Raw genomic sequence first — 54,061 nt, 5'->3', positions numbered from 1 at the left:
CTCGAACTGCAACGCCGCGGCGGCGGCATCGGCGCAGCCGCACTCTGCGGCGGCGGCGGACAAGGCGACGCACTCATCATCCGCGTCCCCAAGGCCTGAGTGTCTCAATACACCTGAACCAGTGCTCTCGCTCAGCGGCGCCCCGTGGTTTTCCTCACACAACTACGGGGCGTCGTAGTTGTTCGGGCACAATGGCCTCATGGCGAACATCTTTGACGTATCCACTCCCGCGAAACGCTTCCGTCTGGTGGCGTGGTGGGAAGCTGTGACCTGGGCGGCTTTGCTGGTTGCCATGTTCTTCAAGTGGGTCCTCGGACACGAAGAAGCGATTCGCATCCCCGGAATGGTCCACGGAACCGCCGGCTTCCTGGTGTTCATCGTTGTTGCCCTCCTGACCGCGTGGTCGCTCAAGTGGGACATCAAGACCACGATCCTTGCGCTGATCTCGAGCGTTCCGCCGTTCGGCACCGTCATATTCGAGCGCTGGGCAGTGCGAAACGGCAAGCTCGGCGAACTGTCCACGGAGTTCGAGGCATCCAAGGGAAACGCTGCGCTCGTCTGAGTGCTGCATCCCTCTACGTAGCTCCGCGCAACTCGTGACAAACTGGGAGTCGTGACTCGACCAGGTTCCAGGCCCCCCGCGCGTTCGTCCGCAGTTGCTGCCGCCATGAGCGGCGCAGTCGACTTGTCCGCCTTCAAAGAGCGGGCCACGGCCCCACCACCGCCGCGTAACACCAGCGGCGACGGGGCCGTTTCTGCTGTCTCCGGGGCAGTGATCGAGGTGACCGAGGAGAACTTCGAAAGCGAAGTCCTGCTCAAGTCGAGCCAGGTGCCGGTCATCGTCAACATCGGTGGCCGCGCATACGAGCCCTCGGTCGTGTTCACCGAAGTTCTCGAATCATTGGCCGCGCGTGCCGGCGGCAAGTGGATTCTTGCCAACGTCGACGTCGACGTGAGCCCTCGTATCGCGCAGGCGTTCGGCGTCCAGTCGGTGCCGACGGTTGTTGCCGTCGCGGCAGGTCAGCCATTGGCCGATTTCCAGGGCGCTCAGCCGGAGGCGCAGCTCAGTCAGTGGTTCGACGCAGTGCTCCAAGCTGTCGAGGGCAAGTTGAGTGGGCCTGTGCCCGACGGTGACGAGCCCGTGGAGGAGGCCGAGGATCCTCGCTTCGTCGCAGCTGAAACCGCGCTGGACGAGGGCGATCTCGACGCCGCCATCGCCGCGTACCAGGTGATTCTCGACGCCGAACCCAACAACGCGGAGGCCAAGAGCGCTGTCCGCCAGGTGAAGTTCATGGCTCGGGTTCAAGGCGTCGATCCCGAGTCGATTGCGGCCGCGGATGCTGATCCGTCCAATCTCGAATTGCAGTTCGCTGCGGCCGACCTGGAAATGTTCGCCCAGCAACCCGAGGCGTCGTTCGCCCGCTTGATCTCGGTGGTCTCGCGAACTGCCGGCGACGACAAGGCTGCTGCTCGGACGCGCTTGCTCGAACTGTTCGAACTGTTCGACCCGGCAGAACCGATCGTCATAGCGGCCCGACGTAAGTTGGCTTCCGCTCTCTACTGACGTGTGGACCGGCAGCCGCTACTCCGTGTAGCGGCTGTCGCACACTTCCCGGCCGCCGAGTACACCGGTCCGGAACGCGTCGACGCGCGCAAACCCACTCGGAACCGTCTCACCGTTGACGTCACTGGCGGCGAGGCCGTCGGTCAGCAGCCCCGATACGGCTTCGTCGAGGTCGCCGGGGGAGAGTGTGACCTGTGCTCCGGACGCCGCCGCGTTGGTGGGACTGAGCGCTGCGGTGATGACGCCGGACAGGCAGGCGGCGCGCAAGGCCGTCTGCGGGGTGTCGAGAGATTGGCCGTTCTCCTTCTGCATCGCGAGGGTGTACCTCGACGCGAGCAGGACGTAGGCGTTGTAGTCACCGGTGATGTTGGTCTGGATCAACTCACGTCGCCCGACGCGACCCGGCGTGCCGCGCTCGGCAAGGTCGTCGACGCTGATTCCGATGGTGTTCGTCGACGGGCAGTAGGACACGGGTTCGGTCGCAACGGCATCGCTGCACCCGGTGTCGGCGCCGGTGAACACGACCTTCGGCGGCTCGGGCAGATCGAAGATCGCTTGGAAGGTCTTCACGAACTCGTCGAGAGTTGCCTCGGTGACGGGCAGTTCTCCGGAATCGTTGCCTTCGGCGAACTGCTGCGGGAGGTCTGCGCGTCGTGACTCGATTTCGTCGGCGTCCATCTTCGCGCACGCACCGGCGCCGTCGGTGAAGCCGATCTGAGTGGCGGTGACGCGCTCGAAAGCCGAACCATGATGGCTCTCAGGATCATTAGGGTCTTCGTCGCGGATGGCGACGGCCGACGCCAACACCTTGTTGAGTCCGTCGGAGGTGTTCATCGTGAAGTGTGCGGCCTTGTCCTCCGCGACGTGCCGCAGGAAGGCACCACCGAAACAGTCGGCTTGCTGTTCTCGAACCAGGGCCGCATCTCGTTTACCGCCGACGATCCCGGCTTTGCGTTGAACCGCGTGGCCGTACTCGTGCGCAAAGATGAACGCGACGGCCACTTCGCCGAACTTCTCTCGAACCTCGGGCAGCAGCAGTTCGCGATCCCAACCGATGGTGTGATCGATGCTGCAGTACCCGGCGTTGATGAGTTCTTCGGTGGTCTCCTCGCAGAAGTCCGGTCCGTTCGATTCGGTGGGGTCCCACGAGATCAGCTCGTCGACCGGCTCGAAGGGCTTGTCGAACAGAGCCGGGTACTCGGCGGCCCAGTAGGTTTCGATGTCGGTGATCGCGTTGGCCGCCAGGGCGTCGATGTCCCCGCCGTCGGTACCGGTAATTGCTCGGTCGGCGTTGGGGGCTCCCGGACGCAACCCACTTGGTCCCGCTGTCGCGTCGAGTCCGGCAACACGGAACGGGTCGTGATAAATCGAGACGGCGTGACCGTTCGTTCCGCCGGCACAACCGGCGAGCAGTGCGGCCACCGCCAACAGTGACGACGTGACAATGACTACTCGCCGGCCGACCATCAACGCTCCAGACTTATCCAAATCGCTCCAGCAGCTGGCAGCGCCACCTGTGCGGAGGCTGGCCGACCGTGCCACGAACGCGACGTTGCCGTGACCGCTCCGAGGTTCCCGACTCCGGAGCCGCCGTACACCTCGGCATCGGTGTTGAGAATTTCCACCCATCGGCCGGGCTCTGGTAGCCCGACGCGGTAGCTCGAGTGCTCACTGCCCGAAAAGTTGAACAGGCAGGCGACAATCGAACCGTCAGTACCGTAACGCAGAAAACTGAGGACGTTGTTCTCGGTGTCGTTGGCGTCGATCCAGGAGTATCCACCGGGCGAGGTGTCGAGGGTCCACATCGCCGGATGGCGTCGGTACGCGGAGTTGAGATCGCCGACCAGTCGCTGGACGCCGCGATGGAGAGTGCCGGTGTACTGATCGTCGAGCTGCCACCAGTCGAGGCCGCGTTCTTCGGACCATTCCGCGCTCTGGCCGAACTCCTGTCCCATGAACAGCAGTTGCTTGCCCGGATGCGCCCACATGTACGCAAGCAGTGACCGAAGACCGGCCGCCTTGGCGAAGTCGTTGCCGGGCATCCGGGTCCACAGAGTCCCCTTGCCGTGCACCACCTCGTCGTGGCTGATCGGTAGCAGGTAGTTCTCGCTCCACGCGTACATCAGCGAGAAAGTGATCTCGTGATGGTGGTAGGTCCGGTGCACCGGGTCGTGACCGAGGAACCCGAGGGTGTCGTGCATCCACCCCATGTTCCACTTCATGTTGAACCCGAGGCCACCGACATTGGTTGCCCGAGTGACTCCGGGCCACGCCGTCGACTCCTCGGCGACGGTGACGACACCTCGATGGTTCTTGTGGACGGTTGCGTTCATCTCCTGCAGGAACGCAACGGCTTCGAGATTCTCGCGGCCACCGTGAATGTTGGGAGTCCACCCACCTTCCGGACGTGAGTAGTCCAGGTACAGCATCGATGCGACGGCGTCGACGCGCAGTCCGTCGATGTGAAACTCCTCGAGCCAGAAGAGCGCGTTGGCGACGAGGAAGTTCCGGACCTCGCGGCGGCCGAAGTCGAATACGTATGTGCCCCAGTCCAACTGCTCGCCGCGTCGCGGATCGGCATGCTCGTACAGGGGAGTTCCGTCGAAACGGGCCAGCGCCCACTCGTCCTTGGGGAAATGCGCGGGTACCCAGTCGACGATGACGCCGATTCCTGCGGCGTGCAGGTGGTCCACGAACCACCGGAAATCGTCGGGCGTGCCGAAGCGGGACGTCGGTGCGTAGTACGACGTGACCTGGTATCCCCACGATCCGCCGAACGGGTGCTCGGAGACCGGCAGCAGTTCGACATGGGTGAATCCGGTTGCGGTGACGTACTCCGCCAGCTGTTCGGCCATCTGCCGGTAGTCGAGACCGGGGCGCCACGATCCGAGATGCACCTCGTACACACTCATCGGCGACTGCGAAGGGTCGACACCTGCACGGGTTTCCAGCCAGGCAGCGTCGTTCCACACATGGGAACTGGTGGTCACCCGTGAGGCCGTCGCCGGTGGAACCTCGGTACCGAACGCCATCGGATCTGCCTTGTCGCGAACCGAGCCGTCGTGTCCGTGGACTCGGAACTTGTACAGCGAACCGACTGCGATGTCGGGCAGGAAGATCTCCCAGACTCCGGTGGAGCCGAGGACGCGCATGGGAGCGAATTGCCCTCCCCACCCGTCGAAATCGCCGACGACGGTCACACCGCGGGCGGCCGGAGCCCAGACGGCGAACGAGGTACCGTCGACGGGTCCGTCCGGCGTTTCGTAAGAACGCGGGTGTGCACCGAGGATGTCCCACAGGCGTTCGTGTCGACCCTCGCCGAACAGGTGTAGGTCGAGTTCGCCGAGGGTTGGCAGGAATCGGTACGGGTCAGCCGCGAGAACGGTGTGTCCACCCGGGTACGTCACCGAATAGCGATAGTCGATCAGGTCGGGATAGGGGACCAAGGCAGCGAAGATGCCGTTCGAAACATGTTCGAGGGGAAAGCTTTTGCCGCCGATGACTGCGCTGACGGACTCGGCGTGGGGACGCAGCGCTCGCAGAACGGTCCCGTCGGCGTGGGGATGTGCGCCGAGGACGCTGTGTGGATCGTGATGTTCACCGCGTGCCAGCAGATCCAGATCGTGACTGTCCGGGGCGATACCCGAAGGGGACTTGTCTGTTGGCATCACTTGCCTCCACTCGCGCGGTGCGCGTTGCGTGCTTGGTAGGCCAGAGAGATCCGGGCCGGATACGGAACGGGTGGGAGCGCGAGGATGTGCGCCACCGAACGCCAGGGCTCGAGCCGGACGAAATTGGCCTGGCCCCAATTGAACTGCTCACCGGTTACTTCGTCGAGCACGGTCATGTGGTCGTGCCACTCGCGTCCGAGTGCCGGCATGTCCAACCAGACAGTGCCCTCCTCCGCCGCGAACGGGTTGAGGTTGATCACCGTCAGGACGGCGTCGCCGGTCGAGGCGTCGAACTTCGAGAACGCGATCAGTGCGTCGTTGTCGATGTGGTGAAAGTGCAGGTTCCGCAGCTGCTGCAGGGCGGGGTGTGCACGCCGGATGCGGTTGAGCGCGGTGATCCACGGCTCGAGAGATTCGCCTCGCGCTGCTGCTTCGGCGAAACGGCGCGGACGGAGTTCGTACTTCTCGGAGTCGAGGTATTCCTCGCTGCCGGGGCGAACGGCTTGGTGTTCGTAAAGTTCGTAACCGGAGTAGACGCCCCAGGTCGGCGCCAGTGTAGCGGCGAGAGCTGCTCGTAGAGCGAACATTCCGGGCCCACCGTGTTGGAGGGATTCGTGCAGAATGTCCGGGGTGTTCACGAAGAGGTTCGGTCGGGCTTCGTCGGCCTTCGCCGCCAGCTCGTTACCGAATTCGGTGAGTTCCCATTTCGCCACTCGCCAGGTGAAGTACGTGTACGACTGGGTGAATCCGCGTCGCGCCAGACCGTACATGCGTGCCGGACGGGTGAATGCCTCGGCGAGGAACAGGACGTCGGGGTCGGTCTTCTTGACCTCCGAGATCAGCGTCTCCCAGAAGTTGGGCGGTTTGGTGTGCGGGTTGTCGACCCGAAAGATCTTGACACCGGCGCTGATCCAGTGACGGACGACTCGCAGGATCTCCTTGTCGAGGCCGCGAGGATCGGTGTCGAAGTTGATCGGGTAGATGTCCTGATACTTCTTGGGTGGGTTTTCGGCGTAGGCGATGGTGCCGTCGGGAAGGACGTTGAACCATTCCGGATGCTTCTTGGCCCACGGATGATCCGGGGCGCACTGCAGCGCGAGATCCAGTGCCACTTCGAGATCGAGCTTGCGAGCGGTGGCGACGAAGGCTTTGAAATCCTTGAGGGTGCCGAGCTGAGGGTGGACTGCGTCGTGCCCGCCGTCGACCGAGCCGATGGCCCAGGGCGAACCGACGTCACCGGGCTCGGGGGTGAGGGTGTTGTTGCGCCCCTTGCGATTGATCTCCCCGATGGGGTGGATCGGCGGTAGGTAGACGACGTCGAAACCCATTGCCGCGATGCGGGGCAGGTCCTCGGCCGAGGTGCGGAACGTGCCGTGTTGCGGGACCCCGTTCTCGTCCCAACCGCCCGTCGAGCGGGGGAAGAACTCGTACCAGGAGCCGAACAGTGCACGGTTGCGATCGACGACGACGGGGTGGGACTCGCCCTTGGTGACCAGTTCGCGGAGCGGAGTGGCGCGGAGCAATTCGGCCACGTCGGAGGCGAAGGCCGGAGCGACGCGAGCAGTCAGCGCCTGATCGCTGCGCAGCGACGCCGTGACGGCCTCGAGCCGGGACCTGTTGCCCCGCGGCACCTCGTGCGCGGCCTGTTCGAACAGGCGCGCACCGATTTCCAGGTCGTTGGCCAGCTCGACAGCGCCCTGCCCGACGGCCAGCTTTGCTTCCACCGCGTGCTTCCAGGTGGCGATGGGATCGCTCCACGCCTCGATCCGGAACGACCACATGCCTTCGGCGGACGGCGTGAACACCGCGTTGACGGTGTCCGGTTCGGTGCCGGGATCCATCGGAATACGCAGCGGCTTGGTTCCGCGCGGACCACGCACCACCAGAGTTGCGGAAATGGCGTCGTGGCCTTCTCGCCACACGGTGGCATGCACCGGAAAGACTTCACCGACCACGGCCTTTGCCGGATAGTTACCCGAGATCTCGGGTACCACGTCGTCGATACCGAGGCGTCCTGACACGGGAAGCTCCATTTCTGGTGATGGATCGCGGTAAAACTTTCTTTCGCCGGTTCAACCGTAGTGGGTGTCGCGCCGGAGCGCTGATAACGGCGAAGCCGGGTCTGTCGGTGGTCAGGTCGGCTCGGACGTGAGGTTCCACCAGACAGAGTGCAAGGAACTCGACTAGGGTTCGCGGGGTGAAAGCCTTGCGTCGGTTCACTGTCCGAGCCCACCTTCCGGAGCGCCTTGCCGCGCTCGGCCCCCTGTCCACCAACCTTCGTTGGTCGTGGCATCCCGAGACACAGGATTTGTTCTCGCGACTCGACCCCGAACTCTGGCAAGCAGTCCAGTTCGACCCGGTCCGGATGCTCGGGGAAGTCGACCCCGCCCGGCTCGACGAACTCTGCAGCGACGAGGCATTTCTCGGTGACCTCGACACTGCAGCAGCCGATCTCGACGCTTACCTGAGTACGCCGCGCTGGTATCAGTCCCAGCAGGCCAAGGGCACGTCGTTGGCCGGCGGAATCGCGTACTTCTCCATGGAGTTCGGGGTCAGTGAAGTTCTGCCCAACTACTCCGGTGGATTGGGCATCCTTGCCGGTGATCATCTCAAGGCCGCGTCCGATCTCGGGCTGCCGCTCATCGGCGTCGGACTGCTCTACCGATCCGGGTACTTCCGCCAGTCGCTGACCGCCGACGGTTGGCAGGCCGAGCACTACCCACCCCACGACCCTCAAGGGTTGCCTCTTCGTTTGCTGACGGACGCAGGCCCGGCCTCCGACGACGGATCTCCGGTCGTCATTCACGTGGCCATGCCCGGTGGCCGTGTGCTTCGTGCGCGAGTGTGGATCGCTCAGGTCGGCCGAGTGCCGTTGCTGCTGCTCGATTCCGACATCGCCGAGAACGACGCGGACCTTCGCGGCGTCACGGACCGCCTCTACGGCGGGGACCAGGATCACCGCATCAAGCAGGAGATCCTCGCGGGTATCGGCGGCGTGCGCGCGGTCCGCGCCTACACCGCGGCTTACGGATTGCCCGATCCCGAGGTGTTCCACATGAACGAGGGGCATGCCGGATTCCTCGGTATCGAACGGATTCGGGAACTTGTCACCACCAGTGGTCTGGACTTCGATTCCGCTCTGGCCGCGGTTCGAGCCGGAACCGTCTTCACGACGCACACCCCGGTACCTGCCGGAATCGACCGCTTCCCGGCAGATCTGGTCCGTCATTACTTCGGCGGCACGAACGGCGAGAACGAATCGACGTTGCTTCCTGGCCTGACCGTCGACCGCATCGTCGGGATGGGGCGCGAATCCGATCCGTCGATCTTCAACATGGCGCACATGGGCCTTCGTCTGGGGCAGCGCGCGAACGGCGTCTCGAAGTTGCACGGCATCGTCAGCCGCGACATGTTCAACGGACTCTGGCCGGGATTCGACGCCGACGAGGTGCCGATCGGTTCGGTCACCAACGGTGTGCACGCACCGACGTGGGCGGCGCCGGAGTGGATGGACGTGGCCAGGCGGATCGTCGGGCAGGAGCAACTCGAAGAAGCGCGCGGGTGGGAGCGCCTGCACGAGTTGTCGGCCACGGAACTGTGGGAAACACGTAATGCGTTGCGCGGCAAGTTGGTCGACGAAGTTCGTCGTCGCGTCCGGGCATCGTGGCTGGAACGCGGCGCGACCGAGGCTGAACTCGGCTGGACCACTGGAGTTTTCGATCCCAACGTTTTGACCGTCGGATTCGCCAGGCGCGTTCCGACGTACAAGCGGTTGACGCTCATGCTGCGTGATCCCGAGCGTCTGCGTGCGATGTTGCTCGACGAGCAGCGTCCGGTGCAGTTGGTGGTGGCCGGTAAGTCGCACCCCGCCGACGACGGTGGCAAGGCACTCATTCAGCAGGTCGTACGGTTCGCCGACGAAGCGGATGTCCGTCACCGCATCGTCTTCCTGCCCGACTACGACATGTCCATGGCCCGCTACCTCTACTGGGGCTGCGACGTGTGGCTCAACAACCCGCTTCGCCCACTCGAGGCATGCGGTACTTCCGGCATGAAATCCGCGCTCAACGGTGGACTCAACCTCTCCATTCGTGACGGATGGTGGGACGAGATGTACGACGGCGAGAACGGGTGGGCCATTCCGACGGCCGACGGTGTTCTCGACGACGTGCGGCGTGACGATCTGGAAGCCAGCGCGCTCTACGAACTTCTCGAGCACGCGGTGCTGCCGACGTTCTACGACCGTGATGCAGCCGATCTGCCGACGCGCTGGGTCGAGAGGGTTCGCCACACCCTCGAAAACCTGGGCCCGAAGGTGTTGGCATCACGCATGGTTCGTGACTACGCGGTCGACTACTACGCCCCTTCGGCGGAATCAGCTCGAGCGGTAGTGGCGGATGATTTTGCCGGTGCGCGTGAGGTGGCCGAGTTCCGTCGCCGCATCGAATCGCAGTGGCCGTCGGTCGCCGTCGAGCAGGTGGACGGTTCCGGCCTGCCGGACACTCCGGAGATCGGTGCGACCATCTCGTTGACGGCCAAGGTCCGCCTCGGCGGCTTGTCGGTCTCGGATGTCGAGGTTCAGGCAGTTCTCGGACGCGTCAGCCCGGGCGAGGAACTCACCGACGTGGTGACGTTCCCGATGACACACTTCGGCGCCGAGGACGGAACCGAGATCTTCGAAGCCGAGGTCGCCCTTCCGGTCTCCGGCTCCGTCGGCTACACCGTACGGGTTCTGCCACATCACCGGTTGTTGGTCAATGCGTCCGAACTCGGATTGGTGACCACACCGAACGTCTGACGTTGTGCGTTCTGCCCCGGGCCGTTCGGTCGGTACCGGGGCAGAATTGTGCCCGGGTGAAACGTCGGTCAGGGACGCGAGTCGCGGATGCGGGTGAGTGCCTTGCGGACGACTTCGGGGTTGGTCGTCTCCCAGAACGGAGGCAGTGATGCGCGAAGGTAACCCGCGTACCTCGCCGTGGCCAGACGCGGATCGAGCACGGCGACCACGCCCTTGTCGTCGGTGCTGCGAAGCAGACGGCCCACGCCCTGTGCCAGGAGCAGCGCCGCGTGATTGGCCGAGACGCTGAGAAAGCCGTTACCGCCATGGGATTCGATGGCTTGTTGGCGGGCCATCAGCAGTGGGTCGTCCGGGCGCGGGAACGGAATCCGGTCCAAGATGACGAGGCTCAGCGACGGCCCCGGAACATCGACGCCCTGCCACAGGGACAACGTGCCGAACAGTGACGTGGGTTCGTCCTTGGCGAAGGCCTTGACGAGGGTGCCGGTGGCGTCGTCCCCCTGACACAGGATCGGTGTGTCGAGGCGTTCGCGCATGGCCTCGGACGCGGCTTTGGCGGCGCGCATCGACGAGAACAAGCCGAGGGTGCGTCCGCCCGCAGCCTCGACAAGTTCGGCGATCTCGTCGAGATAGACCGGGGAGAGGCCGTCGCGGCCGGGCGTGGGCAGGTGGCGGGCAATGTAGATGATGCCGGCCTTGGCATGGTCGAACGGCGACCCGACGTCGAGCGAGTTCCAGCGGAAAGCCGAAGCGTCGGAAGGGGCTTCGGTTCCGATGGCGGTACCCGAGTCGGGGCGCGCGGACGATTCGGCGGGGAGACCCCAGTTGACGGCGAGCCCGTCGAACGATCCGCCGACGGTCAGTGTCGCGGAAGTGAGAACGACGGTGGATTCGGCGAACAGTCGCGAGCGCAGCAACCCGCCGACCGAGAGCGGAGCCATCCGGACGGAGCGCCGCACCGATCCGCGGAACTCGTCCGAGGACAGCCAGACGACGTCCTTGCGCTTGGCCGGGTCGGGTTCGTCGAAAGCAGTGAGAATGCGCACGGCGCTGTCGTGGACGTCGTCGACGGACGAGAGCGCGGCGTTGCGGGCGGCAGCGGCTTCGGGGTCTGCGGCCGCCATACCCGGTTTGGCCGGGCCGATAGCGGTGCGCAGCGACCAGGCCGCGTCGCGGATCGCGGCCAGTGCGGGCGCCGCCCCGTCCGGGAGGCCTTCCCATCGACCTGGCCGTAATTCTTCGAGGAGCCCCGCCCAACCCTCGCCGGCAGCTTCGAGTCGGTCGGCGTCCTGTTCTTCGGCGATCTTGCCGCAGCGCCTGGCCGCGGCACTGATCGAGGCGGCAGTGAGATCAGCCGTGGCAACGCCGGTGACGCGGTCGACCAACTCGTGGGCCTCGTCGATCACCACGACGTCGTGGTCGGGAAGGATCTGGATGCCGGTGATGGCGTCGATGGCGAGCAGTGCGTGGTTGGTGACCACGACGTCGGCTTTCGACGCCTCGACTCGGGCCCGCTCGGCGAAGCAGTCCTCACCGACCGGGCACTGGTTCTTGCCGATGCACTCGCGGGAGGTGACGCTGACCTGCCGCCACGCCTGATCGGACACGCCCGGCACCAATTCGTCACGATCACCGGTTTCGGTGTCGGAGGACCATTCGGTAAGGCGTACGACCTCCCGGCCGAGACGCGAGACCGTGAACGGATCGAACAACTCGTCCTCGGGTGGCTGCTCGGACGCGCCGGTGTGGATCTTGTTCATGCACAGGTAGTTGTTGCGGCCCTTGAGGATTGCGAACTCGGCGCGTCGGCCGAGTGGCTTCTTCAGTGCGTCGGCGAGCCGCGGCAGATCTCGATCGACGAGCTGACGCTGAAGCGCGATGGTGGCGGTGGACACGACCACGGTGCGTCCCGATTCGACCGCGTGGCGCAGGCTCGGAACGAGGTAGGCGAGCGACTTACCGGTACCGGTGCCGGCCTGGACGGCAAGATGCTCGCCGGTGTCGATCGAGTGCGCCACGGCGGACGCCATCGTCAGCTGACTGGTTCGTTCGGCACCGCCGAGCGACCGCACCGCTGTCTGGAGCAGTTCGGGAACGTTCGGGAGTTGATCGGCCACCCACGAAGGTTAATGGATCCCTACGTCAGAAACGTCCACGGATGATTCCCGGGGTAGTTCCCCGGCATTCGAGTCTTCTTCCGACGACGCCTCGTCTCGCCCGATCAGCTGCACTCCCGCCTCCTGCATCTGCACCAATGCCGACTCGATCGTGGCGGTCGACACACCAGCGGTGAAGGGGAGAAGAACTGTCGTGGCGAACCCCGCGCGCGCGGCGTCGACGGCCGTGGCCTTGACACAGTGATCCGTGGCGATGCCGATCACGTCGACGTCGGTGATCTCGTGGGCGCGGAGCCAGTCCTCGAGCGTCGTGCCGTCCTCGGTTACTCCCTCGAAACCGGAATAGGCCGCGCTGTAGGCGCCCTTGGAGAAGATCGCCGAACCGGCGACAGAGGCGTCGAACGCCGGATGGAACTCGGCGCCGGCCGTCCCGACGACGCAGTGAACCGGCCAACTGTCGACGAAGTCGGGAGTCTCGGAGAAATGCGCCCCAGGGTCGATGTGAAAATCGCGAGTCGCGACTACGGCGTCGTACTCGTGGGAGTTGACGAAATCGTTGACGGCCGCTGCAACGGCAGCACCGCCGTCGACCGCGAGAGCACCACCTTCGCAGAAATCATTTTGAACGTCGACGACGATCAGTGCTTTTGCACTCACCGGTGCTCACCTCCGGAGAATCGAACGGGCACTGCCGAGTCTCCGCGCGAGAGCTTGAGTCCTTCCCACGGCAGGCTCACGAGCCCAGCCTTCAGAACTGCGCGGCTCTCTTCGAGCGTCGGTGCGCTCTCGACGACTTTGCCTTCGCGAACCAACGGGATCAACAATTCGGTCGCGCCGTCCGCCTCGGAAACCGGAGCGGGCGAGCCGGCGGGGTAGATGACTTCCTCGACGATCGTTCCGGTCGGACGCACCACGCGCAGTGCCTTCTTGGCGCCGCCACGAGATGCCTTGTTGGTGCTTCTCTTCTCGACGGCGATCCCGCCCACCTCGACCAACTTGTAGACCATGCCCGCTGTGGGCGCGCCCGATCCGGTGACCAGTGAAGTGCCGACGCCGTACGAGTCGACGGGTTCGGCCCGCAGGGCCGCGATGGCGTACTCGTCCAGGTCGCCGGAGACGACGATGCGCGTCTTGGTGGCACCGAGGTCGTCGAGTTGTTGCCGTACCTGGCGAGCCAGGACGCCGAGATCACCGGAATCGATGCGAACTCCGCCCAGTTCGGGACCGGCAACGGCGACAGCCGTTTTCACACCCTCGGTGATGTCGTAGGTATCGACGAGCAACGTGGTGGATACGCCGAGTGCCGCGACCTGACCGCGGAATGCCGCTGCCTCGTCCGGACCGTCTTCGGTGGTGTGCAGGAGAGTGAAGGCGTGTGCACTGGTACCCGCGCTGGGTACGTCGTGACGCCGCGCGGCTTCGAGGTTGGAGGTGGCGTCGAACCCGGCGAGATAGGCGGCACGTGAAGCGGCGACGGCTGCCTGTTCGTGTGTGCGACGCGAGCCCATCTCGATCATCCGTCGGCCACCCGCTGCGCTCACCATGCGGGCTGCGGCCGAAGCGATCGCGCTGTCGTGGTTGAGGATCGAGAGAATCAAGGTTTCGAGGATGACGCACTCGGCGAAAGTTCCGCGGACCGAGAGAATCGGTGATCCGGGGAAGTAGAAGTCGCCCTCGCGGTAGCCGTCGATGTCACCGGAGAATCGATAGTTGCGCAGCCACTCGACCGTCGTGTCGTCAAGGAATTTCGCAACGATCGCCAGTTCCGGTTCACCGAACCGGAACTGCTCGAGTGCGTCGAGCAGGCGTTCGGTACCGGCGACGACGCCGTAGCGACGACCGTCTGGCAGCCGCCGTGCGAATACCTCGAAACTGCAGTTACGGAAGGCAGATCCGTCGGCGAGAGCCGCCGAGAGCATGGTCAGTTCGTACTGATCGGTGAGCAGTGCGGTGCTGGCACCGGCGTCGCGGATGTCGGAAATTTGCGTAGGCACGCACACAACTCTATGCGCGAGACGACGTGGGTGGGTGTTGTCGCCTCTCGTCGCGCCGTACCCTGGATACATGGTTTTCGGCGGCGCGACCGTGTCCGGCACTTACTCGGCGAACGTAACGATGAGAGGCGCTACGGCTTCCTCTCCTCAAGCCACGCCCGAGCAGTCGGAGGCTGTGGCGACCATCGAGGCCGCCGATCGGCCCTGGGTGACCATCGTCTGGGACGACCCGGTCAATCTCATGCACTACGTGACCTACGTGTTCCAGAAGTTGTTCGGTTACAGCAAAGCCAAGGCCACCGACCTGATGATGCAGGTCCATTCGGAGGGCAAGGCCGTGGTCTCGAGCGGATCGCGCGACAAGATGGAGGCCGATGTCCGTCGCCTCCACGCTGCCGGTCTCTGGGCCACGATGCAACGCGACGACACCTGAGAAAAGCCTTTTTCGACCGATTTGTTCGCCTAACTCGTAGACGGGAGTCCGACGCGTGCGGACGTGGAGTAGGAAGAGTTCACTTGGCGGAGTCAAGTTCAAGTCCGAGATGGACGGCCACGAGGCGGCAGTTCTGCGCTCGCTCGTGGAGTCGGTGACCGGGCTTCTCGACGAGCGTGCGTCTTCGGCGCCGCAGGACGAGCTCGCCGCGCTGACGGGCCTTCGCACCGGAAATTCGGAGACCCCGGACAATCCGGTGTTGGCACGTTTGCTTCCCGACTTCCAGCGCACCGATCCGGACAAGGTCGCTCCGGACAGTGACGATCTCGACGACGCGGGTGCCAATGTCAACGGTGCGCTGCGAAGTTTGCACGAGCCCGAGATCATCGACGCCAAACGTGAGTCCGCTCGAATGCTTTTGGCTTCGCTTCCCGAGGCAGGCGGCAAGGTCGTTCTCACGCAGGAACAGGCCGACGCCTGGCTGTCCTCGCTCAACGACGTCCGTCTCGCGCTCGGCACCAATCTCGGCATCGACGCCGACACCCCGGAGAGCCTCGAACCCGACGACCCGCGAGCCCCGCATCTCGACGTCTATCACTGGTTGACGTGGATGCAGGACTCCCTCGTCCAGGCGCTCATGCCATGACCACGACGCGGACCGGGCCCACTGATTCACTGACAGATGTCGCCGGCCTCGCCGTCGGTCATCACCACAAGCTCGACGAGGGAGCCACTCTCGGAAGCGGCGCAGCCACCGGCTGCACGGTCGTGCTCGCGTCGGCCGGTGTGGTTGCCGGAGTCGACGTCCGGGGCGGCGGTCCGGGTACCCGCGAGACCGATCTGCTCGACCCGAGCCATTCGGTCCAGCAGGTCAATGCCGTGCTGTTGACCGGCGGTAGTGCCTACGGACTTGCCGCGGCCGACGGAGTGATGCGCTGGCTCGAGGAACACGATCACGGGATCGCGATGGGCGCTCCTGGTCAGGTGGTACCGATCGTGCCCGGCGCCGTGATCTTCGATCTGCCGGTTGGGGACTGGAACGTTCGTCCGACCGGAGACTTCGGATTCCTCGCTGCCGACACCGCTTCGCGCGAATTCGCCACGGGCACGGTCGGCGCCGGGGTAGGTGCCAGAGCCGGAGCGCTCAAAGGTGGGGTGGGAACGGCCAGCGTCGTGATCGCCGACGGCCCCGCCGAGGGGACGACGGTCTCCGCCTTGATCGTGGCGAATCCCGTGGGTTCGGTCTTCGATCCGCGAACAGGTTTGCCGTGGGGCATCGGCTCGGACGGCGCGGAATCTTTCGGACTCAGGCCTCCCGACGCGTCCGAACTCGCGGCAGCCAACGCCGTCGCGGCCAAGGGAACCGTCCTCAACACCACGATCGGTGTGGTCGCCACCGACGCCGCCCTGACCAAAGCCGGGTGCCGACGCGTCGCTGTCGCAGGTCACGACGGTCTGGCTCGTGCGATTCGGCCCGCACATTCGCCGCTCGACGGCGACACGATCTTCGCCCTCGCTACCGGTGATCACAAGCCGAATTCGGAGATCGCGGTTCCGGCCGCCTTCCCGAACGATCTGCCCGTACTCGACGCGGTGTGCGCAGCTTCGGCGCAGGTGGTCGAACGTGCGATCGTCACAGCGATTCTGGACGCCACGTCGGTGGCCGGAATCCCGAGCTACCGCGAACTCTTCCCGTCCGCATTTCTCTAGGCAGCACTCCTGGTGTCGGCGGTAATCTCGAATTGAGCCTGGTCGCCAGTGAGCGAATCAGAAAAACCGGATCGACGGTGGAGGACGCACACGATGACGATGGATTTCAACAATCCGGACTTCGGCACCCGGACGCCGGCACCGAAATCCGGTCCGCCCTCGGTGTGGAAGCAGTCGGCCGTATTGGTGGGCGGCTTCGCGATCCTGCTCTACGTGATCGAGATCGTGGATGTCATCTCCGGTCAGAATGTTCAGAATGCCGGCGTCACCCCGCGCACGCTCGACGGTCTGTGGGGAATCCTGTTCGCCCCGGTACTTCACGACGACTGGGGCCATCTGATCGCCAACACCATTCCGGTGCTGATTCTCGGATACCTCGTGCTGGTGACGGGAATCGCGCGCGGACTCGCGGCGACCGGCATCATCTGGGTGATCGGCGGTGTCGGGACCTGGTTGTTCGCCGGCTCGAACTCGAATCACGTGGGTGCGTCCGTGCTGATCTTCGGCTGGGTCACCTACCTGCTGGTGCGCGGGTTCTTCACGCGCAGCTTCACCCAGATCCTGATCGGCGTTGCCGTCTTCGTCGTGTACGGCGGAGTGCTGTGGGGCGTACTGCCGAGCGATCCACGGGTTTCCTGGCAAGGACATCTGTTCGGAGCGATCGGCGGCGTGGTGGCCGCCTGGGCGCTGACGTCGGGGGAGAGGGCCAAGCGCGCAGGGTCGACGCCGGCCGTTCGACCACCGAGTTTCTGAACGGACGTGGGTCACACCCTCACTGCTGTGTGACTTCGACGCGCCAAAACCACCAAGAGCTTTTTCCCAGACGGGTAGACGTGGCAGCATGACCGGTATGCGCATGACCGTCCTGGGGTGTTCCGGCAGCGTCACGGGTCCGGATTCACCGGCTTCGGGATACCTGCTCACGGCACCGGGAACTCCGCCGCTCGTGATCGACTTCGGCCCGGGAGTTCTTGGGGCGTTGCAGCGATACGCCGATCCGGGCGAGGTAACCATCCTGCTTTCGCACCTTCATGCGGACCACTGTCTGGACATGCCCGGCCTGCTGGTCTGGCGTCGCTATCACCCCAACCCGCCGGTCGGACGGGCTCTGGTTTACGGCCCCACCGACACCGCGTGCCGCATCGGAGTGTCCTCCGCCGAGTGCGCCGGCGAGATGGACGACATCTCCGACACCATCGACGTCCGGCTCTGGGCCGAGAACGAGCCGGTGACATTCGGAGAACTGAGCGTCGTCGCCCGTCGGATGAATCATCCACCCGAGGCTTACGGATTCCGGTTCACCGGCGCCGACGGCCGCGTGCTCGTCTATACAGGCGACACCGGTATGTGCGACAACGTCGTCGAACTCGCGCGTGGTGCAGACGTGTTGCTCTCCGAAGCGTCGTGGACCGACAGCCCCGATCGACCTGAGGGAGTCCATCTCTCCGGCAAGGAAGCCGGCCGTGTGGCTGCGCTCGCCGGCGTCAAGGAACTTCTCCTCACCCACATCCCGCCGTGGACATCGCGTGAAGACGTGATCGCCGAAGCGAAATCCGAATTCTCCGGACCGGTTCATGCCGTCTCCGCCGGAAGTGTCTACGACATCTGATTCCCCTCACATTCGATGCAGCGCCGACCGGGCGACCGCTAGGCTCACGAAGGTGACTACACGAGAAGACGGTAGGGCGGACGACGAGCTCCGCACGGTCAAGATCACCCGCGGGTTCACCAGTCATCCGGCCGGATCCGTTCTGGTCGAGTTCGGGAACACACGCGTCATGTGCACGGCCAGTGTCGAAGAAGGTGTACCCCGCTGGCGCAAGGGCTCCGGCTTGGGTTGGCTGACAGCCGAATACGCGATGCTTCCGGCCGCCACGCACACACGCAGTGGCCGCGAATCGGTCAAGGGCAAGGTCGGCGGACGCACGCAGGAGATCAGTCGACTCATCGGCCGGTCACTTCGGGCGTGCATCGATCTCGCGGCAATCGGTGAGAACACCATCGCCCTCGACTGTGATGTCCTCCAAGCCGACGGTGGCACTCGCACCGCGGCAGTGACGGGGGCATACGTAGCCCTGGTCGACGCCGTGACGTACCTGCGCGCAGCCGACCTGCTTTCCGACCCACAGCCCATCTCGTGTGGCATAGCGGCCGTCAGCGTCGGCGTCGTGGACGGGCGAGTTCGTCTCGACCTTCCGTACGAAGAGGATTCGCGTGCCGAGGTCGACATGAATGTCGTGGCCACCGATACCGGCACGCTGGTGGAAATTCAAGGAACCGGTGAGGGCGCCACCTTCCCGCGCTCGACGCTGGACAAGCTGCTCGACTCCGCTCTGGCGGGTTGTGAGCAACTTTTCGAGATACAGCGTCAGGCGTTGGCCGAGCCGTATCCCGGGGTGCTCCCCGAACCGAAGAATCCGGAACCCAAGAAGAAGTTCGGTGCCTGAGCTGTGAGCGTACGAGTATTGGTTGCCAGCCGAAATGCCAAGAAACTGAAGGAACTTCATCGAGTTCTCGACGCCGCCGGAGTGAACGGAATCGAACTGGTCGGGCTCGACGAGGTTCCGCCGTTCCCCGAAGCCCCCGAGACCGGAGCGACGTTCGAGGAGAATGCGCTCGCCAAAGCCCGTGACGGGGCCGCTGCAACCGGAATGGCTTGCATCGCAGATGATTCCGGTGTCGAGATCGATGCACTCAACGGGATGCCGGGTGTGCTGTCCGCGCGGTGGTCGGGCACTCACGGGAACGACGGCGCGAACACCGCTCTGGTACTGGCTCAGCTGGGGGACGTGCCCGACGAGCGGCGGGGCGCGGCATTCGTCTCCGCCTGTGCACTGGTGATCCCTGGCGGCGACGAGACTGTCGTGCGCGGCGAATGGCGCGGGGTGATCGGCCGAGAACCGGCCGGCGACGGCGGATTCGGATACGACCCCATCTTCCGTCCGGACGGCGACACCCGCTCGGCCGCAGAACTCACCCCGGCCGAAAAGGACGCGGCGTCACATCGAGGGCGCGCGCTCGTGCAGCTCGTTCCGGCATTGGCCGCACTGGCCGGCTGAACCGAATCCGAAAAGTAGAGCCCTGAACGCGTCTGCGTTCAGGGCTCTACTTTTCGAAACTCTCAGAGCTGATAAGCCTGCTTCACCTGGGCGGTTCGCTTGTGCTCGAACACGAACGACAGGAAGGGGATCGTGCCGGCGAGCGCGGTGGCAACCGTCGTCCCGGGCTTCCACCGGGCCTTGATCGCCAAGTCGATCGTGAACACGAGGTAGAGCATGTAGAACAGGCCGTGGATCTGACCGATGTAGAACAACCACGACGGTGCGTCCGCGGAATTGTCGAGAATCAGGTACTTGTAGACCATCTCACCGGTCAGGAACAGCAGCCAGAGGCCGGTGATCCAGGCGAGAACGCGGTATCGGACCAGCGCCGACGCAACCTTCTTCTGTTTTTCTGCGTTGACTGCGGGGGTAGCGATGCTCGCTTCCGAACCGGTACTCACGTCGTGCTCCTATCGGACTCGCGAGCGGCGAGCTGCGCAAGGTAGTCGTTGTATTCCAGCATTTGGCGGGCTTCAGGATCGTCGACGTCGAGGTTCACATCGTCGAACTCGGCCTGCGGGCGTTGCGGCAAGAGGTCGGCGGGAATCTCACGCGGCTCCGCGGCGGCTTCCTCGGCCTCGGCCTCTTCGGGGTCCACGTCTTCGAGCTGAACGAACTTGCGATACGCGTACACGACAAACGCCGCGAACAGCGGCCACTGGAACGCGTACCCGAGATTCTGTCCGGACCCTCCGACGGCTTCGAAGCGCTCCCACTGCCACCAGCCGAGCGCGAGGCAGCCGGCGGCTGACACGATGACCAGCAGAATCAGCGCAGGTCGGCGTTTAGTAGCGTTCTTGGACACACTAAGACGGTACCTGAGAGCTATAGTGCCTCGCCCTGCGATCTCCGACACGGTGTCGTAGAGGCCGTGCCACGGCGTGTCGTAGAGGCCGTGCCGCAGCGCCTGTGCGCTATGCCCATCCTCACCCGCAACGCCAGGCACTGAACACATTTTCCCAGCTGTGCTGCATCGATAACCTCGGGCGTATCCGACAACAGGGGAGCGTTCATGCACATCAGAGTGATTCGTCCGGTCATCGACACCACACTCACGCCTGCTGTGACAGCCGAGGTGGAGCACTGGGCAGCGCCCGGTACGAGGGTCGACGTCGTTTCGCTGCGTTCCGGAACGGAGAGCATCGAGAGTGAGTACGACGAGGCGCTGGCCGGCCCCGGGATCGTGCAGAGGGTAGAAGAGGCGGCCGCTGACGGCGTCGACGGTGTATTCATCACGTGTTTCGCCGATCCCGGAGTGCATGCCGCCCGAGAGATCATCGACGCACCGGTGGTCGGCGGCTTCGAGCCGTCCTTCCTGACGGCGATGAGTCTGGGCGATCGGGTCGGCGTCGTGACCATCCTGCCCAATGTCGTGCCGATGCTTCGATCGCTCACTCGGCGATACGGGCTGGACAATCGGCTGGGCAGTATTCGTGTCGTGGACATGCCGGTGCTCGGACTCACCTATCGGGAGGTTCTGATCGATCGACTGGCCGATCAGGCGTCTGCGGCCGCGGAGAACGGGGAGGCGGACTCCATTGTTCTCGGTTGTACCGGCATGCTCGGTGTGACCGGCGCAGTCCGAGACAGGCTGCATGACACAGGGATTCATGTTCCAGTTGTGGATCCGACGGCAGCGGCGATCACGTGGTTGGAGAGCTCGGTCCGTCTGGGGCTGACGCCGAGTCGGACGACGTACATGACTCCACCGGTCAAGGATCGAAAGCGCTGAACGTGATCAAGAACTGAAAAGCCCCGCCGGATCAGATCCGGCGGGGCTCTTCGTTGTGCGCGAGGGGGGACTTGAACCCCCACGTCCTGAGACACTGGAACCTAAATCCAGCGCGTCTGCCAATTCCGCCACTCGCGCGCGGAATTCAAAGGATACGCGAGTGGAATCGCTCGCGGGAACACCACCCTGGTCGGGATGTGCCCGCCTGCTCTCAGGCCGATTCGGCGAGCGGATCCGCTGCCGGCGAGGTGGTCGTTTTCTTCGATCGGCGCGGTTGTTCAGCGGTGCGTTGATACCGCCACACAGCGTGGGTGAGTGTCCGAACATCGACGTCGAGGTGTTCCGACACCGCAACAAGCAATTCGGTTGCGTCGGTGCTCGACAACAATTCCTCGCTGCTGCTCGCCTCGGTGGCGAACCGTGCGAGCAGATCTATCGAGGTTGCCGACAACTTCCCGGACAAGAACACCAGCGTTTCGAAGGTCCTGGGGCCGAGGCCCGGAACGGAGACGACTGCCGAGCGGAGGCTTTCGGTGTCCTCGACGTCGGAACTGGACCGGCAACCGGCGTCGACGAGCGCCTTGGCTGCGCGAGCTACACCTTCGGCCTTGGTGGAGTAGTTGCCCGGCACGCGCTGGCGATTGCCGAGAACCGTTGCGAGTTCGTCGCCACGGTCGGTGAAGGCGGCGAGAGCGGACAGGCTGTCGAGATGTTCGCCGGCGGCTACCGAGCGGTGTGTGCGCCAACGGTCGACGACGGCGCGGACTCCGGTCTTCGGCGTTCCGTAGGCGGCGCGCGACGAGAAGATCGCGTCGAGAAGGGCGGCTTCGGACTCGCGCGGCCATCCCTGATTCCAATGCGGCCACGCCTCGCGCGGAAGTTCGGCGGCGATGAATTCGACCGCCCTGGCTACGTCTGTGTCTTTCATGATTTCTCCCCCGAGAAGTTGTCCTGTGTGGACGCGCTGAACGTAGCGAGAGGGTCCGACAGATTGTGGCCGCGAACGCACGGGATCGACTGTCCGTCAAGGAGGTCACGAATTGGTAACAATAAATATGAGGGGTTCCTCAGGTTTCTGAAAATCCCGGTAACAGTCCCAGGCAGGGCGTTCGCGACCTACTCACGAGTCACTTTCTCGAAGTCCCGTGAGGAAGATCACGGCCCTGAAAGTCCAGATTTCCAGGGCGCCGACAAACGTGAGGAAATCCTCATGATTCTGTGTAAACCTTGTCTTGCACGAACGCCCTGACTCCGTCGATTCTCTCGACGAATTCGCGAGCACTTCAGCCGGGCAGCACACCGCAAATCCCACCTCGCCGCAGAGGTGACCAGGAGAGGACGTACGCGTGACGATCGATGACACGACACCTACAGGAAACGGACGCGACTCGAAGGGTGGGCGCCGTTTCGGCGTCGATGGGGGACAGTCCCGCACGACCAGTAAAGGTGCCCTCGTCGATTCGCTGAACAACGGCGTTTCCTACGCAATCGCTTTCGGTGGTCAGGGCGCTCCCTGGCTCACCTCGCTCGAGGAGCTCAGCCGCGACAACGGCCTGGAGCCCGTTCTGACCGATCTGGTCAACGACGCAGCCGCACGCCTCGCGCCCGTTGCACAGGATCTTCTCGTGGTTCGCCCGGTCGGATTCGATCCGATCGCGTGGATGCTCGAAGCCGAGATCGTCGACGAAGAAGAAGGCGAGAAGTCGGCGGGTCCGTCCGCTGCAGCGCTCACCGCAGCTCCGGTGTCACTCCCCGGCGTCTTCCTCACGCAGCTTGCGGCGTTGCGTGCACTCTCCGCTCAGGGTCTGGATGTAGCCGGTAACCCGCCGGCCGCCGTCATCGGCCACTCGCAGGGCCTTCTGGCCACGGCTGCCGTAGCCGCGCAGGGCAACGACGACGGTGAGCTCCTCGCCGTCGCGCAGCTCGTCGGCGCCGCTGCCAGCCTCGTCGGCCGTCGCCGTGGCGTCATCGCCGGCGCCTCCGCGAAGCCGATGGTTGCAGTTTCGGGCGTCGATCCCGAGCGTCTCGCTGCCATCGTCGCCGAGCTTGCCGAGGGTGTGGCGCCCGAGCGCGCGGCTGTCCTCGCTATTCGCAACGGCCGTCGCCGCGTCGTCCTTGCCGGGCCGCCCGCTCAGCTGGCACGCGTGCAAGAACGCTGCGAGCAGATCGAAGCCGAAGAAGCCCGTGAGCGTGAGGGCAAGAAGCGTGGCGGTTCCGTCTTCGCTCCGTCCTTCGATCCGCTCGACACCGAAATCGGCTTCCACCACCCCGCATTGGCCGAGGCCGTCGAACTTGTCGGCAGCTGGGCAACCCGTTGCGGTCTCGACGCGGACCGTGCGCGTGAACTTGCGCAGGGTGTCCTCGTCGATCCGGTCGACTGGGTCGAGGCTGTCGACGGCGCAATCTCCGCCGGCGCCAAGTGGATTCTCGATCTCGGACCCAGCGATCAGCTGACCCGTATGACGTCCTCTTCGCTGCGTGGACAGGGCATCGGCATCATTGCCGCCGCCACCCGTGGTGGACACCGCAATCTGCTCACTCCCGGCGCTGCGCCCGAGGTCTCACGTTCGTGGTCCGAGTTCGCGCCGAAGCCCGTTGCGCTTCCCGGCGGCCGCATCGGCGTCGAGACCGCGTTCACGAAGCTGACCGGTCGTTCGCCCATCCTGCTCGCAGGCATGACGCCGACGACGGTCGACGCCAAGATCGTCGCCGCGGCAGCCAATGCCGGTCACTGGGCCGAGCTTGCCGGTGGTGGACAGGTCACCGAGGAGATCTTCGAAGACCGTGTCGCAGAGCTGAAGATGCTGCTCGAGCCGGGCCGCGCGGTCCAGTTCAACTCCTTGTTCCTCGACCCGTACCTGTGGAAGCTGCAGCTCGGTGGCAAGCGTCTGGTGCAGCGTGCCCGTACTGCCGGTGCTCCCATCGACGGCGTCATCGTCACCGCCGGTATCCCGGAACTCGAAGAGGCAGTTGCCCTCATCGACGAGCTGTCCGAGATCGGGATCACCAACATCGCGTTCAAGCCCGGCACCGTGGCGCAGATCCGTTCCGTGATCCGTATCGCCAACGAGGTTCCGAACTTCCCGGTCATCGTCCACATCGAAGGTGGCCGCGCCGGTGGACACCACTCGTGGGAAGACCTCGACGACCTGCTCCTCGACACGTACGCCGAGCTGCGTACACGTCCGAACCTGGTCATCTGCGTCGGCGGTGGTATCGGAACACCGGAGCGCGCAGCCGATTACCTGACCGGCCGCTGGTCTGCCGCAGCCGGTTTCCCGGCCATGCCCGTCGACGGCATCCTGGTCGGCACCGCAGCCATGGCGACTCTCGAGGCCACCACCTCTCCCGAGGTCAAGCAGCTTCTCGTCGACACACCCGGTACGCCGGACTGGGTCGGTGCCGGTACCGCTGAAGGTGGAATGGCCTCGGGCCGTAGCCAGCTCGGTGCCGACATCCACGAAATCGACAACGCGGCTTCGCGTACCGGACGCCTCCTCGACGAGGTTGCCGGTGATTCCGAGGCAGTGGCCGAGCGCCGCGAGGAGATCATCGCCGCCCTCGACGTCACCGCCAAGCCGTACTTCGGCGACGTCGAGACCATGACGTACGCGCAGTGGCTGCGTCGCTACCTCGAGCTGACCGTCGGCATCGACGCCGCGAAGGAATTCGACTGCGGCGCAGATCTTCAGGACGCCATCGTCGAGGCGACCTCGAGCCCGTGGCTCGACATCACCTGGCGTGCTCGCTTCGGCGAGATGCTCCAGCGCACCGAGGCGCGTCTGCACCCGGTCGACCGCGGCCCGATTCCCACGCTGTTCGGCGACGCCGAGACTCTCGAGCGTCCCGAGGCTGCGATCTGCGCACTGCAGGCGTCGTACCCGGACTACTCGACGACCGTTCTGCATCCCGCAGACGTCTCGTTCTTCATCTCGCTGTGCAAGACGCCGGGCAAGCCGGTCAACTTCGTTCCCGTCGTCGACGGTGACGTGCGTCGTTGGTGGCGCAGCGACTCCCTGTGGCAGGCTCACGATCCCCGCTACACCGCCGATCAGGTTTGCGTCATCCCCGGCACCGTTGCCGTCGCAGGCATCACCCGTGTCGACGAGCCGGTCGGTGACCTGCTCGATCGCTTCGAGAAGGCCACCTACGACGAATTGGTCGCTGCCGGAACCACTCCGGTTGCACTCGCGAGCCGTCGCCACCAGGATTCCGCACCCGGACTTCTCGACGCCGTCCTCTCGGCTCCCGACCTCCAGTGGGCCGGCCGCCTGACCCAGAACCCCGTCCGTCGTCTCGGCGACCTCGACGAGTGGAGTGCAGAGTCTGCCGACAAGGCAGTTCACGGCACCACCGGTTCCAGTCTGACCGTCGTCGATTCCTCGCACGTGCTGCTTTCGGTTCCGTTGGTGGCAGACAAGTCCGTCGACATCACGATCACGATCCCTGAGTCCGTCGTCGACGGCGGCGCTCCGGTCGTCACCGAGGCAGACGCCGAAGGCGCGATGTCCGCGCTGCTGGCAGTTGCTGCCGGACAGGAACTTCCGGCAGTCAAGAACGGCAAGGCCCGCCTCAACGTCGCGTGGGTTCCCGATCGAATCGCCGATCACGCCGGTGTCACAGGTTCCGGCCTGCCCGCCACGCTCAGTGTCAGCGGCAAGGCTGTTCCGGACGTCGTCGTCGGAGCATGCTGGCCCGCCGTCTTCGCGGTCCTCGGCGCAGCCAAGCTCGACAGTCTTTCCGTCATCGAAGGCATGCTCGACCTGGTCCACCTCGACCACACCGTCGACTTCGTCGGTGAGCTGCCTTCCGAGACAAGCATTCTCGTCGTCAACGCCGAGGTCGCTTCGGTTCTCGACACCGACCTCGGTCGCGTCGTCGAGGTCAAGGTCGAGGTCGGTGCCATGCTCGGCGAGGGCCTCGACGCCCCCGCAGTCGTCACCATGACCGAGCGTTTCGCGATCCGCGGACGTACCGGCGCAGGCGAACTCGCCGACCCGGCTCGCGCCGGTGGATCGATCAGCGACGCGGCTGTCGACACCTCGCGTCGTCGTCGCCGTGACGCGAAGATCCTCGCGCCGGTCAGCATGGGCGCCTTCGCTCAGGTTTCCGGTGACCACAACCCGATTCACACCTCCGACAACGCCGCTCTGCTGGCCGGCCTCGGAACCCCGATCGTGCACGGCATGTGGCTCTCCGCCGCAGCGCAGCAGGTTGTCACCGCAGTCGACCCGGCCGAGACCCGCGTCCCGCCGCGCCGCCTGACCGCCTGGACCGCCCGCTTCCTCGGGATGGTTCGCCCCGGCGCCGAGATCGACGTCCGCGTCGATCGTGTCGGTATCGACCACGGTGCCGAAATCGTCGAGGTCGGCTGCCGCATCGACGGTGAACTGGTCATGGTTGCCACCGGCCGCACCGCTGCGCCGAAGACCGTCTACGCCTTCCCCGGCCAGGGCATCCAGCGCCCGGGCATGGGCCTCGACGCTCGTGCTCGCTCCAAGGCCGCCCGCGACGTCTGGGAGCGCGCGGACAAGCACACCCGCAAGGCACTCGGATTCTCGATTCTCGCTGTCGTGCGCGACAACCCGGTGACCGTCAAGGCCCGTGGTGTCGAGCACAGGCATCCCGATGGTGTCCTGCACCTGACGCAGTTCACCCAGGTGGCCATGGCCGTTCTCGGTGTTGCGCAGGTTGCCGAGCTGCGCGAGTCCGGAACCTTCATCGAGGATTCGCTTCTGGCCGGTCACTCGGTCGGTGAGTACAACGCACTCGCCGCTGTCGCCGAGGTCTTCCCGCTCGAAGCGCTTCTCGAGGTCGTCTTCCAGCGTGGCTCTGCGATGCACCAGCTCGTTCCCCGCGACGAAGCCGGACGCTCCGACTACCGCATGGCCGCTATTCGCCCGTCGCAGATCGGTGTTTCCGACGACGACGTGCAGGACTTCGTCGCCGGTGTGGCCGAGGCTTCCGGAGAGTTCCTCGAAATCGTCAACCTGAACCTGCGCGGCAGCCAGTACGCCATTGCCGGTTCGGTAGCCGGTCTCGACGCTCTCGAGGTCGAAATTGACCGTCGCCGAGCAGAATTCGGTGGCAAGCGGGCATACATCCAGGTCCCCGGCATCGACGTGCCGTTCCACTCCACGGTCCTTCGCGGCGGTGTGGCGGACTTCCGCGTGTGCCTGCAGGACTTGCTCCCGCACGACATCGACCCGGACATCCTGATCGGCCGCTACATCCCGAACCTGGTTCCGAAGCCGTTCTCACTGCGTCGTGACTTCGTTCAGGAAATCGCCGACCTGGTGCCGTCCGAGCCGCTGCAGGAAGTCCTCGCAGACTTCGACAGCTATGCAACGCGCACTCACGAGTTGTCCCGCATCATCCTGATCGAGCTGCTGGCTTGGCAGTTCGCCAGCCCGGTCCGTTGGATCGAGACGCAGGACTTGCTCTTCAGCGACGAGTCCGAAGGTGGACTCGGAGTCGAGCGCTTCGTCGAGATCGGCCTCGGCGCTGCCCCGACCGTGGCGAACCTCGCGTCGCAGACCCTCAAGCTGCCGGGTCGCTTCGGCTACCCGGTCGAGGTTCTCAACGTCGAACGCGAAGCCGCGATCGTCTACGGCACCGACGTCGACCCCGCTGTCGATGACGACGACGAGATCGAAGCCCCTGCCGCGCAGGCCACGCCGACCGCCGCAGCCGCTGCTCCGGTTGCCGCTGCCGCTCCCGCTGCACCCTCGGGCGGACCGCGTCCGGATGACCTCACCTTCAAGGCACCGGATGCCACGAAGGTCCTGATCAGCCTGTGGACCAAGCTCCGTCCCGATCAGGTCGGCCCCGCCGACACGATCGAGGCACTGTGCGACGGCGTCTCCTCGCGTCGTAACCAGCTTCTGGTCGACCTCGGCTCCGAGCTGTCCCTCGGCGCCATCGACGGTGCCGCGGATGCCGACATGGGCTCCTTGGGAGCAACCGTCGACAAGCTCGCCCGTACGTACAAGCCGTTCGGACCGGTGCTCTCCGATTCGATCAACGATCACCTGCGCAAGGTCTTCGGCCCCTCGGGCAAGCGTCCCGGCTACATCGCCGACCGCGTCAAGAAGGTCTGGGAACTGGGCGACGGCTGGGCACACCACGTCACCGCAGCAGTGGCTCTCGGCACCCGCGACGGCGCCAGCATCCGCGGCGGCGACCTCGGTGGCCTGAGCTCCGGCGCACTGGCCGACGCTGCAGCAGTGGACGCAGTCATCGACAGCGCAGTTGCCTCGGTCGGCTCTGCTCGCGGAGTCAGCGTCTCGCTGCCGGCCACCGGTGGCGGAAGCGGCGGAACCGTCGATGCAGCCGCTCTGGGCGAGTTCACCGAGAACATCACGGGCCGCAACGGCGTTCTGGCCTCGGCCGCCCGCCTGGTGCTCGAGCAGCTCGGACTGAACGAAGAAGCAGCAGTCGCGACGGTCGAGGACACCGAACTGGTCGACTTGGTCTCGGCTGAACTCGGCTCCGACTGGCCGCGTCTGGTTGCTCCGGCATTCGACGCGCAGAAGGCGGTCCTGCTCGACGACCGTTGGGCAAGTGCGCGTGAGGATCTCGCTCGCATCTGGATCCGGTCGAGCGAAGCGAGGGGTGGTGTCTCAGGTGACACCGCGTTGTCGGTCGAGAACTTCATCGGTGCCGGTTCCACTGTCGCCGCACAGGCGAAGTGGTGGGCCACCCGCGCAACCGACGAAGGCCGCACGGCGCTCGCCGAGGTCTACACCCGCATCGCTGATGCGGCCGTGACGACAGAATCCGACGCACCCGAGTGGGCAGGCGAGGTCGCAGTAGTGACCGGCGCCAGCAAGGGCTCCATCGCGGCAGCGGTCACGGGCAAGCTCCTTGCCGGTGGTGCAACGGTATTCGTGACCACCTCGCGACTCGACGGTCAGCGCCTCGGCTTCTACCGCGAACTGTACCGCGAGAACGCTCGCGCCGGTGCAGCCCTCTGGGTGGTTCCCGCGAACATGGCGTCGTACACCGACGTCGACGCACTGATCGACTGGATCGGCAACGAGGCCACCGAGAACGCAGGTGGCGCAAAGAAGCTCATCAAGCCGGCCATGACGCCGACGATGCTCTTCCCGTTCGCAGCTCCCCGTGTCGGCGGTGAACTCTCCGACGCCGGCGCTCGCGCCGAAATGGAAATGCGCGTGCTGCTCTGGTCGGTGGAGCGTCTCATCGGCGGTCTGTCCAAGATCGGTTACGACAGCGACGTCGACACGCACCTGCACGTAGTGCTGCCCGGTTCGCCGAACCGCGGAACGTTCGGCGGCGACGGTGCTTACGGTGAGGCAAAGGCTTCGCTGATCGCCGTGGTCAACCGTTGGAAGGCCGAGCGCAACTGGGCCGAGCGGGTCACGCTGGCACACGCGGTCATCGGTTGGGTTCGCGGAACCGGTCTCATGGGTCACAACGATCCGATCGTCGACGCAGTCGAAGCTGCGGGCGTCCGCACCTGGTCCACCCAGGAGATGGCCACCCAACTGCTGAAGACGGCAACCCGCGAATCGCGACGCGCCGCTGCAGAGGCTCCGCTCGAGGTCGACCTGACCGGCGGACTGTCCGAGGCCAACCTGGATCTGGGTGCTTTGGCCAAGGAAGCTGCCGAGGTGGCCGAGATCGCCGAAGCCGTTGACGAAGCCGTCGACGAGTCCAGCATCCTGGCGTTGCCGGCGCCGGCTCGTCTCGACGACTCGGTCAAGGCTCCGAGCTGGCCCGAACTGGACGTCACTCCCGCGGACCTCGTGGTCATCGTGGGTGCCGGAGAGCTCGGACCCTACGGTTCCTCACGTACCCGCTTCGAGATGGAGGTCGACGAGCAGCTCTCTGCCGCAGGCGTTCTCGAATTGGCGTGGAACACCGGACTCATCGTCTGGGAGAACGACCCCAAGCCGGGCTGGTACGACGTCGAATCCGGCGACCTGGTACCCGAGGCGGAAATCGCGGACAAGTACCACGACGCAGTCGTCGAGCGTTGCGGCATCCGTCGTTACGTCGACGAGGGCGCGATGATCGACAACACCGCTCCGCTGCTCACCTCGGTGTTCCTGGACAAGGATCTGAGCTTCGTGGTCGGCAGTGAGGCAGAGGCGCAGGCCTTCGTCGAATCCGATCCGGAGAACACGACGGCCACGGTTTCCGCCGAGTCCGGCGACTGGACGGTCACTCGCCGCGCAGGCACCGAGATCCGCGTCCCGCGCAAGATGAAGCTGACTCGTAGTGTCGGCGGCCAGATCCCGACCAACTTCGACGTCACCAAGTGGGGCATCCCCGCCGACATGGCGGATTCGGTCGACCGCGTCGGACTCTGGAACATCGTCGCAACGGTGGACGCCTTCCTTACCGGCGGCTTCACTCCGAGCGAACTGCTCCGTTGGGTACACCCGAGCCTGGTCGCCAACACGCAGGGCACCGGCATGGGTGGTATGACCTCCATGAGGAGCCTGTACATCGACACGCTGCTCGGCGAGAACCGTCCGAACGACATCCTGCAGGAAGCGCTGCCGAACGTCATTGCAGCGCACGTCGTTCAGTCGTACGTCGGCGGTTACGGCGCGATGGTTCACCCCGTCGCAGCCTGCGCCACGGCAGCAGTATCCGTCGAAGAAGGCGTCGACAAGATCCGACTCGGCAAGGCACAGTTGGTTGTTGCCGGCGGGTTCGACGATCTGAGCACGGAAGGCATCATCGGCTTCGGTGACATGTCGGCCACTGCCAAGACCGAGGACATGCACGCCAAGGGCATCGAGGATCGCCGCTTCTCGCGGGCCAACGATCGTCGCCGCGGCGGCTTCGTCGAGTCGGCCGGTGGCGGAACGATTCTCCTCGCTCGTGGTGACCTGGCGCTCGAGATGGGTCTGCCCGTCCTCGGTGTGGTCGCCTGGGCCGGATCGTTCGCCGACGGTGTCCACACCTCGATCCCGGCACCGGGACTCGGAGCACTGGGCGCCGGACGCGGGGGAGCGGATTCGCAGCTCGCACTCTCGCTCAACGCTCTCGGTGTGAGCGCGGACGACATCGCCGTGATCTCCAAGCACGACACCTCCACGGCCGCCAACGATCCCAACGAGGCAGAGCTGCACGAGCGCCTCGCCGGGGCGCTGGGACGCAGTGAAGGTGCGCCGATGTTCGTGGTCTCGCAGAAGAGCCTGACCGGTCATGCCAAGGGCGGTGCCGCAGCCTTCCAGTTGATCGGGCTCTGCCAGGTATTGAGCCAGGGCATCGTCCCGCCGAACCGCAGCCTCGACTGCGTCGACGACAAGATGGCCGAGTTCGAGCACCTCGTGTGGGCACGTCAGCCGCTCAAGTTCGGTGATCAGCTTCCGCTGCGCGCCGGTCTGCTGACCAGCCTCGGCTTCGGTCACGTCTCCGGACTGATCGCCGTCGTGCACCCGCAGGCATTCGTCGAGTCGGTTCCGGCTGACAAGCGTGCGGACTACGTTGCTGCGGCGCAGCAACGGACGATCGACGGTCAGCGTCGCCTCGCCAAGGCGATGTGCGGTGGCGACAGCCTCTACGAGCGGCCTGCGGATCGTCGTCTCGGTGCCGACGGAACGCCGGCCAAGGCGTCGCGTCAGCTCGAAGCGGACATGCTGCTGAGCGAGGACGCACGACTCGGCGCAGACCAGGTGTACCGCTCGAATCTGCCCGGCTGCAAGTAATAATCACGGTATGGGAGTTCTGGGTATCGGCTTCGACCTCGTGACGGTGTCGGAGTTCGCCGAGCAATTGAACAGGCCGGGAACGGCAATGCTCGACAACTTCACACCGGGCGAGCGTCGAGACGCCGCTACCCGGAGCTCCGAACCGGCACGACACTTCGCCGCACGGTGGGCGGCGAAGGAAGCAGTGATCAAGGCATGGTCGACTGCTCTCTTCGCCAGCCCGCCGGTGCTGGGGGAGATGATCCACAATCAGATCGAAGTCGTCTCGGACGCCTGGGGGCGCCCCGGCATTCGGCTTCGTGGTGACGTGGCCAAACACCTCACCGGCGTGAAGATTCATATCTCGCTCACCCACGACGGGGACATGGCCGGCGCGTTCGCGGTCATCGAATCCGATCCGGAGTAACACCGCCGGACACGAAAGAGCCGGTCTCCCAAGGGGAGACCGGCTCTTTCGTCGTTCGACTAGTCCTTCGTGCGGGACTCCTTCTCGGCGACGAGAAGATACGCGATCATCAACCTCTTCAGTTCGGCGACGGCGTCTGCATGCGACTGGCCGTCCTGAACCGAGAAATTGAGCATCGAATACACCACGTGGACAAGAACTTCCGCCATCATCAGGCGGCGATCTCGCCGCGTACGAGGCGTCAGCGGACCCAGCATTTTCGCGACGGTCTCGGCGAACTGCTTCTCGTGAATGACTCCGGTGGCCCGCGTGGACGGCGTCGACTGCATCGCCAGCCAGACTTCGCGACGCGACGGATCAGACGTCCACAGCCCGGCCATGTGATCGACGAAACTGTTCAGGAACCGCAACCAGTCGAGTGAGGGCACCTCGCCGCCGAACTGCGCAAGCTCGTGCTGGACCCCGACGAGGTCCTGGCGGTTCAATTCGCACACGATGACGTACTTGTTGGCGAAGAACTGGTAGAGCGTCCCGATCGGGACGTCAGCTCGTGCCGCGACCTCTTCGCAGGTGAACGATTCGAATCCGACATCGGTGAGGAGTTCGCGTGACGCCGCCAGGAGTGCGTCGAATTTACGCTGGCTGCGCTCTTGCGTCGGACGCTTGCGCGGCAGCAGTTCCTGCGGTTCTTCGAGGCTCTGGGGATTCTCCAGTGCCGGGTCGACTCGTCGCCGCGCGCGGTTACGAGTCGTGGGCTGCACGTCTTCCAGGCTATCGGTGTTTTCTGTCGAATTTGGGACTTGTGCATTATCCGGTGTCATCGGCCACCTACTTCGGCGGTCGTGATCGGTCGACACGCACCGCGCAGGTGCGCGCACGCGAGTACCGATGCTGTTGCCACACCTCGATACTAGGTGACCACCTGTCCAGTAGCCGAAGAGGTTGCTGCGCGGTGTGGCGAAAGCGGCGATCCTCCCGACTCCCTACGTCCGATTCGGGCACACTGAGATTCTTCGGGCACACCGAGATTCGATGCCGAGGAAAGGGAGACGATGACGGAAGAACTGCGAACCGCGGTACGTGGACTCATGCCGCGTGCCCGTGAAGATCTCAGCGCACTTGTGGCGATGAAGTCCGTCGCCGATGCACGGCAGTACCCGCCGGAAGAATGCGCGGCCGCAGCACATTGGGTCCTGGAGGCATTCCGCGATCAAGGTTTCGCCGACATCGAGGCGATCGAGACCTCCGACGGCTCGGCCGCCGTCGTCGGCCGGCGACCAGGTCCGGCCGGTGCCCGGACGGTTCTGCTGTACTGCCACTACGACGTTCAGCCGCCGGGAAACGAAGAGCTCTGGGGCTCGCCGCCTTTCGCACTCACCGAGCGCGACGGACGGTGGTACGGACGTGGCGCTTCCGACTGCAAGGGCAACGTCGTCATGCATCTGACGGCGCTGCGTGCGCTTGTCGCCGCCGGTGTCGATCCGAGCGCACATCTGACGATCGTCGCCGAAGGTTCGGAGGAGATGGGGACCGGTGGTCTCGAGGATCTGGTGCGAGAGCGGCCCGAACTTTTCGCGGCCGACATGATTCTGATCGCCGATACCGGCAACACCGAGGTGGGGGAGCCGACGATCACGACGTCTTTGCGCGGGATCGCCAACGTGGTGGTCCACGTGTCGACACTCGAGGGTGAGATTCACTCCGGCGTCTTCGGTGGGCCGGCGCCCGATGCGATCACCGCGCTGGTGCACATTCTCTCGACCCTGCACGACGGCGCCGGAAATACCACAGTCGAAGGCTTGACCAACGACCAGGAATGGGCCGGGGTCAGCTACGACGACGATCAGTTCCGTTCTGATGCGGGAGTGCTCGACGGCGTCCAACTGACCGGTTCCGGTTCGGTGGCAGAACAGGTGTGGGCTCGTCCGGCGCTGACCATTCTGGGAATCGACTGCCCGCCGGTGGTCGGTTCGGCGGCGGCGATCACGCCACGCGCGTCCGCACGTCTGAATCTTCGCGTCCCGCCCGGCACGGATCCGGCGCAGGCACAGAAGTTGTTGACCGACCACCTCCGCGCAGCGGCGCCGTGGGGCGTCCACATCGAGGTCGTACCGGAATCGACGGGCTCACCGTTCTCGTCGTCGACCGAAGGAACGGGGTTCGCGCAACTGAAGTCTGCGCTGACCGATGCCTACGGCCGGGAAGTGGGATTTGCCGGCCAAGGCGGATCGATCCCGCTGTGCAGCGCGCTGGCCGAGCAGTTCCCCGACGCGGAGATCGCATTGATCGGCGTCGAGGAACCGCAGTGCCGCATTCATGCGCCCGACGAAAGCGTCGACCCGTCGGAGATCGAGAATCTCGCTTTCGCCGAGGCGCTGTTCTTGAGCAGATACTGAAGTCAGACCGACAAATCGCGTCGTAGCTTGGCGACGTGACCGGTGGCCCGGACGTTGTACTGGGCCACCTCGATCTTGCCTTCCTCGTCGACGAGGAACGTCGAGCGGATGACGCCCTGCACCGTCTTGCCGTACATCTTCTTCTCACCGAATGCGCCCCAGGCTTCGAGCGTCGCCTTCTCGGGGTCGGAGAGAAGCGGGAAGGTCAGTTCCTCGGTATCGCGGAATTTGGCGAGCTTGGCGGGCTTGTCCGGCGAGATTCCGATGACCTCGAGGCCGGCGCCGTTCAGTTCGGCGAGGCTGTCACGGAAGTCGCAGGCCTGCTTGGTGCACCCCGGCGTGCTGGCCGCTGGGTAGAAGTACACGATGACCTTGCGGCCGCGGTAATCGTGGAGTGAAACCTCGTTGCCGTCGGCGTCGGGGAGCGTGAAATCCGGCGCGACGTCGCCGGCGGACAATCTACTGTTCTCGGTCACGGGAATCGAGGTTAGTCGAGAAATTGCGCGGCAGGTGGGCGCGAGGGCATTCTGCTCCTCTACGGTAGAGCGAAGTGTCGGCGCGCTGCGTCCGCACAGCAGACCCGCACACAGAGCAGCAGAACACAGACAAGTTGGAGGACACGTGCCCAGGGACACCGAGAGCATCGAGCGCGAGATCGAGAAGGCGCGTAATCAGCTCGCGAGCACACTCGACGAACTGACGGTCCGCACCAACCCGAAGCGGCTGGTCGAGAACACCAAGAAGACGGTGCTCGCCAAGCTCAACGAGCCGGCAGTGAAGTACGCGCTGATCGCAGTCGGTTCAGTGGTGGGACTACTCGTGGTCCGGAAGATCATTCGCTGACCCGAGTTTTCGAAGACAGAACATGAAGAAGGCCCCCACCTGGTGAGGTGGGGGCCTTCTTGCAAGTGCGCCCACAGGGACTCGAACCCCGGACCCAGTGATTAAGAGTCACTTGCTCTACCAACTGAGCTATAGGCGCTCGCTCTTGCGAGACAGAACATTAGCCGACAGGCTCAGGAGTTTGCAAAACGCGTGTTCATCGTGGTGACGATGGTTACATCGCTTCCGTAATTCAGGAGTGTGGCGGGCGCGAATCCGGCCAGCGGACGGTGCTTTCCAACTGCTGTGCTAGGGCGAGAATCGTCGGTTCACCACCGCTGCGCGCGACCAGTTGGACGCTCAGGGGGAGCCCGCGTTCGGAGAACCCGGCGGGTACCGCGGCCGCCGGGTTGCCGCAGACATTCCAGATCGAACAGTAGGCGGCGATCGGCAGTGCCTTGCGGACTGCGGAGAGAAGGCCGGTTCCTTCGAGTTGTCCGATCGGGCGAGGCAAGGCAGGCGTGGTCGGCATCAGGACCAGGTCGAAGGTGTCGAAGACCTGGTTGACCGTCGCTGCAATTCGCTCGCCTTTGCGGTAAGCGAATTTCCCGACGCGCGCGGGAGCGGCTATCCGGCCGATCGACGCGAGTGCTCGTGTGCGCTTCTCCAGGAGTGCTGGCTGGTCGACGCGCAGTGCTTCGTCGCGGACGCCGCCGAGCACCTGCGGGAGAAAAGCGGCAGTGGCATCCGGGTACTCGGGATCGTGTTCTTCGACGTGATGTCCCAACGCGCTCAACATCTCTGCGATCGAGAGCACCGCGGCAACGATCTCCGCTGACGGGCGGACGCCTCGGACCGGACTCCGGGTGGACACCGCGATGCGAAGCGGCCCGGGCGCCGACACGGCCGCGTCGGCAAAGCTGGTGCGGATCGTTTCGGCTGTGTAGTCGTCGGTCGCGGTGGTGCCGGTGATTGCGTCGTATACGAGTGCGCTGTCCTCGACCGAACGAGTGAGAGGCCCGAGCGTGCCGAGTCCGCGCCAGAGGTTTCGGTTCGGCGCGGTGCTCACCCGACCGCGTTGCGGCTTGAGGCCGAACAACCCGCAGAATGCCGAAGGCAATCGAATGGAACCGCCGCCGTCGCCGCCTATTGCCGCCGCGACCATTCCCGACGCGACGGCCGACGCAGATCCTCCGCTCGATCCGCCGGTGGATATGCCGGTGTCCCAAGGGTTTCTCGTGTAGCCGTTTGCGGCAGTCTCGGTGAAGGGCCAGATGCCGAACTCGGGCATCGTCGTCTTGCCGACGATCACCGCACCCGCCTCGCGCAACCGGCGGACAACCTCTGAATCGGCCGGTGCGATGCGCGTTGCTGCCGCACCGCCGTATGTCGTGGGCGTTCCGGCGACGTCGTTCTCGTCCTTGATTGCAATCGGGACTCCGTGCAGTGGGCCCAGGGTTTGGCCGTCGGCCTGACGTTGATCGAGCCGCGTCGCCTCGTCGAGTGCTTCGTCTGCGAGAACTCGCACAAATGCATTGAGCGTCGAATCGAGGCGTTCGATCCGGCGAAGTGTGTTCTCGGTGAGTTCGCGGGCCGACAATTCTCCGGACCGGATCAGAGCTGCCTGACCTGCCACCCCGGCAAATGCCAGCTCGCTGTCAGGTGTGGTTCCGCGCTCAGTCATCAGTCCTCCAGGCCGTGGTTCCGGTAACTGTGAAGTCTATTCACCACAACCTGGTCACCACGACACAAAGAAAAATCCCCACCTTCCGAAGAAGGTGGGGACCTTTGCAAGTGCGCCCACAGGGACTCGAACCCCGGACCCAGTGATTAAGAGTCACTTGCTCTACCAACTGAGCTATAGGCGCTCGCTCTTGCGAGACAGAACATTAGCCGAATCGCCGGTTCGGGAGCAAATCGCCAGGTGGAGGCGTCGCCGCCGTAGTCCGATCGGAGGATATCCGCTGAAATCGGTAACAAAACGGACGGTTCGGAGCGATTGATACTTGAACGTTACTGACGGCGTGGCCCTTCATGACCGTTGGTAACGAGCGCGCCTGGCATCATTGGTGCAGCGCAGTCATACCGCAAGTCCCACTTGCCTTCCGGTAAGTGGGATTCGCATGTCGCGCGGAAGTTAGTCGGAGAAATTGTGAAGCGGAGTCGAACGATGAGTCGTCAAAGGTGGGGTCTGTCCGTGCGCGGGGGGAACGGTCGAGCGTCGAAGGGCGCGGCGATGATCGCGGTGTCTCTCGGGGCTCTCGTTCTGATGACCGCGTGCACGTCGGGCGGCAAGGACGTCAGCACCGAAGGGTCGGCGCCGATCGATTCCAATCCGCTCACCGAACTCATCAAGCCGAAGCTCACCTCGACCGCTGCCGACGGCGCTGTCGGATTCTCGCCGGGCGACCCGGTCAAGATCAACGTCGCCGACGGCGCCCTGTCCGACGTGACGATGGTCAATCAGGACGGCAAGGCAGTTGCCGGCGCGATTGCTGCCGACGGTGCGTCGTGGACGACCACCGAACCTCTCGGCTACAACCGCAAGTACAAGATCGAGGCCCGCGCATTCGGGTTGGGCGGCGCCAGTACGACGGTCACGTCCTTCACCACCAGCGCACCCGGCAACGTCACCAAGCCGTACGTCTTGCCGAACGAGGGCGACGTGGTCGGCATCGGTCAGCCCATCGCGGTGCAGTTCGACGAGAACATCCCCGATCGCAAGGCTGCCGAAGCTGCGATCACCGTCACCACGACTCCGACCGTCGAAGGTGCGTTCTACTGGGTCAACAATCGTGAGGTCCGTTGGCGTCCGGAGAACTACTGGGCACCGGGCACCAAGGTCGACGTGAGCGTCAACGTGTACGGGCGCAATCTCGGCAAGGGAGTCTTCGGGCAGGAAGACGCGAAGAGTTCCTTCACCATCGGTGATGCCGTCATCGCCACGGCAGACGACAACACCAAGCAGGTGACTTTCCAGGTCAACGGTGAGACCGTCATGACCATGCCCACCTCCATGGGCAAGGACAGCACTCCCACCGACAACGGCGTCTACATCATCGGTGACCGCTTCGCGAACATGATCATGGACTCGTCCACGTACGGCGTCCCGGTCACCTCCGCTCAGGGCTACAAGACTCCTGTCGACTGGGCGACCCGAATGTCCTACAGCGGCATCTTCTTCCACTCGGCGCCGTGGTCGGTCGGGCAGCAGGGCTACTCCAACACGAGCCATGGCTGCCTCAACCTGAGCCCGTCCAACGCCAAGTGGGTCTACGACAACACCAAGCGCGGGGACATCGTCGTCGTCAAGAACACCGTCGGCGGCACGCTCTCCGGCACCGACGGCCTCGGTGACTGGAACATCCCCTGGAGCGTCTGGAAGACCGGCAACGCGGACGTCTGATCGCGTCCCTGAAGCACTGAACGTCAGAATGCCCCCGACCGTCCGGTTGGGGGCATTCTGCATCTGTATTCCCTTTGCGAGCGAAAGTGCCTCTCGGTCTATCTGAGGCGACGGGAGGTACGTTCGCTCGGTGTCAGCGCCGACCGAAGGCGTCCACTCCGGTCATTTCAGCGGACAGTGCCCATAGTCTGCGTGCGTCGTCGCGATCGGTAGCCCAAGGCTTCACGCCGCCGACGCTCATGTCATCCGTCTGCGCAACGTCCGCGATGTTGCAGTCTTGGAGGTACGCGCCGGCGTGATCGGCGAGTATCGGCGCCGTCGCCGCCCACACCGCTGTAGCGGCGCCCTGGGCGGGAGTCTTGAATCCCGGCACGGCGTCGCCATTCGACGTAGTCCATCCGAGTTCGTGTTTCTCCGATGCGGAGAAGTGACGTTGAAGGGGAGTAAGGATGCTCCCGGGATGGACGGAGAACGCAGTGATTCCGCGTGAAGCACCGGCGCTCGCCAGCTGTACAGCGAAGAGAGCATTTGCAGTCTTGGCCTGACCGTACGCAAGCCATCGGTCGTAGCCGTTGCGGAAATGTATGTCGTCCCAACGCACCCCCGACAGAAAATGTCCCGCCGACGAGACAGCGACCACGCGAGAACCGTTTGCGGGCATGGCAGGCACAAGCAGGTTCACCAGTACAAAGTGCCCGAGGTGATTGATCGCGAACTGTGATTCCCAGTCAGACCCGACTCGGATCTCCGGGCAGGCCATGATTCCCGCATTGCAGACGATGATGTCCGGACTGATCCGGGAATCGAGAATTTCTCGCGCACACGATCTGACACTGCTCGGGTCCGACAGGTCGCACGCTTGCACTTCGATACCTGGAAAGTCGGCCACGGCACCCCGTGCCTGCTCTGGTCGGCGGGCAAGCACCAGCACTCGCGCGCCGGCCGACGAAAGCGACCGCGAAATCTCGAATCCGAGTCCGGAGTACCCGCCAGTGACCAATGCGGTGGTGCCGGTCAGGTCTCGCCCGGCAAGTACGTCGTCGGCGGTGGAGGTTCGGGCGAATCCGGTGTTGATCTTGCGCTGAATCGAAATCATGGCAGCACCGTAAAATCTGGAGTGCACTCCAGGTCAAGGAAAGGTCGTCAGGCAATGCGTGAACTGTCAATCGGTGAGGTCGCTGTCGAGACCGGAATCAGCATCGATTCCCTTCGATACTTCGAACACGAGGAACTGTTCGTTCACGAGGTTGCACGCTCGGCAGGTGGGCGTCGGGTCTACTCCGAAAGCGATGTCACTTGGTTGAAGCTGTGCAATCGCTTCCGAGATTCGGGTATGCCGATCGCCACGATCCGTGAATTCGCCGCACTCGTCAGGTCCGGTCCGGGAAACGAGAAGGAACGGCTTTCACTTCTACAACAGCATGAGGTGTTGATTCGATCCAGGATTTCTGCGATGCAGGACAACCTTGCCGTCATCCACGGCAAGGTTTCGGCATACGAGCGACACGTGAGGGACGGGACCGTAGTGGGCGTCTGGGAGCCCGGCCCGCGGCCCGAGTGATCGACGGCTGGGCCATCTGTCGTGATCTCCAGCTACCCCGATGTGAGCGAAAGTGGCTTTCGGTCTATCTGAGGCGACGAGAGGTACGTTCGCTCGGATCGGGGTGGGGCGGGCGGGCGGGCGGCTAGGGGATCGGGGCGGGGCGGGGAGGTAGCCGACCAGACGTGCAGGGGCATTCAGGCTGGCGCACAAACCAAAAGAACCCCCGAGAATGTCTTTCGACATTCTCGGGGGTTCCGCTTGGGTGAGCGACGGGACTCGAACCCGCGACAGCCAGGATCACAACCTGGTGCTCTACCAACTGAACTACGCCCACCATTGCCTCGGCCACCGGTTTGACCCGGCTGCTTTGACGAAAGAGATACTAGCGCGAAAGTCGGTCAGGAAGCCAATCGGCAGGTCAGGCGGGACCCAAGCCCTCTACGACGGCTGCGATCTCCGCGCTCGACGGTCCGGGCGCCGCGACGAATGCGGTGCCGCGGTAGTACTTGAGTTCGCGGATGGATTCCTTGATGTCGGCGAGCGCTCGGTGGGCGAGACCTTTTTCGGGCTGGCCGAAGTAGATCCGCGGGTACCAGCGGCGCGAAAGTTCCTTGATGGAGCTCACGTCGATCATCCGGTAGTGCAGGTAGGTGTCCAGTGCCGTCATGTCGCGTGAGATGAATCCGCGGTCGGTGGCGATGGAGTTGCCTGCCAAGGGCGCCGTACCGGCGACGGGAACGTGCTTGCGGATGTACGCGAGCACTTCTTTCTCCGCCTCGGCGAGGGTGACCGTCGACTTCCTGACCTCTTCGGTCAGTCCCGACTTCGCGTGCATCTTCTTCACGACGTCGGGCATTGCCGCCAGAGCGTCGTCGTCGGCGTGGATGACGATGTCCACACCTTCGCCCAAGATGTTCAAGTCGCTGTCGGTCACCAGAGCCGCAATCTCGATGAGTTTGTCCGACTCGAGTCGCAGCCCGGTCATTTCACAATCGATCCATACCAATTTGTCCTGCACCAGGAACACAGTAGTGCGCGCGGCCGCGGGATAAGGTCTGCGGTGGAAACTCGGGTGCGTGCAGGACGGCGCTCGGGTGATGACAAGATCTTCGCCGCACTGCAACGAGGAGGGCTTTTCGATGACCGTGGATCCGAAGGACGGAGCCGCGCCGCTGACGCCGGCGGAGAAGGCGAAAGCTGCAAAGGCCGCCGCTGCCGAAGCCGCCCGGATTGCAGCTGAAGCCGCCGCAGCAGCCGAGGAAGCGGAGAAGGAAGCGGCTGCCGCTGAAGCCGAAGCATCTGCAGGTGCTACCCCCGCCGCCCCGGCGCCGTCCGGTGCTGCAGCTGAAATCGCGGCGGGCTACTCATCCGAAGGTCGAGCACTCGAGCTGGGCTCGGTGGTGATCGACGGGGTGGCAGATCCCACCGCGCGGGTGCGGATTCCGTTGGCGACGATCAACCGTCACGGCCTGATCGCCGGTGCGACGGGTACCGGCAAGACCAAGACGTTGCAGGGCATCGCCGAGCAGCTGTCTGCCGCGGGTGTGCCAGTGGTGATGGCCGACGTCAAGGGCGATCTCTCGGGTCTGTCGAAGGCAGGGGAGCCGAGCGAGAAGATGAAGGCTCGCGCAGTCGAGACGGGTGACGATTCGTGGACTCCCGCAGGGATGCCCGTGGAGTTCTTGTCGTTGGGTACTGACGGAATCGGTATCCCGGTGCGCGCGACGATCACCAGTTTCGGGCCGATCCTGCTCAGCAAAGTGTTGGGCCTCAACGAGACACAGGAATCGACTCTAGGGCTGATCTTCCACTGGGCCGACACTCAGGGCCTCGCTCTGCTGGACCTCAAGGATCTGCGTTCGGTCATCGCCCACCTGACGAGCGCTGAGGGCAAGGCGGATCTGAAAGGTATCGGTGGAGTTTCCTCGGCAACCGCCGGAGTGATTCTGCGCGCCTTGGTCAACCTCGAAGCCGACGGCGGTGACACCTTCTTCGGCGAACCGGAACTCGAGACCGAGGACCTGTTGCGTGTCGTCGGCGGCGCCGGCGTGATTACGCTGTTCGAACTCGGCGCTCAGGCGGCACGCCCGGCGATGTTCTCCACCTTCCTGATGTGGGTGCTCGCGGACCTGTTCCAGACGCTGCCGGAGGAGGGAGATCTGGACAAGCCGAAGCTCGTGTTCATCTTCGACGAGGCGCACCTTCTGTTCGCGGACGCGTCGAAGGCCTTCCTTCAGCAGGTGGAACAGACGGTCAAGCTGATTCGTTCCAAGGGCGTCGGCGTTTTCTTCTGCACGCAGCTTCCGACCGACATTCCCAATTCGGTTCTGTCGCAGCTGGGCGCGCGGGTTCAGCACGCCTTGCGTGCCTTCACGCCCGACGATCAGAAGGCACTCAACAAGACCGTTCGCACGTATCCGAAGACCGAACACTACGACCTGGAAAAGGCACTGACTTCACTCGGTATCGGTGAAGCGATCGTGACCGTGCTGTCGGAAAAGGGCGCGCCGACGCCGGTGGCCTGGACCAAGATTCGGCCTCCCAGGTCGCTGATGGACACCATCGGCAACGACGCGATCAAGGCGGCCGCATCGTCGAGCCCGCTGAATCAGAAATACGGCCAGACCATCGACCGCGAGTCGGCATACGAGAAGTTGACGGCGAAGGTTGCCGGTGCTCCGACGGCGGATCAGTCCCTCGATCTTCCGTCGCTTCCGGATCTGCCGCCACCGCCGCCGGCCGAACCGGAGGGCCCCAACATCGCCGAGCAGATCTTGGGTAACTCCGCCGTCAAGAGTTTCCTGCGATCCGCGGCTTCGGCTGCGGGACGGGAGATTTCGCGAAACATCTTCGGCACCGGTAGTCGCCGTAAGCGCTGACGCTTGGGCGCCCGCGAGGTCAGATGCCGACCTCGCGGGCCAGGAGGTCGTTGATCGATTCGCGCCTGATCAATGGCCGCGCAATCCCGCCGAGCACAGCGACGACAGGTGGCCGGCCGACGCTGTTGTAGGTGGAGGCCATGCTGTGGTGATAGGCACCCGTGCACGGCACTGCCAACAGGTCCCCTTCGTGCAAGTCGGCGGGAAGGCTTGCACCGACGGCGATTTCGTCGCCCGATTCGCAATGGCGGCCGGCGACCGTGACTTCCTGGAGCGGCGCAGTCGAATGTCGATTCACCAGTTCGACGTCGTAGTGGCTGTCGTACAACGACACCCGAGGGTTGTCGCTCATCCCACCGTCGACGGACACGAAGGTTCGCCCGCCGCTGATCGTCTTGATGTTCTGTACGCGATAGAGCGTGACTCCGGCCCGCGCAGCGATCGCTCGGCCGGGTTCGAGAACGATTTCTGGTCGAGGGAAGCGGTTTCGGGTGCACGCGTCGTCGAGAGTTTCGTCGATGACGTGGGCAAGGCGGGTCAGATCCAGTTGGGCGTCTCCCGGTACGTACGCGATCCCGTGGCCACCGCCGAGATCGAGTTCGGTGAGGATGATTCGATGCGTGCGTCGTATGTCGTCCATCTGCGCGATCATCGTCTCGATCGCGGGGCGGAAGAGTTCGGGATCGGTGATCTGGGAGCCGAGATGACAATGCAGGCCGATGAGTTGCAGGTGCGTCGCGTTGGCGACGACGGATACCGTACGTTCCAGTTCTTCGGAAAATGCCGGTAGTCCGAACTTTTGGTCGAGTACTCCGGTCGACACTGCCTTGTGCCCGTGAATATCGATGCCGGGTGTGACTCTGATCAACACCTTCTGCCGGTGGGTACACACCGACGCGAGCCGTACCGCTTCGCTGGGGGAGTCGAGGACGATCCGGCCGACGCCCGCGTTGACCGCCGCCCTCAGTTCGGAAACCGATTTGGCATTGCCGTGCAGAATGATTCGTTTCGGGTCCACGCCGGCGGCAAGCGCGATGGCGAGTTCACCGGCGGAACAGACATCCACCCCGAGTCCCTCGTCGGAAACCCAGGTAGCCATCGCTCGAATCATCAGTGCCTTGCCGGCATACACGATCTCCGAGTCGGGAAAGATCTCTCGATACGTGCGGCAGCGGTGCCGCACGTCCGCCTCGTCGACGACGTACGTCGGTGTGCCGTACTGGTCCGCGATCTCTTCGAGGGAGACGTCTCCGATGCAGACACGCCCGCGGTGGTCGTGGCGAGTACTGATGGGCCACAACGCAGGATCCATACGCGGTGTCATTGCGCCGCGTAGGGAGGGGAAGATTTCGAGTAGCGTCACGTCGATCTCCTGAAGGTGACCCGCCGTGTTGCGGGCTACCTTCAGATCTACTCCCGAAGATCACCCGTGGGGCGGTTCTTGACGCTTACTTGACGCGCCGCCGAACGAGGTTGACGCGGCCCTGACGTCCTCGACTTCCTGTGCCTGTCGACTCACTGTGCTCGCCGCCGCTTCCCTCCGAACCAACCGAGCACCGCGAGCAATGCCACCGCGGCGACTCCGCCGATGACCGCCGATCTGTCGGCGGACACACCAACGGACGGAGTTCCGCCGACTCTCGGGGCGTAACCGTCGCCGTACACGGACTCGACCGCCGCTTGGACGTCGAAGTCGGTCCCGGTGTAAGGCTCGCAGCCGTACCCCTCGTGCTCGGCGTCGACGTCGTACGGCGCAGAAACGAACATCAGCCGCTCGGTACCGAGCACGTAGCTTGTGCCACAACCGTTCCCGTTCGCGAGTGTCCCCACCGACGTCACCGATGCCAGATCGCCTTTGTAGACCCGGCTGACGTCGAACAGGTAGGTGTCCTCGAACCCGTCCGAAGTTTTCTCCGTCGGGGTTCCGAGGAAAACAGTGCTGGATACGCTCACGGCTTCTTCCGGGGACGCAAAAGAAGCGCACGAGCACGCATTCGCTGCGGTAGGCAGCAGTAAGGGCAACCCTCCGGCCAAAAGAAGGATTGCCCCGACTGCCAGTGTTCGTCGCATCGCCATTAACCGACTTTACGGTCTGCTATGGCCTGCTCTGAGAAGTTTGCGTGAATCAGCCGCCGAGCTTCTTGTAGAACGTGCCCACGATGGGCGCAACGACGGAGCGCGGGCTGTAACCACCCGCGACTGACATCGCCTTGCTCAAGATGCCCGGTACGACGCGCATCTTGTTCTCGGCCAGGCCGTCGAGCGAGACCTTGGCGGTGTACTCGCTCGAGATCCAGAAGAAGTCCGGGACCAGCTTGTCGACGATCGACGCTTCGGCCGGGTCCGGAGTTTCGGTGCGTACAGGGCCTGGGGCGAGCAGGGTGACGTTCACTCCGGTGCCCTTGAGCTCACCGCGCAACGATTCCGCGAAGGTGTTCACGAACGCTTTCGTGGCGGCGTACGTCGCGTTGTTGGGGATCGGCATGTTGCCGGCCGCGGATCCGACCATCAGGATGGCTCCGGACTTGCGTGCGAGCATGCCCGGAAGCACGGCCAGCGTGAGGTCGTGCACTGCAACGGCGTTGAGCTCGACCTGGTCGCGCTCGTATGCCGGGTCCAGCTCGGCGATCGGCCCGAAGGTGGCGATACCGGCGTTGTTGCACAGGATGCTGATGTCGCGGCCACCGAGCTCCTCGACGAGAACGGCACGCGCCGCGCTGTCGGAGAGGTCCGATGCACGGACCTCCACCTCGACGCCGTGCGCGGCGCGAAGCTTCTCGGCGAGGACCTCCATGACCTCGCCGCGACGGGCGACGAGAATCAGGGAGTGTCCGCGTGATGCCAGATCAGCGGCCAGTGCCTCTCCGATGCCGGAGGAGGCGCCGGTCACGACGGCGCGGGCTGTGGTTGTGGGTGTCGGCAGGCTCACGATCAGTCAGCGTAGCCGGTCAGATCTTCGCGGCCAGTCGTGTGCCCTGTTCGATGGCACGCTTGGCGTCGAGTTCTCCGGCCACGTCGGCGCCGCCGATGATGTGGGTCACCACGCCCGCGACGGTCAGCTCGTCCACGAGGTCACGAACCGATTCCTGCCCGGCGCAGATGACGATGGTGTCGACCTCGAGGAGTCGGGGCTTCTCATGCTTCTCACCGAACGTGATGTGCAGGCCGGAGTCGTCGATGCGCTCGTAGTTGACGCCCGAGAGTTCGTGCACGCCCTTGTTCTTGAGTGCTGCTCGGTGGACCCAGCCCGTGGTCTTCGCGAGTCCGGCGCCGATGCGCCCGGGCTTGCGCTGGAGGAGGTAGACCTCACGTTCGGAGAGCTCCGGTACCGGGGTGGTGAGAGCACCCGGCGCCATCTCGGGTTCGGTGACGCCCCATTCCTGCTTCCACTCCTTCAGGTGAAGGGTGGGGGAGGTCGGGTGGGTGAGGAATTCGCTCACGTCGACGCCGATGCCGCCGGCACCGATGACGGCCACGGACTTACCGACCGGCTTGCCCTCTCGGACGACCTCGGCGTAGGTCAGCACCTTCGAGTTGTCGATGCCGGGGATCTTGGGAACGCGCGGCGTCACGCCGGTGGCAACCACGACTTCGTCGAAGGAGCCGATGAGGTCTGCCGGTGCGACGCGGGTGTCGAGCTTGACCGTCACTCCGGCCACGTCCAGCATGCGGGTGTAGTAGCGAATGGTCTCGGCGAACTCTTCCTTACCCGGAATGAGCTGTGCGATCCCGAACTGTCCACCGATCTTGTCCGAAGCCTCGAACAACGTGACCGCATGACCTCGCTGAGCAAGGTTGAGTGCTGCCGAAAGTCCTGCAGGACCGGCACCGACGACGGCGAGGTTCTTGGCCCGCCGGGTGGGGGAGAGGATCAGCGTGGTCTCGCGGCCCGCGCGCGGGTTGAGCAGGCAGGAGACCTGCTTGTGCACGAAGGCGTGGTCGAGGCAGGCTTGGTTGCAGGCGATACACGTGTTGATCTCGTCTGATGCTCCGCGCTCGGCCTTGTTTACCCAGTCGGGATCGGCGAGCATCGGCCTTGCCATCGAAATCAACTGTGCGTCACCGCGGTTGAGGATCTCTTCGGCAGTCTCGGGCATGTTGATCCGGTTCGAGGCGGCAACGGGAATGTCGACGTGCTTCTCGAGCTTGCTCGTGATGTCCACGAAGGCTGCTCGGGGGACCGAGGTGACGATGGTGGGCACCCGTGACTCGTGCCACCCGATGTCGGTGTTGATGATCGTGGCGCCGGCGGCTTCGACTTCCTTTGCCAGTGAGACGATTTCATCCCAGGTCTGGCCGCCCTCGACCAGGTCTGCCATCGACAGCCGGAACACGATGATGAAGTTCGGGCCGACGGCCTTGCGTGTGCGTCGCACGATCTCGACTGCGATGCGTCGACGGTTCTCGGAGCTGCCACCCCACTGGTCGGTCCGCTTGTTCGTGCGCTCGCAGAGGAACTGGTTGATGAAGTAGCCCTCACCGCCCATGATTTCGACGCCGTCGTAACCGGCGGACTTGGCCAGACGCGCGCAGCGAACATAGTTGCGGATCTGCCATCGCACGCCGCGGCCGGTCAGCTTGCGCGGACGGAACGGATTGATGGGCGCCTTGATCGACGACGCGGACACACTGAACGGCTGATAGCTGTAGCGACCCGCGTGCAGGATCTGCATGGCGATCTTTCCGCCCGCGTCGTGAACCGCCTTGGTGATCCGGCGGTGACGGCGCGCTTCGATGCGGTTGGTCAGCTTGGCACCGAAGGGCAAGAGCCAACCGGTGCGGTTGGGCGCGTAGCCGCCGGTGATGATCAGACCGACACCGCCACGTGCGCGTTCGGCGAAGTACTCGGCCAAGCGATCGGTGTCCTTCGCGCGATCTTCGAGGCCGGTGTGGATCGATCCCATGACGACGCGGTTCTTCAGCGTCGTGAATCCGAGGTCGAGCGGTTCGAGCAGGCGGGGGAACTGTGTATCCGTCATGACTGAAGATGTCCTTCCGTGGCGTACTCGCCAGTGGGCAATGCGTCCAGAACTTCCTGGCACCAGTCGGTGAATCCTTCTTCGACGCGAATACCGCCGCGAAGTACGAGGTATTGGTGCAGGGAAGAGCCGGAAAGTGCTGCTGGATTGGGGAAGTCACGCTTTTCGATGAGTCGGTAGACGTCGAGGCGAGCGGCGTGGCCGTCGCGGTGGCGAGCGACTTCGCGGCGTAGAGCGGGGAGATCGGCGTGCGCTGCGGCCCTGATCTTGATGGCCAACTCGTTGCGCAGGTGGTTCGGCTCGGACGGCTCGGCGATCCATCGGGTCAGTTCGGCGCGGCCCGCGTCGCTGACGCGGTACATCTTCTTGTCCGGGCGGCCGTCCTGCGCGATGGCCTCCACCTCCACCCAGCCTGCCTCGTCCATTCGCTTGAGGACTCGGTAGATCTGCTGGTGCGTCGCACTGTGGAAGAAGCCGATCGACTTGTCGAACCGGCGTGTGAGGTCGTATCCCGACGCATCCTGTTCGGACAAGGAGACGAGCAACGCATGTTCGAGAGCCATGGAAAAAGTATCTATGCACTCAGGTGCGTATGCAACTAAGTGCGTACTAACTCGGGTGCATAGAACGTCCTGTATGTCGATCTCGGAGAGAGGCGCCGAGTCGCCCGCGCGCAGTTAGGCTTCGCCGTATGAGCGCCGAGTCCACCAGCACCCAGGCCGAGCCACCCGCAGGCATCGGTGGTGCGGCCACGAAGAGTCAAGTGATCGCGTGGGGGCTGTGGGACTGGGGATCGGCCGCGTTCAATGCGGTGATCCTCACGTTCGTCTTCTCGGTCTATCTCACCGACGCGGTCGGCGACGACCTGCCCGGCTCGATATCGGCAACTACGTGGCTCAGTTGGGCCCTCGGAATCGCCGGCTTCTTCATCGCGATACTCGCACCGATCACCGGACAGCGTTTCGATGCGTCGGGTAAACGCAAACTCTCGCTCGCGATACTCACCGGCATCACCGTGCTCTCGATGGCGGGTCTCTATTTCGTCGAAGACAACTACCGCTACCTGTGGCTCGGATTGGTTCTGCTCGCAATCGGCTCGGTGATCTTCGAGCTGGCCGGCGTTCCCTACAACGCCATGATGCGGCAGGTGTCGACGCCGGAGAATCTGGGTCGAGTGTCCGGCTTCGGCTGGGCCATGGGATATTTCGGCGGAATCGTGCTGCTGTTGCTGTGCTACTTCGGCTTTATCGTCGGAGACGGCGACACTCGAGGATTCCTGGGGTTGACCACCGACGGCGGCATGAACATCCGGATGGTGGCACTGCTGGCCGCAGTGTGGTTCGCGGTCTTCGCGATTCCGGTGTTCTTCAAGGTTCCCGAGTTGCCCAGCCCCGCCGTCGATCCGGGAGCGTCGAAGGCCGGGTTCCTCGACTCCTATCGGGTGTTGTGGCGCGATCTGCGCGAACTCTGGAATGTCGACAGGCGCACGATCTGGTACCTGATCGCGAGCGCACTCTTTCGTGACGGTCTGGCGGGCGTGTTCACCTTCGGAGCCGTGCTGGCTGTCAACGTCTACGGAATCAGCGCGGCCGACGTCCTGCTGTTCGGTGTTGCCGCCAACGTGATTTCCGCAATCGGTGCATTGGTTGCCGGACGCTTCGACGATCGGATCGGACCGAAGCAGGTCATCACCGTCTCTCTCGCGTCGATGATCGTCGTCGGCGCGATACTGATCGCGGTGTCCGGGCCGGTGATGTTCTGGATCTTCGGACTCGCACTCTGCCTGTTCGTCGGGCCCGCCCAGTCTTCGGCACGAACCTTCCTGGCGCGCATCACCCCGCCTGGGCGTGAAGGTCAGATGTTCGGCCTGTACGCGACCACAGGCCGAGCAGTGTCGTTTCTGGCGCCGACACTGTTCGGCCTGTTCGCCTGGCTCTTCGGTGCAGACCGCGCCGGCATCATCGGACTGCTGGTGGTTCTCGGCGTGGGCCTTGCCGCGCTGTCGATGGTGAAGGCGCCGGAAGGCGACAGCGCGCTGCCCGTCAATCCTTGAAGTAGACCAACTGGTGAGTTGTAGCGAGCAATGCGCCGTCAGTGCCCCAAATTTCGGCCGACTGATCGAAGTACCCGTTGCCGAACCGTTGAGTACGCGCGGTTCCCAGGACGGACTTGTCCGCCTGTTCGGTCAGTGCCGGAGGGTCGGCGTGGAAGTAGATGGTCATCGAGACCGTTCCGGCCGGTGCCATCTTGCCTCGGCGCAAGAAGACCCGCGGGAAGAAGACATCGCACAGTGCGGTGAGTGACGTGAAGTCGAGAGCGCGTGCCGGCTGGTCGCGCACCCAGAGTGTCGTGGTCGAGTCGGGATGCTCGCCCGACTCCAGATCGGGGATCGCACCTTCGACAAACCGCATCTCGTAGTTCTGTGCCCAGGCGATGAACTCGGGGAACGGCAGCAGTGCAACGTTGTCGGCCGACGGAACCTCCGGCATCGTGATTTCGGTCGACGACCAGGTTTCACGCCTGGTACCGAACACTGCCGTCGCGGTGGTGGCGACGGTTCCGTCCTGCGACAGTTCGATGGACCAGTGCTGCGTCGAGCGGTTGGTGCGCACCGGCCGGGCGGAGATCTCGAAAGCGCCTTCGGTGATCGGACCGGCAAAGTTGACGGTCAACGACAGCGGATCGCCGAGGCGTTCGGGGTGCTTCAGCACGGATTCGAGCAAGGTGGCAGCGGTGACGCCGCCGAACGGGCCGACCATGTTGTTGTACGCCGGATTGGTTTCGCCGGTCGACAAGCCGGCGGTGAGCGACGTCAATCCGACAGCAGCGTCAAAAGGATGGGGTGGTGCAACGGTCTCGGTCATCGCAGAACTCCTGGTGGTGGAATCAATTCGGCTCTATGTATGACAACATACATAGAGCCGAATTCCACGCGGCGATCAGGATCCTGCACGCGCGAGGATTGCCTCGGCCAGCTCTTCGGCTCGCTCTTCCGGAATCCAGTGACTTCCGCCCTCGAGCACGACGAACTCGTAGGGTGCGTCCACGAATTCACCGCAGCGCTCTGCGCCTGCACGGCCGAGCGCTGTGTCGCCGGTGCTCCAGACGTACGTGGTCGGGACGGTGGTGCGATCGATGTCGCCGAAGTCGCGGGTCATCGCGCGGTACCAGTTCAAGGCGCCGGTCAGCGCGCCCTCACCACTCAGGACACGAATGTGCTCGTCCGCGAATTCAGGATCGATCTGTCCGTCGAACATGGCCCGCAGCCGGCGGAAGTTGTCCTCCGACAACACTTCCTCGGCCTTGCCCTCCTGCCGGAGAAGTCCGATGTACGACGAGCGCTGCTTCTGGTCCTCGTCCTCGCGGAGTGCCCAGCCGAAGGCGGTGGGGTGGGGGACCGAGATCGCGGTCAGGCTGCGGATCCGGTTCGGATGGCGACCGGCGACCTGCCAGGCGACCGCCGAACCCCAGTCGTGACCGACAAGATGCGCGTCGGGCAGGCCGAGCGCGTCGAGCAATCCGACGACGTCGGCGACCAGGTGCTCGATCTTGTAGGCATCCACCCCTTCGGGGCGTGCGCCGGCGGAGTAACCGCGCTGATTCGGTGCGATCACGCGGTAACCCGCCGCGGTGAGCAGTGGTGTGACCTTGCCCCAGGATGCGGCGCTCTCCGGGAAGCCGTGCAGCGCTACCAGTGGAATGCCGTCGTCCGGGCCCGAGATCAGTACGTCGAAGGTGAGGTCGCCAACGGGGATTTCGAATGTACTCGTGGAAGACATGACTCTCACCGTACGTCGAAAAGGTGAACCCGAGGTCAGTTTCGAGGTGGATTCCAGGTGGCCATTCCGAGCATGATGATTCGCAGTTGCTTCTCGGCCCGGGTGATGACGGCGGCTTCGTCGCGATACCCGGCCGTCCCGGCGTCCAGCAGTTCGACGACAGCACTGAACATCGTCGAGACGATCAGGTCGGCAGACATTTCCAGATCGTCCGACGACCAGCTTTCCAGCCCGGTAATTCTGGAGAGGTCGATGGTCAATTCGCTGACGAACAACCGCATTTCGGTGGCTATCGCGCGTCGCACCTCACTGACGCCGCTGTAGCGTTCACGGCAGAGGAACCGAAACTGCCGCTCATGTGAATGTACCTGTCGCACAAGGATCTCCAGCGACGTGGTGGCGTCCTTGGTGCTGGGATTGCGCCGTGCGTCGCGAAGCATCTGACGCAGCATGCGCATGCTTTCCTCGACAAGGACAACGCCGACGTCCTCCAGTGAAGCGAAGTGGCGGTAGAACGCCGTCGGAACGATCCCGGCTTCCCGGGCTACCTCTCGCAAGCTGATTCCGGCGAAGCCGCGATCGGCCGAGAGGTCCATGGCAGTGTCCAGGAGCGCTTGGCGTGTGCGTTCCTTCTTGGCGGCACGACTTTCCGGTTCCCTGTTCTCAGGTTCCCTGCGCTCCGGGTTCACCGGTCCGGCCTTCGTCACGACGTCGAGTGTAGGTACAGGCATTCCGGCTCCTTTCGGCAACTCGTGTAACTCGGGTCACATTCTTGTTGACATGTACTTGTGTGCACCTGTCACACTATCTTCGGTGAACATTTGTACACTGAATTCACGCAGTCGGGGAAAGTTAGCTCAGTAATCGATTCACCCGGCAATCGAAGTACGAGGAGGGTCATGACAATCGCATCAGCTCCTGAGAACACGACACCGAAATCCACACCTCGGCGTGGACTGTCCTTGGTGGGACTCATCGAAGCCATGGCCGCTCCACATCAGATCGACCGCTACCTCGAGTTGGTCAACCCGATGGCGACTGTTCGTGACATCCGCGCGCAGGTTGTCTCCGTCGACCATCCGACCGCTGACTCCGTCACTCTGACGCTGCGCCCGACTCGCCAGTGGCGCGGTTTTCAGGCGGGCCAGTTCGTGCAGTTGGGCGTGGTGATCGACGGTGTTCGTCACACTCGGTGCTACTCGCCGGCCGGGGGCGCGTCTACGCGCAGTGGGCTGATCGAGCTCACCGTGAAAGCGCATCCGGGTGGCCTGGTGTCGCAGTATCTGTACGCCAACGCCGCGCCCGGACTCGTTGTCAGCCTCTCGCAGGCAGACGGGGTGTTCTCCCTTCCCGCGGACCGCCCGCGCCGGGTGTTGTTGATCAGTGGCGGCAGTGGAATCACCCCGGTCATGTCGATGCTTCGGACGCTGGTGGAGGAGGAGCACTCGGGCGAGATCGTGTTCGTGCACTACGCGAACACCGACGCGGACGTGGCGTATGCACGCGCCCTGAAAACCATCGCGGAGCAGAACCCGAACGTGAAACTGGTACTCGTGTACACCGAAACCGGTGGAGGTGACCTCGAAGGTTTCTTCGATCGTGGGCACCTCGACGCGGTGGCGCCGTGGATCGCCGATCCGGACACGATCGACGCCCAGGCATACCTCTGCGGGCCTCCCGGACTGATGCGGGGAGTGCGTGAGGTATTCCGTGAGGTCGACGTCGAGCACCTGCTCAACACAGAGGAGTTCGCGCCGGCGGTGGCCGAACCGGGTGAGGCCGGCGGCGAGGTGTCCTTCACCAAAAGTGGGGTGGCGGCCGAGAACTCCGGCGAAACTCTTCTCGAACAAGCTGAAGCTGCGGGCCTCAATCCCGAATACGGATGCCGGATGGGAATCTGCTTCTCCTGCACCTCCGTCAAGAAGGCCGGTCGCACTCGCAACGTTCGCACCGGTGAGACAGACGACGAGCCGGACAAGAAGATCCAGCTGTGCGTCAGCGCTCCCGTCGGCGACGTCACCGTCGACATCTGAAGTCCCA

The 54,061-nt window shown here is 64.3% G+C and carries 42 protein-coding genes and 4 tRNA genes; 20 read left to right on the top strand and 26 right to left on the bottom strand.

Annotation, left to right across the window (positions count from 1 at the left end):
* Positions 1–199: 199 nt before the first annotated feature.
* Positions 200–562 carry a DUF3817 domain-containing protein gene (locus tag ABWI03_RS26030; RefSeq protein ID WP_020908283.1) on the top strand — a complete coding sequence of 121 codons (363 nt, stop codon included), beginning with the start codon at positions 200–202 and terminating at the stop codon, positions 560–562.
* Between the two features lie 105 nt (positions 563–667).
* Positions 668–1,564: a tetratricopeptide repeat protein gene (locus ABWI03_RS26025; RefSeq protein WP_296555820.1), complete on the top strand. Its 897-nt coding sequence runs from the start codon at positions 668–670 to the stop codon at positions 1,562–1,564.
* 18 nt (positions 1,565–1,582) lie between these two features.
* On the opposite strand, the gene ABWI03_RS26020 is transcribed toward ABWI03_RS26025, so the two are convergent.
* Genes ABWI03_RS26020 through ABWI03_RS26010 form a run of 3 tightly spaced genes read right to left on the bottom strand, consistent with a single transcriptional unit; the run spans position 1,583 to position 7,256 of the window.
* Positions 1,583–3,031 carry a neutral zinc metallopeptidase gene (locus ABWI03_RS26020; RefSeq protein WP_095973024.1) on the bottom strand — a complete coding sequence of 483 codons (1,449 nt, stop codon included), beginning with the start codon at positions 3,029–3,031 and terminating at the stop codon, positions 1,583–1,585.
* Entirely contained in the window at positions 3,031–5,232 is a 2,202-nt protein-coding gene (gene glgB, locus ABWI03_RS26015; protein ID WP_166813637.1) for a 1,4-alpha-glucan branching protein GlgB, read from the bottom strand. Before glgB ends, ABWI03_RS26020 begins: the two co-directional genes overlap by 1 nt.
* Entirely contained in the window at positions 5,232–7,256 is a 2,025-nt protein-coding gene (locus ABWI03_RS26010; RefSeq protein WP_166813639.1) for an alpha-1,4-glucan--maltose-1-phosphate maltosyltransferase, read from the bottom strand. The genes glgB and ABWI03_RS26010 overlap by 1 nt, the downstream gene beginning before the upstream one ends.
* Positions 7,257–7,432: 176 nt before the next feature.
* On the opposite strand from ABWI03_RS26010, the gene glgP reads away from it, so the two are divergent.
* A complete protein-coding gene (gene glgP, locus ABWI03_RS26005; protein ID WP_298781391.1) occupies positions 7,433–10,033 on the top strand; it encodes an alpha-glucan family phosphorylase in 2,601 nt (866 codons plus the stop codon).
* Between the two features lie 68 nt (positions 10,034–10,101).
* On the opposite strand, the gene ABWI03_RS26000 is transcribed toward glgP, so the two are convergent.
* Genes ABWI03_RS26000 through ABWI03_RS25990 form a run of 3 tightly spaced genes read right to left on the bottom strand, consistent with a single transcriptional unit; the run spans position 10,102 to position 14,144 of the window.
* Complete coding sequence (locus tag ABWI03_RS26000; RefSeq protein WP_058038870.1) at positions 10,102–12,150, bottom strand: ATP-dependent DNA helicase; 2,049 nt, start codon at positions 12,148–12,150, stop codon at positions 10,102–10,104.
* A 9-nt stretch (positions 12,151–12,159) separates the two neighbouring features.
* Positions 12,160–12,807, bottom strand: coding sequence for an isochorismatase family protein (locus ABWI03_RS25995; RefSeq protein WP_298781388.1), 648 nt, complete (start codon positions 12,805–12,807; stop codon positions 12,160–12,162).
* Entirely contained in the window at positions 12,804–14,144 is a 1,341-nt protein-coding gene (locus ABWI03_RS25990; RefSeq protein ID WP_298781385.1) for a nicotinate phosphoribosyltransferase, read from the bottom strand. Before ABWI03_RS25990 ends, ABWI03_RS25995 begins: the two co-directional genes overlap by 4 nt.
* Before the next feature lie 121 nt (positions 14,145–14,265).
* Between ABWI03_RS25990 and clpS the strand changes: the two genes are divergently transcribed.
* From clpS to rdgB, 7 genes are all read left to right on the top strand, one after another.
* Entirely contained in the window at positions 14,266–14,577 is a 312-nt protein-coding gene (gene clpS, locus ABWI03_RS25985) for an ATP-dependent Clp protease adapter ClpS (RefSeq protein ID WP_029255695.1), read from the top strand.
* A gap of 55 nt (positions 14,578–14,632) precedes the next feature.
* A complete protein-coding gene (aosR, locus tag ABWI03_RS25980; RefSeq protein ID WP_003945318.1) occupies positions 14,633–15,223 on the top strand; it encodes an oxidative stress transcriptional regulator AosR in 591 nt (196 codons plus the stop codon).
* Positions 15,220–16,287 carry a P1 family peptidase gene (locus ABWI03_RS25975; RefSeq protein WP_235169753.1) on the top strand — a complete coding sequence of 356 codons (1,068 nt, stop codon included), beginning with the start codon at positions 15,220–15,222 and terminating at the stop codon, positions 16,285–16,287. Before aosR ends, ABWI03_RS25975 begins: the two co-directional genes overlap by 4 nt.
* A 93-nt stretch (positions 16,288–16,380) precedes the next feature.
* Positions 16,381–17,040 carry a rhomboid family intramembrane serine protease gene (locus ABWI03_RS25970; protein WP_095973030.1) on the top strand — a complete coding sequence of 220 codons (660 nt, stop codon included), beginning with the start codon at positions 16,381–16,383 and terminating at the stop codon, positions 17,038–17,040.
* A 97-nt stretch (positions 17,041–17,137) separates the two neighbouring features.
* Positions 17,138–17,896, top strand: coding sequence for a cyclic nucleotide-degrading phosphodiesterase (locus ABWI03_RS25965; RefSeq protein ID WP_298781464.1), 759 nt, complete (start codon positions 17,138–17,140; stop codon positions 17,894–17,896).
* Positions 17,897–17,948: 52 nt separating this feature from the next.
* Positions 17,949–18,734: a ribonuclease PH gene (gene rph, locus ABWI03_RS25960; protein WP_003945332.1), complete on the top strand. Its 786-nt coding sequence runs from the start codon at positions 17,949–17,951 to the stop codon at positions 18,732–18,734.
* A gap of 3 nt (positions 18,735–18,737) precedes the next feature.
* Positions 18,738–19,346 (top strand): RdgB/HAM1 family non-canonical purine NTP pyrophosphatase, encoded by a 609-nt coding sequence (gene rdgB / locus ABWI03_RS25955; protein WP_095973031.1) that lies wholly within the window; start codon positions 18,738–18,740, stop codon positions 19,344–19,346.
* A 62-nt stretch (positions 19,347–19,408) separates the two neighbouring features.
* Here rdgB and ABWI03_RS25950 read toward each other — a convergent pair whose 3' ends face one another.
* Positions 19,409–19,789 (bottom strand): DUF3817 domain-containing protein, encoded by a 381-nt coding sequence (locus ABWI03_RS25950; RefSeq protein WP_003945334.1) that lies wholly within the window; start codon positions 19,787–19,789, stop codon positions 19,409–19,411.
* Entirely contained in the window at positions 19,786–20,193 is a 408-nt protein-coding gene (locus ABWI03_RS25945) for a hypothetical protein (protein WP_021333455.1), read from the bottom strand. The genes ABWI03_RS25950 and ABWI03_RS25945 overlap by 4 nt, the downstream gene beginning before the upstream one ends.
* Before the next feature lie 207 nt (positions 20,194–20,400).
* On the opposite strand from ABWI03_RS25945, the gene ABWI03_RS25940 reads away from it, so the two are divergent.
* Positions 20,401–21,120, top strand: a complete 720-nt coding sequence (locus ABWI03_RS25940; RefSeq protein WP_353798994.1) for an aspartate/glutamate racemase family protein — start codon at positions 20,401–20,403, stop codon at positions 21,118–21,120.
* Between the two features lie 56 nt (positions 21,121–21,176).
* Here ABWI03_RS25940 and ABWI03_RS25935 read toward each other — a convergent pair.
* Both ABWI03_RS25935 and ABWI03_RS25930 read right to left on the bottom strand, forming a co-directional pair.
* A tRNA-Leu gene (locus ABWI03_RS25935) sits at positions 21,177–21,258 on the bottom strand.
* A 73-nt stretch (positions 21,259–21,331) separates the two neighbouring features.
* Entirely contained in the window at positions 21,332–22,048 is a 717-nt protein-coding gene (locus ABWI03_RS25930) for a DUF8548 family protein (protein ID WP_298781370.1), read from the bottom strand.
* 418 nt (positions 22,049–22,466) lie between these two features.
* On the opposite strand from ABWI03_RS25930, the gene ABWI03_RS25925 reads away from it, so the two are divergent.
* On the top strand, positions 22,467–31,808 hold the full coding sequence (locus ABWI03_RS25925) for a type I polyketide synthase (RefSeq protein ID WP_298781367.1): 9,342 nt from the start codon (positions 22,467–22,469) through the stop codon (positions 31,806–31,808).
* 10 nt (positions 31,809–31,818) lie between these two features.
* Complete coding sequence (gene acpS / locus ABWI03_RS25920) at positions 31,819–32,217, top strand: holo-ACP synthase AcpS (RefSeq protein ID WP_021333452.1); 399 nt, start codon at positions 31,819–31,821, stop codon at positions 32,215–32,217.
* A 59-nt stretch (positions 32,218–32,276) separates the two neighbouring features.
* Here the strand turns inward: acpS and ABWI03_RS25915 are convergent, their stop codons facing one another.
* Positions 32,277–32,978: a TetR family transcriptional regulator gene (locus ABWI03_RS25915; RefSeq protein ID WP_019749142.1), complete on the bottom strand. Its 702-nt coding sequence runs from the start codon at positions 32,976–32,978 to the stop codon at positions 32,277–32,279.
* Between the two features lie 291 nt (positions 32,979–33,269).
* Here ABWI03_RS25915 and ABWI03_RS25910 point away from each other — a divergent pair, with 291 nt between their 5' ends.
* The gene (locus ABWI03_RS25910) at positions 33,270–34,613 is read left to right on the top strand and encodes a dipeptidase (RefSeq protein WP_298781361.1); all 1,344 of its coding nucleotides are present in this window, start codon (positions 33,270–33,272) and stop codon (positions 34,611–34,613) included.
* Between the two features lie 2 nt (positions 34,614–34,615).
* On the opposite strand, the gene bcp is transcribed toward ABWI03_RS25910, so the two are convergent.
* The gene (bcp, locus tag ABWI03_RS25905) at positions 34,616–35,089 is read right to left on the bottom strand and encodes a thioredoxin-dependent thiol peroxidase (RefSeq protein WP_007733290.1); all 474 of its coding nucleotides are present in this window, start codon (positions 35,087–35,089) and stop codon (positions 34,616–34,618) included.
* Positions 35,090–35,234: 145 nt separating this feature from the next.
* Between bcp and ABWI03_RS25900 the strand changes: the two genes are divergently transcribed.
* Positions 35,235–35,456 (top strand): DUF3618 domain-containing protein, encoded by a 222-nt coding sequence (locus ABWI03_RS25900; RefSeq protein WP_003945299.1) that lies wholly within the window; start codon positions 35,235–35,237, stop codon positions 35,454–35,456.
* A gap of 66 nt (positions 35,457–35,522) precedes the next feature.
* Here ABWI03_RS25900 and ABWI03_RS25895 read toward each other — a convergent pair.
* The 3 genes from ABWI03_RS25895 to ABWI03_RS25885 form a co-directional block, all read right to left on the bottom strand.
* A tRNA-Lys gene (locus ABWI03_RS25895) sits at positions 35,523–35,595 on the bottom strand.
* Between the two features lie 93 nt (positions 35,596–35,688).
* The gene (locus ABWI03_RS25890) at positions 35,689–37,119 is read right to left on the bottom strand and encodes an amidase (RefSeq protein WP_298781357.1); all 1,431 of its coding nucleotides are present in this window, start codon (positions 37,117–37,119) and stop codon (positions 35,689–35,691) included.
* A gap of 111 nt (positions 37,120–37,230) precedes the next feature.
* Positions 37,231–37,303, bottom strand: a tRNA-Lys gene (locus ABWI03_RS25885).
* Positions 37,304–37,671: 368 nt separating this feature from the next.
* Here ABWI03_RS25885 and ABWI03_RS25880 point away from each other — a divergent pair.
* Positions 37,672–38,841 (top strand): L,D-transpeptidase, encoded by a 1,170-nt coding sequence (locus tag ABWI03_RS25880; protein ID WP_397488335.1) that lies wholly within the window; start codon positions 37,672–37,674, stop codon positions 38,839–38,841.
* A gap of 133 nt (positions 38,842–38,974) precedes the next feature.
* Here ABWI03_RS25880 and ABWI03_RS25875 read toward each other — a convergent pair whose 3' ends face one another.
* Positions 38,975–39,937 (bottom strand): oxidoreductase, encoded by a 963-nt coding sequence (locus ABWI03_RS25875; protein WP_095973047.1) that lies wholly within the window; start codon positions 39,935–39,937, stop codon positions 38,975–38,977.
* 54 nt (positions 39,938–39,991) lie between these two features.
* Here ABWI03_RS25875 and ABWI03_RS25870 point away from each other — a divergent pair, with 54 nt between their 5' ends.
* Complete coding sequence (locus ABWI03_RS25870) at positions 39,992–40,402, top strand: MerR family transcriptional regulator (RefSeq protein WP_235169744.1); 411 nt, start codon at positions 39,992–39,994, stop codon at positions 40,400–40,402.
* 243 nt (positions 40,403–40,645) lie between these two features.
* Here ABWI03_RS25870 and ABWI03_RS25865 read toward each other — a convergent pair.
* Together ABWI03_RS25865 and orn are read right to left on the bottom strand one after the other, a co-directional pair.
* A tRNA-His gene (locus tag ABWI03_RS25865) sits at positions 40,646–40,718 on the bottom strand.
* An 84-nt stretch (positions 40,719–40,802) separates the two neighbouring features.
* Positions 40,803–41,402: an oligoribonuclease gene (gene orn / locus ABWI03_RS25860; RefSeq protein WP_024487359.1), complete on the bottom strand. Its 600-nt coding sequence runs from the start codon at positions 41,400–41,402 to the stop codon at positions 40,803–40,805.
* A gap of 121 nt (positions 41,403–41,523) precedes the next feature.
* On the opposite strand from orn, the gene ABWI03_RS25855 reads away from it, so the two are divergent.
* Positions 41,524–43,263, top strand: a complete 1,740-nt coding sequence (locus ABWI03_RS25855) for a helicase HerA-like domain-containing protein (protein WP_166811329.1) — start codon at positions 41,524–41,526, stop codon at positions 43,261–43,263.
* A gap of 19 nt (positions 43,264–43,282) precedes the next feature.
* On the opposite strand, the gene lysA is transcribed toward ABWI03_RS25855, so the two are convergent.
* The 5 genes from lysA to ABWI03_RS25830 all read right to left on the bottom strand — a co-directional run bounded on the left by lysA (position 43,283) and on the right by ABWI03_RS25830 (position 48,805).
* Positions 43,283–44,626 (bottom strand): diaminopimelate decarboxylase, encoded by a 1,344-nt coding sequence (lysA, locus tag ABWI03_RS25850; protein WP_298781345.1) that lies wholly within the window; start codon positions 44,624–44,626, stop codon positions 43,283–43,285.
* A gap of 152 nt (positions 44,627–44,778) precedes the next feature.
* Positions 44,779–45,216, bottom strand: a complete 438-nt coding sequence (locus tag ABWI03_RS25845) for a hypothetical protein (RefSeq protein WP_298781342.1) — start codon at positions 45,214–45,216, stop codon at positions 44,779–44,781.
* A gap of 172 nt (positions 45,217–45,388) precedes the next feature.
* Positions 45,389–46,192, bottom strand: a complete 804-nt coding sequence (gene cmrA / locus ABWI03_RS25840; RefSeq protein ID WP_095973051.1) for a mycolate reductase — start codon at positions 46,190–46,192, stop codon at positions 45,389–45,391.
* Between the two features lie 19 nt (positions 46,193–46,211).
* Complete coding sequence (locus ABWI03_RS25835) at positions 46,212–48,242, bottom strand: NADPH-dependent 2,4-dienoyl-CoA reductase (RefSeq protein ID WP_296555635.1); 2,031 nt, start codon at positions 48,240–48,242, stop codon at positions 46,212–46,214.
* On the bottom strand, positions 48,239–48,805 hold the full coding sequence (locus ABWI03_RS25830) for a PadR family transcriptional regulator (RefSeq protein ID WP_235169739.1): 567 nt from the start codon (positions 48,803–48,805) through the stop codon (positions 48,239–48,241). The genes ABWI03_RS25835 and ABWI03_RS25830 overlap by 4 nt, the downstream gene beginning before the upstream one ends.
* A 128-nt stretch (positions 48,806–48,933) precedes the next feature.
* Between ABWI03_RS25830 and ABWI03_RS25825 the strand changes: the two genes are divergently transcribed.
* On the top strand, positions 48,934–50,295 hold the full coding sequence (locus ABWI03_RS25825) for an MFS transporter (RefSeq protein WP_166811337.1): 1,362 nt from the start codon (positions 48,934–48,936) through the stop codon (positions 50,293–50,295).
* Here the strand turns inward: ABWI03_RS25825 and ABWI03_RS25820 are convergent.
* The 3 genes from ABWI03_RS25820 to ABWI03_RS25810 form a co-directional block, all read right to left on the bottom strand.
* Positions 50,285–51,106: an acyl-CoA thioesterase gene (locus ABWI03_RS25820; protein WP_235169738.1), complete on the bottom strand. Its 822-nt coding sequence runs from the start codon at positions 51,104–51,106 to the stop codon at positions 50,285–50,287. The two genes, ABWI03_RS25825 and ABWI03_RS25820, sit on opposite strands and share 11 nt — an antisense overlap.
* 75 nt (positions 51,107–51,181) lie before the next feature.
* Entirely contained in the window at positions 51,182–52,021 is an 840-nt protein-coding gene (locus ABWI03_RS25815) for an alpha/beta fold hydrolase (protein ID WP_124570049.1), read from the bottom strand.
* 35 nt (positions 52,022–52,056) lie between these two features.
* Positions 52,057–52,752, bottom strand: a complete 696-nt coding sequence (locus ABWI03_RS25810) for a TetR family transcriptional regulator (RefSeq protein WP_095973057.1) — start codon at positions 52,750–52,752, stop codon at positions 52,057–52,059.
* Positions 52,753–52,920: 168 nt separating this feature from the next.
* Between ABWI03_RS25810 and ABWI03_RS25805 the strand changes: the two genes are divergently transcribed.
* Positions 52,921–54,054, top strand: coding sequence for a ferredoxin reductase (locus ABWI03_RS25805; protein WP_298781334.1), 1,134 nt, complete (start codon positions 52,921–52,923; stop codon positions 54,052–54,054).
* The last annotated feature ends 7 nt before the right edge of the window (positions 54,055–54,061 follow it).

The sequence above is a fragment of the Rhodococcus baikonurensis genome (assembly GCF_040489275.1).
Taxonomy (GTDB): Bacteria; Actinomycetota; Actinomycetes; order Mycobacteriales; family Mycobacteriaceae; genus Rhodococcus_F; species Rhodococcus_F baikonurensis.
The sequence above is the reverse complement of the archived record's forward strand: the minus strand, read 5'-3'. Positions and strand labels throughout refer to the sequence as shown.

Excerpts from the sequence above, each read along its gene's own strand:
- ABWI03_RS25805 (WP_298781334.1), top strand. The coding sequence starts at position 52,921 with ATGACAATCGCATCAGCTCCTGAGAACACGACACCGAAATCCACACCT.
- ABWI03_RS25820 (WP_235169738.1), bottom strand. The coding sequence starts at position 51,106 with ATGACCGAGACCGTTGCACCACCCCATCCTTTTGACGCTGCTGTCGGA.
- ABWI03_RS25965 (WP_298781464.1), top strand. The coding sequence starts at position 17,138 with ATGCGCATGACCGTCCTGGGGTGTTCCGGCAGCGTCACGGGTCCGGAT.
- ABWI03_RS25970 (WP_095973030.1), top strand. The coding sequence starts at position 16,381 with ATGACGATGGATTTCAACAATCCGGACTTCGGCACCCGGACGCCGGCA.
- glgB (WP_166813637.1), bottom strand. The coding sequence starts at position 5,232 with ATGCCAACAGACAAGTCCCCTTCGGGTATCGCCCCGGACAGTCACGAT.
- ABWI03_RS25870 (WP_235169744.1), top strand. The coding sequence starts at position 39,992 with ATGCGTGAACTGTCAATCGGTGAGGTCGCTGTCGAGACCGGAATCAGC.
- ABWI03_RS25880 (WP_397488335.1), top strand. The coding sequence starts at position 37,672 with ATGATCGCGGTGTCTCTCGGGGCTCTCGTTCTGATGACCGCGTGCACG.
- ABWI03_RS26025 (WP_296555820.1), top strand. The coding sequence starts at position 668 with ATGAGCGGCGCAGTCGACTTGTCCGCCTTCAAAGAGCGGGCCACGGCC.
- ABWI03_RS25815 (WP_124570049.1), bottom strand. The coding sequence starts at position 52,021 with ATGTCTTCCACGAGTACATTCGAAATCCCCGTTGGCGACCTCACCTTC.
- ABWI03_RS25890 (WP_298781357.1), bottom strand. The coding sequence starts at position 37,119 with ATGACTGAGCGCGGAACCACACCTGACAGCGAGCTGGCATTTGCCGGG.
- ABWI03_RS26030 (WP_020908283.1), top strand. The coding sequence starts at position 200 with ATGGCGAACATCTTTGACGTATCCACTCCCGCGAAACGCTTCCGTCTG.
- clpS (WP_029255695.1), top strand. The coding sequence starts at position 14,266 with ATGAGAGGCGCTACGGCTTCCTCTCCTCAAGCCACGCCCGAGCAGTCG.
- ABWI03_RS25940 (WP_353798994.1), top strand. The coding sequence starts at position 20,401 with ATGCACATCAGAGTGATTCGTCCGGTCATCGACACCACACTCACGCCT.
- ABWI03_RS25825 (WP_166811337.1), top strand. The coding sequence starts at position 48,934 with ATGAGCGCCGAGTCCACCAGCACCCAGGCCGAGCCACCCGCAGGCATC.
- ABWI03_RS25810 (WP_095973057.1), bottom strand. The coding sequence starts at position 52,752 with ATGCCTGTACCTACACTCGACGTCGTGACGAAGGCCGGACCGGTGAAC.
- ABWI03_RS25830 (WP_235169739.1), bottom strand. The coding sequence starts at position 48,805 with ATGGCTCTCGAACATGCGTTGCTCGTCTCCTTGTCCGAACAGGATGCG.
- ABWI03_RS25930 (WP_298781370.1), bottom strand. The coding sequence starts at position 22,048 with ATGAAAGACACAGACGTAGCCAGGGCGGTCGAATTCATCGCCGCCGAA.
- ABWI03_RS26020 (WP_095973024.1), bottom strand. The coding sequence starts at position 3,031 with ATGGTCGGCCGGCGAGTAGTCATTGTCACGTCGTCACTGTTGGCGGTG.
- ABWI03_RS25975 (WP_235169753.1), top strand. The coding sequence starts at position 15,220 with ATGACCACGACGCGGACCGGGCCCACTGATTCACTGACAGATGTCGCC.
- acpS (WP_021333452.1), top strand. The coding sequence starts at position 31,819 with ATGGGAGTTCTGGGTATCGGCTTCGACCTCGTGACGGTGTCGGAGTTC.
- ABWI03_RS25910 (WP_298781361.1), top strand. The coding sequence starts at position 33,270 with ATGACGGAAGAACTGCGAACCGCGGTACGTGGACTCATGCCGCGTGCC.
- ABWI03_RS25875 (WP_095973047.1), bottom strand. The coding sequence starts at position 39,937 with ATGATTTCGATTCAGCGCAAGATCAACACCGGATTCGCCCGAACCTCC.
- ABWI03_RS25835 (WP_296555635.1), bottom strand. The coding sequence starts at position 48,242 with ATGACGGATACACAGTTCCCCCGCCTGCTCGAACCGCTCGACCTCGGA.
- ABWI03_RS25855 (WP_166811329.1), top strand. The coding sequence starts at position 41,524 with ATGACCGTGGATCCGAAGGACGGAGCCGCGCCGCTGACGCCGGCGGAG.